This is a genomic window from Streptomyces sp. NPDC029292 (assembly GCF_055569295.1).
This window is the reverse complement of the sequence record NZ_JBVHXR010000024.1, coordinates 13,215-68,513: the sequence shown is the minus strand read 5'-3', so window position 1 is coordinate 68,513 and position 55,299 is coordinate 13,215. Positions and strand designations below refer to the sequence as shown.

51 protein-coding genes and 2 pseudogenes (1 of these 53 cut by a window edge) are annotated in these 55,299 nt (G+C 69.7%); 23 read left to right on the top strand and 30 right to left on the bottom strand.

The window, feature by feature from the left end; all coding sequences use genetic code 11:
• Positions 1-335 carry the beginning of an ABC transporter ATP-binding protein gene (locus ACZ4WS_RS39215; protein WP_467987874.1) on the bottom strand. Its footprint begins 448 nt before the window's first position, so only the first 335 of its 783 coding nucleotides appear in the window; its start codon is at positions 333-335; its stop codon lies off the left edge, out of view.
• A 79-nt stretch (positions 336-414) separates the two neighbouring features.
• Here ACZ4WS_RS39215 and ACZ4WS_RS39210 point away from each other — a divergent pair, with 79 nt between their 5' ends.
• The 4 genes from ACZ4WS_RS39210 to ACZ4WS_RS39195 all read left to right on the top strand — a co-directional run bounded on the left by ACZ4WS_RS39210 (position 415) and on the right by ACZ4WS_RS39195 (position 5,325).
• On the top strand, positions 415-1,056 hold the full coding sequence (locus ACZ4WS_RS39210; RefSeq protein ID WP_467987872.1) for a TetR/AcrR family transcriptional regulator: 642 nt from the start codon (positions 415-417) through the stop codon (positions 1,054-1,056).
• Positions 1,057-1,180: 124 nt separating this feature from the next.
• On the top strand, positions 1,181-2,029 hold the full coding sequence (locus tag ACZ4WS_RS39205) for a 3-hydroxyacyl-CoA dehydrogenase family protein (protein WP_467987871.1): 849 nt from the start codon (positions 1,181-1,183) through the stop codon (positions 2,027-2,029).
• Between the two features lie 204 nt (positions 2,030-2,233).
• Complete coding sequence (locus ACZ4WS_RS39200) at positions 2,234-2,557, top strand: STAS domain-containing protein (RefSeq protein ID WP_362501142.1); 324 nt, start codon at positions 2,234-2,236, stop codon at positions 2,555-2,557.
• Between the two features lie 236 nt (positions 2,558-2,793).
• Positions 2,794-5,325, top strand: a complete 2,532-nt coding sequence (locus tag ACZ4WS_RS39195) for a P-loop NTPase family protein (RefSeq protein ID WP_467987870.1) — start codon at positions 2,794-2,796, stop codon at positions 5,323-5,325.
• A gap of 69 nt (positions 5,326-5,394) precedes the next feature.
• On the opposite strand, the gene nucS is transcribed toward ACZ4WS_RS39195, so the two are convergent.
• On the bottom strand, positions 5,395-6,066 hold the full coding sequence (nucS, locus tag ACZ4WS_RS39190; protein WP_467987869.1) for an endonuclease NucS: 672 nt from the start codon (positions 6,064-6,066) through the stop codon (positions 5,395-5,397).
• A 354-nt stretch (positions 6,067-6,420) separates the two neighbouring features.
• Here nucS and ACZ4WS_RS39185 point away from each other — a divergent pair, with 354 nt between their 5' ends.
• Positions 6,421-6,813 (top strand): SCO5389 family protein, encoded by a 393-nt coding sequence (locus ACZ4WS_RS39185; RefSeq protein ID WP_165340641.1) that lies wholly within the window; start codon positions 6,421-6,423, stop codon positions 6,811-6,813.
• A 128-nt stretch (positions 6,814-6,941) separates the two neighbouring features.
• Here ACZ4WS_RS39185 and ACZ4WS_RS39180 read toward each other — a convergent pair whose 3' ends face one another.
• Positions 6,942-7,970 carry an LLM class flavin-dependent oxidoreductase gene (locus tag ACZ4WS_RS39180; protein ID WP_467987868.1) on the bottom strand — a complete coding sequence of 343 codons (1,029 nt, stop codon included), beginning with the start codon at positions 7,968-7,970 and terminating at the stop codon, positions 6,942-6,944.
• Between the two features lie 222 nt (positions 7,971-8,192).
• Here ACZ4WS_RS39180 and ACZ4WS_RS39175 point away from each other — a divergent pair, with 222 nt between their 5' ends.
• Positions 8,193-8,525 (top strand): ATP/GTP-binding protein, encoded by a 333-nt coding sequence (locus ACZ4WS_RS39175; protein ID WP_467987866.1) that lies wholly within the window; start codon positions 8,193-8,195, stop codon positions 8,523-8,525.
• A gap of 5 nt (positions 8,526-8,530) precedes the next feature.
• Here ACZ4WS_RS39175 and ACZ4WS_RS39170 read toward each other — a convergent pair whose 3' ends face one another.
• The 3 genes from ACZ4WS_RS39170 to ACZ4WS_RS39160 form a co-directional block, all read right to left on the bottom strand.
• Entirely contained in the window at positions 8,531-9,376 is an 846-nt protein-coding gene (locus ACZ4WS_RS39170) for an ABC transporter permease (protein WP_467987865.1), read from the bottom strand.
• The gene (locus ACZ4WS_RS39165; RefSeq protein ID WP_467987863.1) at positions 9,373-10,617 is read right to left on the bottom strand and encodes an ABC transporter ATP-binding protein; all 1,245 of its coding nucleotides are present in this window, start codon (positions 10,615-10,617) and stop codon (positions 9,373-9,375) included. Before ACZ4WS_RS39165 ends, ACZ4WS_RS39170 begins: the two co-directional genes overlap by 4 nt.
• Before the next feature lie 231 nt (positions 10,618-10,848).
• Complete coding sequence (locus ACZ4WS_RS39160) at positions 10,849-11,739, bottom strand: hypothetical protein (RefSeq protein ID WP_467987862.1); 891 nt, start codon at positions 11,737-11,739, stop codon at positions 10,849-10,851.
• A gap of 216 nt (positions 11,740-11,955) precedes the next feature.
• Between ACZ4WS_RS39160 and ACZ4WS_RS39155 the strand changes: the two genes are divergently transcribed.
• Complete coding sequence (locus tag ACZ4WS_RS39155; RefSeq protein WP_467987860.1) at positions 11,956-12,975, top strand: hypothetical protein; 1,020 nt, start codon at positions 11,956-11,958, stop codon at positions 12,973-12,975.
• Here ACZ4WS_RS39155 and ACZ4WS_RS39150 read toward each other — a convergent pair.
• The 6 genes from ACZ4WS_RS39150 to mce form a co-directional block, all read right to left on the bottom strand.
• Complete coding sequence (locus ACZ4WS_RS39150; protein ID WP_467987859.1) at positions 12,956-13,723, bottom strand: ABC transporter permease; 768 nt, start codon at positions 13,721-13,723, stop codon at positions 12,956-12,958. The genes ACZ4WS_RS39155 and ACZ4WS_RS39150 overlap by 20 nt on opposite strands.
• 2 nt (positions 13,724-13,725) lie before the next feature.
• Positions 13,726-14,682 (bottom strand): ABC transporter ATP-binding protein, encoded by a 957-nt coding sequence (locus ACZ4WS_RS39145; protein ID WP_467987857.1) that lies wholly within the window; start codon positions 14,680-14,682, stop codon positions 13,726-13,728.
• A gap of 9 nt (positions 14,683-14,691) precedes the next feature.
• Positions 14,692-15,072 (bottom strand): hypothetical protein, encoded by a 381-nt coding sequence (locus ACZ4WS_RS39140; protein ID WP_467987856.1) that lies wholly within the window; start codon positions 15,070-15,072, stop codon positions 14,692-14,694.
• A 104-nt stretch (positions 15,073-15,176) separates the two neighbouring features.
• Positions 15,177-16,112: a cellulose-binding protein gene (locus ACZ4WS_RS39135; protein ID WP_467987855.1), complete on the bottom strand. Its 936-nt coding sequence runs from the start codon at positions 16,110-16,112 to the stop codon at positions 15,177-15,179.
• Between the two features lie 183 nt (positions 16,113-16,295).
• On the bottom strand, positions 16,296-20,144 hold the full coding sequence (gene scy / locus ACZ4WS_RS39130; RefSeq protein WP_467987854.1) for a polarized growth protein Scy: 3,849 nt from the start codon (positions 20,142-20,144) through the stop codon (positions 16,296-16,298).
• A gap of 242 nt (positions 20,145-20,386) precedes the next feature.
• The gene (gene mce, locus ACZ4WS_RS39125; RefSeq protein WP_467987852.1) at positions 20,387-20,827 is read right to left on the bottom strand and encodes a methylmalonyl-CoA epimerase; all 441 of its coding nucleotides are present in this window, start codon (positions 20,825-20,827) and stop codon (positions 20,387-20,389) included.
• 146 nt (positions 20,828-20,973) lie between these two features.
• Between mce and ACZ4WS_RS39120 the strand changes: the two genes are divergently transcribed.
• From ACZ4WS_RS39120 to ACZ4WS_RS39110, 3 genes are all read left to right on the top strand, one after another.
• A complete protein-coding gene (locus ACZ4WS_RS39120) occupies positions 20,974-22,176 on the top strand; it encodes an acetyl-CoA C-acetyltransferase (RefSeq protein ID WP_467987851.1) in 1,203 nt (400 codons plus the stop codon).
• Between the two features lie 41 nt (positions 22,177-22,217).
• Positions 22,218-23,174: a methylmalonyl Co-A mutase-associated GTPase MeaB gene (meaB, locus tag ACZ4WS_RS39115; protein WP_467987850.1), complete on the top strand. Its 957-nt coding sequence runs from the start codon at positions 22,218-22,220 to the stop codon at positions 23,172-23,174.
• A 279-nt stretch (positions 23,175-23,453) separates the two neighbouring features.
• Positions 23,454-24,704, top strand: a complete 1,251-nt coding sequence (locus ACZ4WS_RS39110; RefSeq protein ID WP_467987848.1) for an MFS transporter — start codon at positions 23,454-23,456, stop codon at positions 24,702-24,704.
• A 92-nt stretch (positions 24,705-24,796) separates the two neighbouring features.
• Here ACZ4WS_RS39110 and ACZ4WS_RS39105 read toward each other — a convergent pair whose 3' ends face one another.
• The 4 genes from ACZ4WS_RS39105 to ACZ4WS_RS39090 form a co-directional block, all read right to left on the bottom strand.
• A complete protein-coding gene (locus ACZ4WS_RS39105; RefSeq protein WP_467987847.1) occupies positions 24,797-25,273 on the bottom strand; it encodes a MarR family winged helix-turn-helix transcriptional regulator in 477 nt (158 codons plus the stop codon).
• A 92-nt stretch (positions 25,274-25,365) separates the two neighbouring features.
• Positions 25,366-26,166 (bottom strand): AIM24 family protein, encoded by an 801-nt coding sequence (locus tag ACZ4WS_RS39100; RefSeq protein ID WP_467987846.1) that lies wholly within the window; start codon positions 26,164-26,166, stop codon positions 25,366-25,368.
• The gene (locus ACZ4WS_RS39095; protein ID WP_467987845.1) at positions 26,163-26,813 is read right to left on the bottom strand and encodes an AIM24 family protein; all 651 of its coding nucleotides are present in this window, start codon (positions 26,811-26,813) and stop codon (positions 26,163-26,165) included. The genes ACZ4WS_RS39100 and ACZ4WS_RS39095 overlap by 4 nt, the downstream gene beginning before the upstream one ends.
• 1 nt (position 26,814) lies before the next feature.
• Positions 26,815-27,447 (bottom strand): AIM24 family protein, encoded by a 633-nt coding sequence (locus ACZ4WS_RS39090; protein ID WP_467987972.1) that lies wholly within the window; start codon positions 27,445-27,447, stop codon positions 26,815-26,817.
• A 209-nt stretch (positions 27,448-27,656) separates the two neighbouring features.
• On the opposite strand from ACZ4WS_RS39090, the gene ACZ4WS_RS39085 reads away from it, so the two are divergent.
• The 5 genes from ACZ4WS_RS39085 (at position 27,657) to ACZ4WS_RS39065 (ending at position 31,077) form a co-directional block, all read left to right on the top strand.
• Positions 27,657-28,004: a DUF3817 domain-containing protein gene (locus ACZ4WS_RS39085; protein ID WP_467987843.1), complete on the top strand. Its 348-nt coding sequence runs from the start codon at positions 27,657-27,659 to the stop codon at positions 28,002-28,004.
• Positions 28,001-28,294, top strand: coding sequence for an MTH1187 family thiamine-binding protein (locus ACZ4WS_RS39080; protein ID WP_355853228.1), 294 nt, complete (start codon positions 28,001-28,003; stop codon positions 28,292-28,294). The genes ACZ4WS_RS39085 and ACZ4WS_RS39080 overlap by 4 nt, the downstream gene beginning before the upstream one ends.
• A 60-nt stretch (positions 28,295-28,354) precedes the next feature.
• Positions 28,355-28,864 carry a MarR family winged helix-turn-helix transcriptional regulator gene (locus ACZ4WS_RS39075; RefSeq protein ID WP_467987841.1) on the top strand — a complete coding sequence of 170 codons (510 nt, stop codon included), beginning with the start codon at positions 28,355-28,357 and terminating at the stop codon, positions 28,862-28,864.
• A 98-nt stretch (positions 28,865-28,962) separates the two neighbouring features.
• A complete protein-coding gene (locus ACZ4WS_RS39070; RefSeq protein ID WP_467987839.1) occupies positions 28,963-29,301 on the top strand; it encodes a DUF3817 domain-containing protein in 339 nt (112 codons plus the stop codon).
• Positions 29,302-29,376: 75 nt separating this feature from the next.
• Complete coding sequence (locus ACZ4WS_RS39065) at positions 29,377-31,077, top strand: acyl-CoA mutase large subunit family protein (RefSeq protein ID WP_467987837.1); 1,701 nt, start codon at positions 29,377-29,379, stop codon at positions 31,075-31,077.
• 136 nt (positions 31,078-31,213) lie between these two features.
• On the opposite strand, the gene ACZ4WS_RS39060 is transcribed toward ACZ4WS_RS39065, so the two are convergent.
• Positions 31,214-31,840 carry a TetR/AcrR family transcriptional regulator gene (locus tag ACZ4WS_RS39060; RefSeq protein WP_467987836.1) on the bottom strand — a complete coding sequence of 209 codons (627 nt, stop codon included), beginning with the start codon at positions 31,838-31,840 and terminating at the stop codon, positions 31,214-31,216.
• A gap of 270 nt (positions 31,841-32,110) precedes the next feature.
• On the opposite strand from ACZ4WS_RS39060, the gene ACZ4WS_RS39055 reads away from it, so the two are divergent.
• The 4 genes from ACZ4WS_RS39055 (at position 32,111) to ACZ4WS_RS39040 (ending at position 36,320) form a co-directional block, all read left to right on the top strand.
• On the top strand, positions 32,111-33,088 hold the full coding sequence (locus tag ACZ4WS_RS39055; RefSeq protein WP_467987834.1) for a tetratricopeptide repeat protein: 978 nt from the start codon (positions 32,111-32,113) through the stop codon (positions 33,086-33,088).
• 621 nt (positions 33,089-33,709) lie between these two features.
• Positions 33,710-34,342 (top strand): DUF6230 family protein, encoded by a 633-nt coding sequence (locus ACZ4WS_RS39050; protein ID WP_467987832.1) that lies wholly within the window; start codon positions 33,710-33,712, stop codon positions 34,340-34,342.
• Positions 34,343-34,462: 120 nt separating this feature from the next.
• Positions 34,463-35,044 (top strand): DUF6114 domain-containing protein, encoded by a 582-nt coding sequence (locus ACZ4WS_RS39045; RefSeq protein ID WP_467987830.1) that lies wholly within the window; start codon positions 34,463-34,465, stop codon positions 35,042-35,044.
• Entirely contained in the window at positions 35,034-36,320 is a 1,287-nt protein-coding gene (locus tag ACZ4WS_RS39040; protein ID WP_467987828.1) for a hypothetical protein, read from the top strand. The genes ACZ4WS_RS39045 and ACZ4WS_RS39040 overlap by 11 nt, the downstream gene beginning before the upstream one ends.
• A 91-nt stretch (positions 36,321-36,411) precedes the next feature.
• On the opposite strand, the gene pyk is transcribed toward ACZ4WS_RS39040, so the two are convergent.
• The 3 genes from pyk to pta all read right to left on the bottom strand — a co-directional run bounded on the left by pyk (position 36,412) and on the right by pta (position 41,344).
• Positions 36,412-37,842 (bottom strand): pyruvate kinase, encoded by a 1,431-nt coding sequence (pyk, locus tag ACZ4WS_RS39035; RefSeq protein WP_467987826.1) that lies wholly within the window; start codon positions 37,840-37,842, stop codon positions 36,412-36,414.
• A gap of 95 nt (positions 37,843-37,937) precedes the next feature.
• Positions 37,938-39,173 (bottom strand): acetate kinase, encoded by a 1,236-nt coding sequence (locus ACZ4WS_RS39030; protein WP_467987970.1) that lies wholly within the window; start codon positions 39,171-39,173, stop codon positions 37,938-37,940.
• Positions 39,174-39,199: 26 nt separating this feature from the next.
• A complete protein-coding gene (gene pta / locus ACZ4WS_RS39025; RefSeq protein WP_467987825.1) occupies positions 39,200-41,344 on the bottom strand; it encodes a phosphate acetyltransferase in 2,145 nt (714 codons plus the stop codon).
• Positions 41,345-41,581: 237 nt separating this feature from the next.
• Here pta and ACZ4WS_RS39020 point away from each other — a divergent pair, with 237 nt between their 5' ends.
• On the top strand, positions 41,582-42,607 hold the full coding sequence (locus tag ACZ4WS_RS39020) for an ATP-dependent 6-phosphofructokinase (protein ID WP_467987823.1): 1,026 nt from the start codon (positions 41,582-41,584) through the stop codon (positions 42,605-42,607).
• 33 nt (positions 42,608-42,640) lie between these two features.
• On the opposite strand, the gene ACZ4WS_RS39015 is transcribed toward ACZ4WS_RS39020, so the two are convergent.
• The 4 genes from ACZ4WS_RS39015 to ACZ4WS_RS39000 form a co-directional block, all read right to left on the bottom strand.
• Positions 42,641-43,270: a helix-turn-helix domain-containing protein gene (locus ACZ4WS_RS39015; RefSeq protein ID WP_467987969.1), complete on the bottom strand. Its 630-nt coding sequence runs from the start codon at positions 43,268-43,270 to the stop codon at positions 42,641-42,643.
• A gap of 257 nt (positions 43,271-43,527) precedes the next feature.
• Positions 43,528-44,556 (bottom strand): glycoside hydrolase family 18 protein, encoded by a 1,029-nt coding sequence (locus tag ACZ4WS_RS39010; protein ID WP_467987822.1) that lies wholly within the window; start codon positions 44,554-44,556, stop codon positions 43,528-43,530.
• Between the two features lie 101 nt (positions 44,557-44,657).
• Positions 44,658-44,849 carry a hypothetical protein gene (locus ACZ4WS_RS39005; protein WP_467987821.1) on the bottom strand — a complete coding sequence of 64 codons (192 nt, stop codon included), beginning with the start codon at positions 44,847-44,849 and terminating at the stop codon, positions 44,658-44,660.
• An 8-nt stretch (positions 44,850-44,857) separates the two neighbouring features.
• Positions 44,858-45,709 carry a helix-turn-helix domain-containing protein gene (locus ACZ4WS_RS39000; protein WP_467987819.1) on the bottom strand — a complete coding sequence of 284 codons (852 nt, stop codon included), beginning with the start codon at positions 45,707-45,709 and terminating at the stop codon, positions 44,858-44,860.
• A gap of 275 nt (positions 45,710-45,984) precedes the next feature.
• Between ACZ4WS_RS39000 and ACZ4WS_RS38995 the strand changes: the two genes are divergently transcribed.
• Positions 45,985-46,500, top strand: a complete 516-nt coding sequence (locus ACZ4WS_RS38995) for an ATP-binding protein (RefSeq protein ID WP_467987818.1) — start codon at positions 45,985-45,987, stop codon at positions 46,498-46,500.
• Positions 46,501-46,656: 156 nt separating this feature from the next.
• Here the strand turns inward: ACZ4WS_RS38995 and ACZ4WS_RS38990 are convergent, their stop codons facing one another.
• From ACZ4WS_RS38990 to ACZ4WS_RS38980, 3 genes are read right to left on the bottom strand one after another with little or no spacing between them, the layout of a single operon-like run.
• Positions 46,657-47,502 (bottom strand): carbohydrate ABC transporter permease, encoded by an 846-nt coding sequence (locus ACZ4WS_RS38990; RefSeq protein ID WP_467987816.1) that lies wholly within the window; start codon positions 47,500-47,502, stop codon positions 46,657-46,659.
• Position 47,503: 1 nt separating this feature from the next.
• Positions 47,504-48,394, bottom strand: a complete 891-nt coding sequence (locus ACZ4WS_RS38985; protein ID WP_467987968.1) for a carbohydrate ABC transporter permease — start codon at positions 48,392-48,394, stop codon at positions 47,504-47,506.
• A gap of 41 nt (positions 48,395-48,435) precedes the next feature.
• A complete protein-coding gene (locus ACZ4WS_RS38980) occupies positions 48,436-49,806 on the bottom strand; it encodes an extracellular solute-binding protein (RefSeq protein ID WP_467987814.1) in 1,371 nt (456 codons plus the stop codon).
• 113 nt (positions 49,807-49,919) lie between these two features.
• On the opposite strand from ACZ4WS_RS38980, the pseudogene ACZ4WS_RS38975 reads away from it, so the two are divergent.
• Positions 49,920-50,483, top strand: a pseudogene (locus ACZ4WS_RS38975) (hypothetical protein).
• A 66-nt stretch (positions 50,484-50,549) separates the two neighbouring features.
• On the opposite strand, the gene ACZ4WS_RS38970 reads toward ACZ4WS_RS38975, so the two are convergent.
• Positions 50,550-51,227 (bottom strand): response regulator, encoded by a 678-nt coding sequence (locus ACZ4WS_RS38970; RefSeq protein ID WP_467987812.1) that lies wholly within the window; start codon positions 51,225-51,227, stop codon positions 50,550-50,552.
• Complete coding sequence (locus ACZ4WS_RS38965) at positions 51,224-52,930, bottom strand: ATP-binding protein (RefSeq protein WP_467987810.1); 1,707 nt, start codon at positions 52,928-52,930, stop codon at positions 51,224-51,226. The genes ACZ4WS_RS38970 and ACZ4WS_RS38965 overlap by 4 nt, the downstream gene beginning before the upstream one ends.
• 189 nt (positions 52,931-53,119) lie before the next feature.
• Between ACZ4WS_RS38965 and ACZ4WS_RS38960 the strand changes: the two genes are divergently transcribed.
• A complete protein-coding gene (locus ACZ4WS_RS38960; protein ID WP_467987967.1) occupies positions 53,120-54,526 on the top strand; it encodes a cation:dicarboxylate symporter family transporter in 1,407 nt (468 codons plus the stop codon).
• A 250-nt stretch (positions 54,527-54,776) separates the two neighbouring features.
• Here ACZ4WS_RS38960 and ACZ4WS_RS38955 read toward each other — a convergent pair.
• Positions 54,777-55,019: pseudogene (locus ACZ4WS_RS38955) on the bottom strand (TetR/AcrR family transcriptional regulator); the annotation flags it as partial.
• Positions 55,020-55,299 lie beyond the last annotated feature (280 nt).

The window sequence follows — 55,299 nt, the reverse complement described above, 5'->3', positions numbered from 1 at the left end:
TTGGTCAGGCGGTACAGCCGCCCTTGCGTGACCAGTTCCTCCCGCACGGTCACATTCGGGTCGACGCCCCCGGACTGGGCGACGTAACCGACGGCCTTGCGCACCCCGACGGGGTCGGAGGCCAGATCGCAGCCGGCCACGGTGGCGGCGCCACCGGTGGGCGGCAGCAGGGTCGTGAGCATGCGCAGGGTCGTGGTCTTGCCGGCTCCGTTCGGGCCGAGGAAGCCGAGGATCTCGCCCGGCGCGACGGTCATGTCGATGCCGCGCACCGCCTCCACCGGGCCGCGCTTCGTCTGGAAGGTACGGGCCAGGCCGGCCGTACTGATGATGGTCATGACCCCAGAAAAACAGAGTCCCTGAAATTTTGCAATGACTCCAAAAATTCAGCAGCCCCAAGGAAGCTAGGATTCGGTCATGACCGAGGGACTCAGGGAGCGCAAGAAGCGGCAGGCCAGGCAGCACATCTCGGATGTGGCCACGGGGCTGTTCCTGGAGCGCGGGTTCGACGCGGTGACGATCGCCGAGGTGGCCGAGGCGGCCGATGTCTCGGTCAACACCGTCTACAACTACTTCAAGGCCAAGGAGGACCTCTTCCTCGACCGGGCCAAGGGCAGCGTCGCCCGCCTGTCGCGCTTCGTGCGCGCCCGCGACAAGGGCGAGTCCGCGGCCGCGGCGGTGCTGCGCGAGCTGCGTGACGAGGTGGAGGCGGTCTCGCCGCACGTGGGCCTCATCGAGGGGTACGACCGCTTCATGAAGGTCGTCGAAGGGGCGCTGGGACTCCGGGCCCGTCTGTGGCACATGAACCAGGAGAGCCTCGTCCTCCTGGAGGAGACCCTGCGCGAGGAGACCGGGGCGGAGTCGGACGACCCGCTGCCGTCGCTGATGGCCGGTCAGATCAACTGGGTGCACACCACGCTTTTGGGGCTCATCGGGCGCGCGATGGTGGCCGGCCGTTCCCCCGGCGAGGTCTCCCGCGAGGCCCTCGGTCTACTCGACGACATGGAGGACCTTTTGAGTGAGAAGGTCCTCAACTACGCCGTACGAGCGGCGGAATAACCCCTGCCGGTGTGACGTCCGTCAGTTGAGACGTGACGCGCATTACTTACCGGTCACACAGGCCCTCACGAGCGCTATGGTCCGCCGGAGAGGCAACTTAAACAGCGTGTTAAGGGGAGTCGGAGTGGCACGGAAGCTCGCCGTCATCGGGGCCGGTCTCATGGGGTCCGGTATCGCCCAGGTCTCCGCGCAGGCGGGCTGGGACGTCGTTCTGCGCGATGTCACCGACGAGGCGCTGGCCCGTGGCATCGACGGCATCAAGGCCTCGTACGACAAGTTCGTGAGCAAGGGCAAGATCGAGGCCGCCGACGCGGACGCGGCGCTCGCGCGCATCACCGCGACCACCGATCTGGACGCGGCCGCGGACGCCGACATCGTCGTCGAGGCCGTCTTCGAGAAGCTGGAGGTCAAGCACGAGATCTTCCGGACGCTCGACAAGATCGTCCGCGACGACGCCGTGCTCGCCTCCAACACCTCCGCCATTCCGATCACCAAGATCGCGGCGGCCACCGAGCGCCCGGAGCGGGTCGTCGGCGTGCACTTCTTCTCGCCGGTGCCGATGATGCAGCTCGTCGAGCTGGTGCGCGGCTACAAGACGAGCGACGAAACGCTCGCCACCGCACGGGAGTTCGCCGAGTCCGTCGGCAAGACCTGCATCGTGGTCAACCGTGACGTCGCCGGTTTTGTGACGACCCGTCTGATCTCGGCACTCGTCGTCGAGGCGACGAAGCTGTACGAGTCGGGCGTGGCCAGCGCCGAGGACATCGACCTCGCCTGCAAACTGGGCTTCGGCCACGCCATGGGACCCCTGGCCACGGCCGACCTGACGGGCGTCGACATCCTGCTGCACGCCACCGGCAACATCTACACCGAGACCCAGGACGAGAAGTTCGCCCCGCCCGAGCTGATGCGCCGGATGGTTGACGCCGGTGACATCGGGCGCAAGAGCGGGCAGGGCTTCTACAAGCACTGAATCAAGCAGCACGTCAAGCAACACGTCAAGCAACACATCGAGCACCACCCACCACTGAAACCGCACGAGCCTCTGGGGTGTCACCCCATGAGGTGAATTCGGTATCGGTTCGCTTACAGACGGCAACCTCTGCACCCTTCAGGCAGTCAGACGGTGCACAAGACAGAGACAGACGCGGAGTACACGCACTCTCGGGGAGCGCATATGTACATCAGGGGCGACCACGCCGAGCTGGTCGTCGGGGGCCGCCTCGACGTACGCAGCGCGGCGGACGCCCGTACGGTCCTGCACTCGGCCGTCGACGACGGAGTCGGCGACCTGGTGCTCGACCTGTCCGATCTGGACTCCTGGGACGCCACCGGGCTCGGTGTCATCATGGGGGCCCACCGACGGGCCGGGCGGTGCGGCCGAAGGCTGGTGCTGCGCGGCGTACCACCGCAGATGCAGCGTCTGCTGGTCGCCACCCGGCTGCACCGGATCCTGGCGATCGAGGGCGGCATCGGGGTCGAATCACTGCCTCGGGTGTGAATCGGCCCAGCAGGCAGGATCGGCGTACGAAACGCATCTCGCGCACAATCCTCACGAAGCTGTGACGTCTCGGACGGCGCGGTACCCCGGCGGTTCGTAGATACTGTGCGAAGGTTTAGGGTTCGGCTGCCCGCCGACTGAAACCCTACGAGCGGGCACCGGACCAGAAGCGACAGCGCGGTGTGCAGCAAGGCCGGGAGGGGCTCGGCACACGACGCTTTTGGGGGGCTTGGAACATGGACCCGAACAACCCGGGACCCGAAGAGTACGGCCATGACGACGACGGCCAGGCGCCTCGCTCGCGCCCGCCGCGCGATCCGCTCACGCCCGACTTCGGCCAGCACGCACCGGCACTCGCCCGCACGGTTCAGCTCGTCTCGGGCGAGTTCCTGCTCACCGTCAATCCTGTTGACGGCAGCGAGGTGGAGAACTGCCCGCCGCACGAGCGGCCGCGGCCGCCCGCGAAGTTCGGCGCCGTCGAGCGCGCCGAGCTGGCCCGCGCGGCCCAGCCGCCCGTCCCGCCGGGAGTGCCGCAGCCCAGGCTGCCGCTCCTGGAGCGCCAGGAGGAGCGCGAGCGGCTCGTACGCCTCCTCGCGCGCGGGCGCTCCGTACGGCTCACCGGGCCCGCCGGCTCGGGCCGCACCAGCCTGCTCGACGCCGTCGCCGACGACTGCGTGGACCTCGCGCCCGACGGCGTGGTCCGCCTCTCCGGGTACCGGCGCACGGCGAGCGACCTCCTGTACGACCTGTTCGCCGCGGTCTACCAGGCGCCCCTGCACCGGCCGGAACGGGACGAACTGCGCGGGCTCGTCCACCAGATCGGTGCGGTCGTCGTCCTCGACGACGTGGAGTTCGGCGGTGCAGCGCTCGACGAGCTGCTCGACGCCACTCCCGAGTGCGCCTTCCTGATCGCCGCGACGCCCGACGTCGCCGCGCCGTCCGCCGACTCCCTCCTCGAAGAGGTGTTCCTGGGCGGACTCGACCGCAGCGGCGGCCTCGAACTCCTGGAGCGGTCCGTCGGGCGCGTCCTGACCGAGGAGGAGTCGAACTGGGCGGGCGACCTCTGGTTCGAGTCCGAAGGCCTTCCGCTGCGCTTCGTACAGGCCGGGGCGCTGCTGCGGCAGCGCGACCAGCTGCGCGCCGACCCGAACGCCTTCGACCTGTTCGGGAACTTCGAGGACGCGCCCGTGGACGCGCCCTTCGACGCCGAGGAAGGGCGCGACGTACCGCTGCCCTCGATCGCCGAAGGTGCCGCCCCCGCCTCGCTGCTCGCGTCCCGGCTCAGCGAGTCGGCCCGCGCCACCCTGCGGTTCGCGGTCGCCCTGGGCGGCGAGGTGCCGCACCAGGCGCATCTGCCCGCGCTCGTGGGGGACACCCACGCCGACGCCGCGCTCGCCGAACTGGCGGGCTGCGCGCTGGTCTCCCCGGTCGGCTCCCACTACCGGCTCGCGGCCGGTGTGCAGGCCCAGCTGGAGGCCGCCGGATACACGGCCGGCGCCGAGGACCGCGCGCTGACCGCCGCCCAGCACTACACCTGGTGGGCCGGGCACCCCTCGGTCACCCCCGAGCGGGTCTGCGCCGAGGCCGACGCCGTCCTCGCCGCGCTCACCGTGCTGGTCCCGCTCACCACCGCCCCGCTCGACGAGCAGGACGAGAACACCGCCGTGCGGCTGGCCCGCACGGCCGCGCCCGCGTTCGCCGGCGGCCTGCACTGGAGCGCCTGGGAGCGCACGCTGCGCGCCGGTGCCGAAGCCTCCCGGCTCGCCGGCGAGGTCGGGGATCAGGCCTACTTCCACCACGAGTTGGGCATCCTCGCGCTCTGCGGCGGCCAGCTGGACCGGGCCCGCGCCGAGCTGGAGGCCTCCATCGGGCTGCGCGGCGCCCTCGCCGACAAGCGCGGCACCACCGCCGGCCGCCGCGCCCTGGCCCTGGTCGCGGACCGCTCCGGCGACACACCGGGCCTCGGGTCCACCGCGGGCGAGGAGGTGCCCGACGCGCGGTACGAGGAGTCGGCGTCGCCCCCCGGTGGCGTACCGGCCGCTTTCACGCTGCCCCAGCCGCCCGGCGAGCCCTCGACGCTGGTCACCCACCGGGCGGCCGAGCCGGGCCGCGCCGCACCGAAGCGCGCGGGCGTCGCGGGCCGCTTGGTGAGCGGTACCCGGCGCAACCTGGTGGCCGCGGGCGCGGGCGCGCTCCTCGTCGCGGTGCTCGGCACCGTGGTGACGCTCGGCGCGACCTCGAACAACAACAGCGACACCCCGTCCGAGAAGGTCGGCGTCAACCCGTCGGCCAGCCAGGGCAGCGAGGACGACAGCCTGGGCGCGGACAAGGCGAAGAAGGGCGGCGACTCCGACACGGGTGCCGTGGCGACGCCCACGGATCCGGGTCCGGACGGCACGTACGGGACGTCGGACGACCCGACGCCGACGAGCACGGGCAGCGGGGAGCCGTCCGACGATCCGAGTGGGACGAAGACTTCGGGTACGCCGTCGAAGTCGCCGTCCACGTCGCCGTCGAAGTCGGCGACGACCAAGCCGCCGTCGTCGACGTCGAAGCCGCCGACCACCTCGACGTCGCCGACGCCCTCCGACACCTCGACACCCTCGGATTCGCCCACCCCGTCGACGACGCCGTCCACGTCGGACTCCGCCAGTGGCCCCGCCTCCAGCGCCCCGGCGAGCACGACGGCCAGCGCACCCGAGAGCAGCGCCACCAGTGCCCCGGCGGGCAGCACCTCCGCCGGGTCGCCGAGCGGCGCGCTGATCTGACCGTACCGAGACAGCGAGAGGGCCGGGTCCGTCATCGGACCCGGCCCTCTTCGGTAGTCGTACCCGCGGTCAGAACAGCCGCAGCTTGTCGTCCTCGATGCCGCGCAGCGCGTCGTAGTCCAGGACGGTGCAGCCGATGCCGCGGTCGGTGGCGAGGACGCGGGCCTGCGGCTTGATCTCCTGGGCGGCGAAGACGCCGCGGACCGGCGCGAGGTGCGGGTCGCGGTTCAACAGCTCGAGATAGCGGGTGAGTTGCTCCACGCCGTCGATCTCGCCGCGCCGCTTGATCTCGATGGCGACGGTCTGGCCCTCGGCGTCGCGGCACAGGATGTCGACGGGGCCGATGGCCGTCATGTACTCGCGGCGGATGAGCGTGTAGCCCTCGCCGAGCGTCTCGATGCGGTCCGCGAGGAGCTCCTGAAGGTGTGCTTCCACGCCGTCCTTGATCAGGCCGGGATCCACGCCGAGTTCGTGCGAGGAGTCGTGGAGGATCTCCTCCATCGTGATGATGAGCTTCTCGCCCGCCTTGTTGATGACGGTCCAGACGCCCTCTTCGTCCCCGGAACCCTCCTTCAGCGTGCAGGGCGGCGACATCCAGTTGAGGGGCTTGTAGGCCCGGTCGTCCGCGTGGATCGAGACGCTGCCGTCCGCCTTCACGAGGATGAGACGGGGGGCCGACGGGAGGTGGGCGGTGAGCCGGCCCGCGTAGTCCACGGAACAGCGGGCAATGACGAGACGCATGGTCGGCAACGCTACTCGACGGGCGGTGGTGCACGCGATTCTCCCACCCGTCACCCACCACCACCCTGACGGAGAACCTGCGGTTCACACCTTTTGTCCCTCGTCTCCCGTCACCCCCCTCAACGGAGGGCCCTTCGGCCCCGCCCCTTTCTTCCTGGAAGTCCCGTGTTCGGTCGTGGCTGATTGTGGGCCTAGTGGGTGTTCGCTATGTGCGCATTCTCCTGGTGCCGTCACCGCCCGTTGCTTACCGTATAAACGGGAGGTCGCGATGCGTGTACCCAGCGTGTTCGATATCGCGAATTCCCTTTACCTGTCCGGCAACCCCCGAGGTCTGGGGGTGCGAGAGGAGAACCCATGTCGCTCGACGTCTCACCGGCCCTACTCGAACAGGCCGAGCGAGGCGAGGTCGACGAAGCTGAATTCGTCGACTGCGTCCGGACCTCCCTGCCCTACGCATGGGAGATGATCAGCTCCCTGGTGGCCCAGCTGAAGGTGGACGGCGGCAACTTCGCCGACAACCAGACGCCTCCGCCGGACGAGCAGGCACGTGGCCAGCTGCTGCGTGCGCTGGCGAGTGACGCGATACGCGGCGCGCTGCAGCGGCACTTCGGAGTGCGGCTGGCCTTTCAGAACTGCCACCGGGTGGCGGTGTTCCCGCTGGACGCCTCAGTGGACGACACGCTGGCACGCTTCACCTCGGTCCGCAGTCAGCTGCTGAACCAGTCGCCGGAGTTCCGGGACTGCTGACGCGATGACGCAGCACTGCTTGCCGCTCCGTACGCGGGAGGTGCATTTGTACTGGGGCGGCAAGCTCCCCGCGTCTCCGGCATGATCCGCCGGACAGGCCCTGGGCCCGTTGGCCCGGCGGGACCCGGTCACCTGAGCTGTGGCAGCACCTCGGCACCGAGCCGTCGGACATTCTCCTCCGTCGCCGCCAGGTCCCCCGAGCCCTCGACGAGCAGGGCGAAGCGTGCGATGCCGGTCCGCTCAGAGGTCGCGGCGAGCCGGTCGGCGCACAGCCGCGGGGTGCCCACCGGGTGCAGCCCGCAGAGCAGTTCGGTGTACGCCAGGGGGTCGCGCATCGCGCGGGGGCGGCCGTCGACCGTGACGTGGGCGTCCAGCCCCTGCTTCAGCCAACCTGGCATCGCTTTGAGGAGCGTCTCGGCGGCGTCGGTGCGACGGTCCGCGATCTGGCAGACGCCGGCCGACACATGGGCCGCCCCGAAGATCTCGTCCGCCGGGCGTCCCGCCGCGCGCGCGTACTGCCGCCACAGCGCGACGATTTCGGCCTTCTCCTCGTCACCGACATGCATCCCGAGGAGCATCGGCAGTCCGCGCTCGGCCGCGAGCCGCACGCTCGCCGGTGAGGTGCAGGCGACGACGACCTCGGGCCCCGGGGCGCCGCTCAACGCCTCCGACGGCCTGGGGACGACGGGGACTTCACGGAAACTGAACCTTTCCGAGGTGCCTTCGACGGACGGCTCGCGCAGCCAGCGCACCAGCAGATCGAGTGATTCCGGGAACGCCTCCTCGTACGCCTCCAGTCCCGAGCCGAAGACCTCCAGGTCGACCCAGGGGCCGCCGCGCCCGACACCCAGCGAGAACCGCCCGCCGGAGGTCAGATGCAGCAGCGCGGCCTGCTCGCCGAGCGCCACGGGGTGGACGGTGGGCAGCACACTGACCGCGGTGCCGACCCGGATCCGGCGGGTGCGGCCGAGCAGGAGTGCGGCGAGCGTGACGGCTGACGGGCACGTCCCGTACGGCACGAAGTGGTGTTCGCCCAGCCAGACCGCGTCGAGTCCCGCTTCCTCGGCGACCTCGGCCGACCGCACCGCGCGGTGCAGGGCCTCCCCCTGGCCTTGTCCCGGGAACTGGGCCGCCAGTACAAAACTTCCTACGCGCATCGCACTTCCTGCCTCCTTGGCTCCGACACGAAGCTCCCCCCATCCGGCATAACCGCGTGACACGTGCCGAAGACACGGCCTGGCGGAGAGATTTCCGGATTGTCGGCGGAATGGGCCGGCCGGTGGGGGATCTGTGGGGGTTGGTGGGGTACGCGTACCCCTGTGCGTGCCGCGTAGGCTGGACACGGCCCCTGCTTCCTGTATAGCTCCGTGAGGTGTCCTGTGTCCCCGCGTCGCAACCGTCCGAAGGGCGCCGGCTCGTCCGGTCACAGCGCGGACGAGGACCGGTCCGACCGTTATGGCGGTTGGCAGTCCACGGAGAGCTGGCAGGGCGAGGAGTGGAGCGTGCGCCATGTGGCGGGCGCGAGCGCCGAGGGCAAGACCTACCGCTGTCCCGGCTGCGACCAGATGATCCCCTCCGGCGTTCCGCACGTGGTGGCCTGGCCGGAGCACTCGGGCGTCGACGACCGCCGCCACTGGCACAAGGCCTGCTGGAACGCGAAGGACCGCCGCACCTCGAGGGTGCAGCGGTCCCGTAACGCGCCGAGGTTCTGAGCGGGCTACACGTCCCGCCGTTCCAGGAGCACGAACGCACCGGCGATCGCCGCCGCCGTGACTCCGGCGAGCAGGCCGAGCTGCGGGCCGCCGTGGCCGCTCTCGCTGTCCAACTCGAAAATCCTGGCGAGGGCGTTGGGAGCGTTGTACTCCTGCATCTTCTCGCCGATCGTGCGCATGCTCTCGGACATCATCAGGAACGCGGGCATGATCGCGGGCACCAGCACGACACCGAGCATCGTGGTGATCGCGCCCGCCGAGTGCCGCAGCATCGAGCCCACCGCGAGCGCGAGGACGCCGAGCAGCGAGACGTACAGCGCGCCCTTGAGCACCGTGCCGCCCCACGGGATCTCGTTCGGGCTGCTGTGCATCCCCGAGGTGATCAGGCCGACGAGGCCGATGGAGAAGGCCGACACGACGAATGCCACGCCGAAGAAGATGATCAGCTTCGCGGAGAGCACCCGGTGGCGCTGCGGTGAGGCCGTGAAGGTCGTACGGATCATGCCCGTGCCGTACTCGGACGAGACGACCAGGACGCCCAGCGTGATCAGGCAGATCTGTCCGAGGATCAGCCCGAAGAAGGCCGGGACCGTGTACGGGACGTCGCCGAAGTCGGAGTCCTGGGTCTGGGCGGCGACCAGGAAGCCGATGCCTATGACCAGGAGCAGGAAGATGCCGAGCGTCCACATCGTGGAGCGCACCGACTTGATCTTCGTCCACTCGGAGGTGAGCGCGTGACCGAGGTGGGTGCGGGTGACCGGGATCGGCGAGGTGTACGAAGTGCCGGGCGCCGCCTGCCAGTTGGGGGCAGCGGCGGTGTGCTGCGGCATCGGGGGCTGGGGCGTGCTCATCGGGCGTCCTCGGGCTTGGTCAGGTCGGGGGCGGCGGCGGGCGCTGCGGCGGGGGCCGCGTGCGGCTGTGCGGGGGCCTGGGGTGCCTGGGCGTACGGGTTGGCGGCCGGGGCGCCGTACGGACCCGGCTGACCCGCGCCAGGGGCGCCCGGAGCGCCGTACGGCCCCGTCTGCGGCTGTCCCTGCGGCATCGCGAACGGCTGCCCGCCCTGCTGCGGCGGCGGCGGTGCGTACCAGCCGGGCTGGCCCTGACCGGCCACCGCCAGCTGCGGCGGCGGCATGGCGCCCGGCGGCAACTCCTGCTGGAGTCCGGCCTTCTGGTCGATCGTCGAGCGGTAGTCGACGGCGCCCTGCGTCATCCGCATGTACGCCTCCTCCAGCGAGGCCTGGTGCGGCGACAGCTCCCACAGGCGTACGTCGGCGGAGTGCGCGAGGTCGCTGATGCGGGGCAGCGGCAGACCGGTGACGCGCAGCGCGCCGTCCTGCTCGGGCAGCACCTGGCCGCCGGCCTCGGTCAGCGCGGCCGTCAGCTTCTCGCGCTGCTGCGGCTCGGTGTCCGGGGTGCGGACCCGGGCGAAGTCGGCCGAGTTGTGCGAGATGAAGTCCTTGATGTTCATGTCGGCGAGCAGCTGGCCGCGCCCGATCACGATCAAGTGGTCGGCGGTCAGCGCCATTTCGCTCATCAGGTGACTCGACACGAAGACCGTACGGCCCTCCGCGGCGAGGGACTTCATGAGGTTGCGGACCCAGAGGATGCCCTCGGGGTCGAGGCCGTTGACCGGCTCGTCGAAGAGCAGCACCTGGGGGTCGCCGAGCAGCGCGGCGGCGATGCCGAGCCGCTGGCCCATGCCGAGCGAGAAGCCCTTGGAGCGCTTCCTGGCCACGTCCTGGAGGCCGACGACGCCGAGCACCTCGTCCACGCGGCGGGCCGGGATGCCGGACAGCTGGGCGAGGCAGAGGAGGTGGTTGCGGGCGTGCCGGCCACCGTGCACGGCCTTGGCGTCGAGGAGCGCGCCGACCTGGCGGGGCGCGTTCGGCAGCTTGCGGTACGGGAAGCCGCCGATCGTCACCTGCCCGGCGCTGGGGTTGTCGAGGCCGAGAATCATCCGCATCGTCGTCGACTTGCCCGAGCCGTTGGGCCCGAGGAAACCGGTGACGGCGCCCGGCCGCACCTGGAAGGAAAGGTTGTACACGGCCGTCTTGGCGCCGTAGCGCTTCGTCAGGCCGACTGCCTCGATCATGCTCCGCACCCATCGAAAGGTTCAGGACGTCGGGGCGCACGCCCCCGTAAGGGTTAGGAGGATATCGGTGCGCTGACGGTTCCACTCAAGAGAGAGTAAAACTGCGCAGGTCACACGGGCCGTCTTGTCAGGTACGTGTCGTGCCTGGTCAGACGTGAAACGGAATCCTCAGATGCGGAAAAAGGGAATCCCCGGGCGCGAAACGGAAGGATCAGGCCACATACGGAAGGATCACGCCCGATGCGGAAGTGAATCGTCCAGTGGCGGCAGGTCGTCGTACAGCCGCAGCTCGGCCGATTCGTCGACGTACGGCAGGAAGTCCGTCTGCGGCAGTACCCAGCCCTCCTCACCGAAGACCAGCGTGCCCCGCTCGCGCAGCGACCGGTCGGCCCCGGCGCGCCGCACCCAGCTCGCCGGATCGGGTCCGAGCAGCTCGCGCAGCCGGGGGGAGGCGGCGAGCAGCGCGGCGAGCAGCGCGGACTGGTCGCGGCTGCCGGGGCGCGGTTGTCCGGTGGCGGGGTCGGCGAGGACGCCGTGCGCGCTGAAGTAGATGTACGCGCCGCCGAGCCGCTCCCCGGACGGCATCGTCATCTCGAACGCGTCGCCCGGGAGTATCGCCCGCCGGTAGTCGGGGAACTCGGTGTCGTCGACCGCCTTCAGCTGTGTCGAGTCCAGCCAGGTCACCACGAGCGTGGTGGCGGCACCCCGGTCGACGTACGGCGTCCCCGCCACGTACCCCGCGGGGCTGATGTGCCCCGAGCAGCCGACGCCGATGCCGTGCACGCGCACCGGCACCATCGGCACGGTCGCCGGGATGCCGAGCCGGGTCAGCTTGTGGGCGACCTGGCCGGGGGAGGCGTTCGAGCCGACGGCGATGACGGGATGGCGGCGCCCGGTGGCGACCTGGCCGAGCTCGGCCAGCGCCTCGTCGAGCCGCTGCTGCTCCTGCTGTTCCTCCACGTACCACTCGCCGAGCCGCAGCGGCCGTACGTCGAGCTGGAGCAGCTCGCCGCCGGTCAGCAGGGACGGCTCGGTGGTGGGACGGCCGGGATAGGTGAGCGGCTTCTTCGCGGGCACGTCGTCCAGGCCCAGCGCCTCGAGGCTTCGGTCCTTCGTCGTCACGGTGACGCCCTTCGGGGGGTGGTCGCGCGATACGGGTGGAGGGTGTCCTGTGCCTGGTCCGCAAGACACCCCTCAAGCCTTCCACGCGAGGTCTACCCGGGGCGGGGCCTGGTCTCCCCGCTTTGGCGGGGTTGGCTGGAACGGACACCGGGAATCATGCCGTCCCATTGTACGAGTGGGGGCGAAGTCGGTTACGGGGGTGGCGAGTTGGGTTTAGTGAGACGGCCGAGACAGCCGGGGCGGCGCCGGACGCATCCGCGCTTCCGTACGTCCGTTCGCTGGTGGATCGCCGGACGCACCGTCCACGCCCTGCTCCTGATGACGCTCGGCGCGCTGGCCGGGCTCTCCCTCGTCATCGCGACCGCGTGGACTCTGACCGAGCACTCGGCGCGGTCGATGGCCGAGCGGTTCTCGAACGAGGAGCGGCTCTTCGACCTCAGCCTCACCGTGCTGCGCGCCTGCGTCGGCACGGACAATCTCGAACCCGAGCCGGACAGCACCGCGCACCAGTTGCTCGCCACGGTCGCGTCGGTGACCGGCTCCCTGGTCCCGGCGGTGCTCCTCGGCATCGTCCTGATCAAGATGTTCGCGCTGCGGCCGTTCGTCTGGCGGCAGCGGGCCAGCATCTCGCACGCCTGGACCGCGGACTTCCCCGGCTACTCGCGGCTGCACGCGAACAGCGACGACGCGATCATCGCCGTCCGCTTCTACAACCGCTTCGACAATCTCTCGGTCGTCGATCTGCGGGCCCGCGCCCATCTGCGCTACCTGGAGCGCTCCCCGCACGACGGCAGCCTGGTCATCTACAAGCAGTGGCTGAAGGTCCTGGACGCCAAGGGGGAGCCCGCCGACGAGAGGTACTGGCTCGCGGTCGAGCGCGGGGCGCCCTTCACCGTGTGGATACCGGTCGAGGCGCCGGTGGACGGGCTGCCGTTCCGGCGCATCCAGGGCAAGGACCTGTCCGGGTCGTACGGCGTGAAGCTGCTCGTGCGGCTGACGGCCCGCACCGTGGGGCTGGGCACCGAGGTCGCCGACGAGCGCTGGTTCGACCTGGAGGGCGGCGACTTCGAGCTCGGCCGCTTCGTGCCGCTCCAGCCCGACCTGGACAAGGACGTCTGGCGGTGGGAGGGCTGGACGGACTTCGACGGGCTGCTCCAAGGGCAGCCGCCCGACGACGGCGACCTCACGCGTCCCGCTTCTCCCGACGACGGTGACCTCACGCGTCCCGCTTCTTGAGCAGGGCGTAGCCCAAGACGAGCGCCGCCACCACCCACAGCACCATGATCGCGAGGCCGCCCCACGGCCCGTACGGAGTGTCGTCGATCGGGGTCACCACCCGCAGGATCCTGCTGCCGGCCTGGTCGGGCAGATAGCGGGCGACCTTCTTGGTCGCGGAGACGGCGCCGAGGATGTTGGAGATCAGGAAGAAGAACGGCATCAGGATGCCGAGCGAGAGCATCGGGCTGCGCAGCATCGTCGCGACGCCCATCGAGAAGACCGCGATGAGCGTCATGTAGAGCCCGCCGCCGATCACCGCGCGCAGTACACCGGGGTCGCCGATCGACACCTTGTGCGGGCCGAGCATCGCCTGTCCCAGGAAGAAGGCGACGAAGCTGGTGATGATGCCGACCACGAAGGCCAGGCCCGTCGCCACCGCGATCTTGCTGAAGAGGAACATGCCGCGCTGCGGGACCGCGGCGAGCGAGGTGCGGATCATGCCGGTGCTGTACTCGTTGCCCACGACGAGCACCCCGAACACGATCATCGCGAGCTGGCCGAGACTCATGCCCGCGAAGCTGATGTACGTCGAGTCGAAGGAGAACCGGTCCCTCGTGTTCATCTTGTCCCACTCGTTCCTGGACAGGAGCGAGATCAGGATGCCGAGGGCGACGGTGACGACCGCGGCGAGACTCAGCGTCCAGACCGTGGACGCGACGGAACGGATCTTGGTCCACTCGGACTTGAGGACCTGGGTGGCCGCCATGGTCAGTCCCTCTTCCAGTCGCCGCCCCAGGACGAGCTTTCCGCCCGCGGCGTCTCGGTGTGCGCGTGGTACTCCACCGACTCCGCGGTCAGCTGCATGAACGCCTCCTCCAGGGAGGCCTGCTGGGGGCTCAGCTCATGCAGCACGATCTGGTGCTGCGCGGCCAGCTCACCGATGTGCTCCGGCTTGCCGCCGTCCACTTCGAGCATGCCGCTGCCCGTCTCGACGACGGTGATACCGGCCCCGTGCAGCACGTCGAGGAGGCGCTCGCGCTGGGGGGAGCGGATACGGACGTACGACCGTGAGTTCTGCTGGATGAAGTCGGCCATGGAGGTGTCGGCGAGGAGTCTGCCCTGGCCGATGACGACGAGGTGGTCGGCGGTCAGCGCCATCTCGCTCATCAGGTGACTGGACACGAAGACCGTACGGCCCTGTGCCGCCAGGGACTTCATCAGATTGCGGATCCAGTGGATGCCCTCGGGGTCGAGCCCGTTGACCGGCTCGTCGAACATCAGGATCCGCGGGTCGCCGAGCAGCGCGCCCGCGATGCCGAGCCGCTGGCCCATGCCGAGCGAGAACCCCTTCGCCTTCTTCTTGGCGACCGCGGTGAGCCCCACCGTGTCGAGCACCTCGTGCACCCGAGCTCTCGGGATGCCGTTGCTCTGCGCGAGGCACAGGAGATGGCTGAAGGCGCTGCGTCCCCCGTGCATGGCCTTGGCGTCCAGCAGGGCACCGATGTACTTCAGCGGGTCCCTGAGGTGGTCGTAGTGCTGCCCGTCGATCCGTACGTCGCCCGCGGTGGGACGGTCGAGCCCGAGCACCATCCGCATCGTCGTGGACTTCCCGGCGCCGTTGGGGCCGAGGAAGCCCGTCACGATGCCCGGTCTGACGGCGAAGGTGAGGTTGTTGACCGCCACCTTCTCGCCGTACCGCTTGGTCAGCCCCTCGAGCTCGATCATGCGGCCACGCTAAGACGGGCGTTCGGGGCCTGCCACTTGAGCGGGCTCGCGCCGTTCGGCGGTCTCGCGCTTCGGTGTGGGCAGGGTGAGCGCGATGCCCACGGCGAGGACCGTGAACGCGATCGTCCACAGGACGGTGTGCGAGAAGGCCGTGCCGCCGTGCCCGCGTTGCAGGATCGCCGGGAGGACGGCGGTGCCGAAGGAGCCGCCGAGCTGCTGCACGATCCGGTTGGTGGTGCCGGCGTGCGGGATCCGGGCGGGGGCGAGGCCCTTGCCGGAGAGCGTGCTCGTGGAGATTGTCGACGACGTGTTTCTGCCGCTTGTCCGCCGTGTCTGGGTGCTGCGCCGTTGTGGCTGGTCGCGCCCGCGCGGCGGAGCCGCTGATCTCACCGCCCCGCGCCCCTTACGGGGGCGCCCCCAGCTTCGTACGTACGGCAAAGGCCCGCACCCCCGGGGGAGAGTGCGGGCCTCTGCTGTTGCTTGTCACCAGGCGATTACCGGGACTGCTGAGCCGGAACCCCGCGCGAGATCGGCTCGTCCTCGGCCGGGGTGCCGGCGGCGGCCACCGCGGCGCCCGTGAGCGTCGCGAGCATCTCGCGGACGTTCGTCAGCTGGGCGTTGATCGAGTCGCGGCGGTTCGTCAGAGCCGCCAGCTCGCGCTCGGATTCCGAACGGATGCGGTCGGCCTTGGCGTTCGCGTCGGCCACGATGTCCTCGGCCTGGCGCTGGGCCGTCTCCACCGTCTGGCGGGCGCGGCGCTCGGCGTCCGTGCGCAGCTTCTCGGCCTCCAGGCGGAGCTGCTCCGCGCGGTGCTCGATCTCCGCGAGGCGCTTCTCGGCCTTGGCCTGACGGGAGGCCAGGTCGCGCTCGGACTGCTCGCGGCGCTTGGCGAGGTTCGTCTCGAAGTCGGCGGCGGCCTGCGCGGCCTTGGCGCGGGTCTCCTCGAAGAGGGCGTCCGCCTCCTCGCGCTTGGACTGCGCGTCCTTCTGCGCCTCCTGGCGCAGCTGCGAGGCGTCGCTCTTGGCCTTCTCGACGATCCGGACGCCCTCGTCCTCCGCCTTGGACTTGCGGTCCGCAGCGAACGATTCTGCGTCGTTGCGCACCTGCTGGGCCGCCGACTCGGCGAGCTCACGGTGCTGCTCCGAAGCGCGACGGGCCTCCTCGCGCAGGTCCTTCGCCTCCTCCTCGGCGAGGCGGAGGATCTTCTCGACGCGCGCGCCGAGACCCGCGTACGACGGCTCTGCGTCGTTCACCTGGGCCTGGGCGTTCTGCGTCTCGAGGTGGAGTTCCTCGATGCGCTTTTCCAGAGCAGTGATACGGGCCAGAGCGCTGTCACGGTCGGAGACGAGCTTCGAAATGCGTTCGTCCACCTGAGCGCGGTCGTACCCACGCCGCACAAGCTCGAAGCCGTAGGGGGAAGTGTCGCTCATGGGGTTCCTGTCGAATGAGACCGGTGAGGTGATAGGGGGAATCCTAGGGGCCAAAGCGGTGTGTCATCGAGCGGATGCGTGTTTGATCTGGAGAATGACACTCCTTTTGGGTGGCTAACTGTCGGAGGGCTTGCCAGAGCCTGTGTCGAAGGTCCCCGCAAAGCATGGAAGCGGTGCTCCTGGCTAGCCCTCTGACGTCTTGCCACCCGAACGAGTTGCGCCCGCGGCAGCGCCCGCCTTGACTCCACCGTCCTTGTTACCGGACGGGGCCTCGAAAGACTCCAACGCCTCCAGGACGTCCTGGACACGGGAGATCTCCGCATTGATGTCCTCACGCCGGCGGACCAGCACTTCGAGCTCGCGCTTGCCCTCCTCGACCGTGCGGCGCGCCTCCTGCTCGGCGTCCGCCTTGATCTTCTCGGCCTCGGCGACGAGCGAGGACTTCTTCTGCTCGGCCTCCTTGAGGAGCCCCTCGGCCTTCCTGACGGCGGCGATACGCACCTTGCTCGCCTCGGAGTTCGCCTCCGAGACCAGGTCCTTCGCCTTCGCCTCGGCCTCGGCGAGCTGGTCCTCGGCCGCCTTGACGAGCGCGTCGCAGCGCTCGCCCGCCGTCTTCATCGTCTCGGCGGACTCGCGGCGGGCCCGCTCGTGCAGTTCCTCGATCTCGGTCGTGATGCGGTCGCGCAGCTCCTCCGCGCGCTCCCTGATCGCGGTCGCGTCCCGGCGCGCGCCGACCAGCAGCTCGTCGGCGTCGGTGCGGGCCCGCTCCACAAGGGTGTTGCCCTCGACAGTTGCCTCGGAGACCAGCCGCTCGGCCTCGTTGCGAGCGGCCCCCACCATCGTGTCGGCCTGTGACTCGGCGTCCGCCGTCGTCTTCTGCGCGCTCTGCTGCGCCTCGGAGAGCAGTTTGTCCGCCTCGGACGCCGTCTCCGTGATGAGCGTGTCGACCTGCTCGGCCGCCTCGGAGCGCCGCTTGTTGGCCTCCTGGCGTGCCTCGTCCAGGGTCCGCTCGGCCTCCTCGCGCGCGGACGACGTGAGCCGCTCGGCCTCCGCCTCCGCCGCGGCCTTGAGGCGCTCAGACTCGCTGCGGATCCGCTCGGCGTGCTGCTGCGCGGAGCCCACCGTCTCGGCGGCCTCGGCGCGCAGCCGCTCCGCGTCGCCGGTCGCGTCCGAGATCAGCTGCTCGGCCTTGGCCACGGATTCCGTCCGGACCCGCTCGGCCTCCGCGTTCGTCTCGTTCGTCAGCCGCTCCGCCTCGGAGCGTGCCTCGTTGATGAGCGTGTCCACCTGTGTGGCCGCGTCCGAACGGATCCGGTTCGCGTCGTCACGGGCGTCCGCGCGGGTGCGCGCGGCGTCCTGGTCGGCGTTCGCGATGGTGTCGGACGCCTCGGTGCGGACCCGCTGGGCGTGCTCGGCGGCGTCCGAGCGCAGCCGCTCGGACTCGGCGATCGCCTCCGAAACCGTACGCTCGGCAAGGGACGTGGCGGCCTCCGACTCCTCGGCCGCCTCCCGCCGTACGCGCGCCGCGTCCTCGGACGCCCGCTCCCGCTCCGCGTACGCGTCGGCGCGGACCCGGTCCGCCTCCTCCTGCGCCTCGGTCCGCGTGCGCTCCGCCGCGTGCTCGGCGGCGCTGCGCAGACCCGCGATCTCCTCCTGGGCCTGCTCGTGCAGCCCGGCCACGGAGTCGCGCACCTGCTGCGCGGTCTGCTCGGCGTTCGAGACCATCTCGGTCGCGCGCCGGTCGGCCTCCTCGACCAGCCGTACGGCCTCGGCCTGAGCCTCTTCGACACGGTTGCGCGCGGACGCGAGGAGTTCCTCGCTCTGCTCGCGGGCCCGCTCGCGCTCCTGGTCGGCCTCCTGGCGCGCCGAGCCGAGGAGTTCCTCGGCCTCGCGGCGCCGCCGTACGGCCTCCTCCTGCGCGGCGGCCAGCGTCTCGGCGCCCTCGGTCGACAGACGCTCGGCCGCGGCCTGCGCCTCCGCCCGTACCCGGTCGGCCGAGTCCTGGGCCTCCGACTTCAGCCGCTCGGCCTCCGCCGCGGCCTCCGAACGCAGGCGTACGGCGATGTTCTCGCCCTCGGCCCGCGACGCGGACGCGTCCGCCGCGGCCTCGTTGCGCAACCGCTCGGCCTCCGCCTCGGCCTGCGCCTGAAGCGTACGGATCCGCTCGGCGGCCTCGGAGCGCAGCCGGTCCGTCTCCTCGGCGGCCTCGCGACGGATCCGCTCGGCCTCCGCGCGCGCGTCGCTCAGCGCCTGCTCGGCCGAGGCGAGCCGCTGCTCGGCCTCGGTGTGCAGCCGGGTCAGCCCCTCGGCCGCCTCCGCACGACGAGCCTCTATGGCCCGCTCGGTCTCCTCGCGCAGCGCCTCGGCGGCCCGCTCGGCGTCCGCCTTGATCGCCTCGGACTGCTCGACGGCCTCCGCACGGTGCCGCTCGGCCTCGGCGCGGGTGCGCTCCAGGGTCTCCTCGGCCTGCCGGCGCAGCGTCGTGGCGCGCTCGATGGCCTCGGTGCGGACCTTCTCGCTGTCCGTCGTGGCCGCCGTGCGCAGCTCGTCCGCGTCCACCTTCGCCTTGGCGAGCAGCTCCTCGGCGGTCTTGGCCGCCTCCTCGATCTGCTGGACGGCCTCGCGCCGCGCCTCTGCGCGGATGCGCTCGCCCTCGGCGACCGCGTCGGCGCGCAGCTGCTCGGCGTCGCCGCGCAGCCGGCGCGCCTCCTCCTGCAGCTCGACCGTCTTGGCGCGGTACTCCTTGGTGTCGTCCTTCGCCGTGCCCTTGAGCTGCTCGGCGATGTCGTGCGCCTCGGCGCGCAGCCGGTCCGCCTCGGCCTCGGCCTCGGTACGGATCCGCTCGGCCTCCTCGGTGGCGGCCTTGGTGGTCGACTTGGCTTCCTCGGACGCCTTGTTCAGCACGTCCTCGGCGGTACGGGCCGCCTTGGCGAGCTGGGACGCGGTCTCCTCGGCGGTGAGGCTGCGGGCGTTCTCCTCGGCCTCGGCGATGATCTTCTCGGCCTTGGCCTGGGCGTCCGCGACGGCCTGCTCGGCGTCGGCCTTGGTGGTCTCGGCCTCCTGGTTGGCCTCGCTGACCAGCCGGGCGACCTGCTCCTTCGCCGTACGCGTGCGCTGTTCGTTCGCCGACTCGGCGCTGGAGAGGGCCTTGGACGCGGCCTCCTTCGCCTCGGTGACGACCTTGTCGGCCTCGGCCCGCGCCTCGCGCAGCGCCGCCTCGGCCTCCGTCATGCGCTGCTCGGCGGCCCGGCTCAGCTCGGTGGCCTGGCGGCGGGCCGCGTCCGACTCGGTCGCCGTGGAGCTGCGCAGCTGCTCGGCGTGGTCGGTGGCCTCCTGGGCCTGTGTGGACGCTGCGTTCAGCAGGCGCTCGGCGTCGGTGCGGGCCCGGCGCAGCAGCGCCTCGGCCTCCGCGCGGGCCGTCTCGGCGTCGGCGGTGAGTCGCTGGCGGGCCTCGGTGGCGACCCGCTCGGCCTCGGCGCGGGCGGCGGCCAGCGCCTGGTCGGCCTCGGCACGCGACTCCTCCAGGAGGCGGCGGGCCTGCGACTCGGTGCGGGCCCGCAGCTGCTCGGCCCACGCCACGTTCTCATTGACGTGCGACTCGACGGTCTGCCGGCGCTCGGCCAGCTCCTGGTCGAGTTGCTGGCGGCGGGAGACCGCCTCCTGGTGCAGTTCCGCCTGGAGCCGGGCCGCCTGCTCGGCGTGCTCCTGGAGGATGCGCTGCGTCTGCGCGCGGGCCTGGCTGAGCTCCCGCTCGGCGTCCGCGCGCAGCTGGTCGGCCTGGATCTGGGCATTACGGAGCAGCTGTTCGGCCTGATAGCCGATGTCGCCCCCGTCGTAGGCAGGACGGGTCGCCAGACTGCGCCGCGCCTCGTGCAGCTTGGCGCGCAGCACCTCGACCTGATAGCCGAGGTCCTCGGCGTGCTGGACGGCCTTCTCCCGCTCGGTCTTCAGCCGTTCCATCTCGGCCTCGAACCGAGAGAGGTGGTCGACGTCAGCCGCCGGCTCTCGCTCCTGGCGTTCGTAGCCCCGCACTGCGCGGTCCCATCCGTCCCCTGGTCGCAAGTCTCTCCAAACGAGCTCCGTCCATCCGCCGAACGGGGCCCCCGGGGAATGGTGTCAGATCAACGGCGGAGCATGGGCTGTCGCCCTGACGCTCGTCCCGCCCGTCCCCCGAAAACCTGGACCCCGGCCCTCGGTCCCGTCGCCGACGAGACCTCGGTCGCCCCATCATGGCGGCGACCGCCCCCAACCCTACCGGCCCAGATATACGGAGGTCAGTGCTCAGGTGACTCAACAGCCGCCGAAGTGACCAGTTCTGTCAGGACACCATGGCAATCCTTTGGATGCAGGAAGGTGATTCGGGACCCCATGGACCCGCGCCGGGGCTCGTCGTAGAGCACTCGTACGCCCTTTTCCTTGATGTCGGCGGCCTCGGCGTCGACATCCGCCGTGCCGAAGGCGATGTGGTGAACCCCCTCACCGTTCTTGGCCAGCCACTTCGCGACGGTGGAGTCGTCACGGGTGGGTTCCAGCAGCTGGAGGTAGGAGGCGCCGCCGTCGGACGTCTCGTTGATCTTGAGCATGGCCTCTCGTACGCCCTGCTCCTCATTGACCTCGGAGTGGAAGACTTCGAAGCCGTACGTCGCACGGTAGAACTCGACAGTCTTGTCGAGGTCGAAACAGGCGATCCCGATGTGGTCGATTCGCGTAAGCATGGAGTCAGTGCAGCGCTCCGGAGACGGTTACGCAACGTGCGCGCGATCACACTCCGCGCCGGATGACGGGTGGCCTACCGCTCAGTACATTCAAGTAAACCCTCGTTCACTCCTCAGCTGTGCAAGCTGGAAGGGGATCGCACCTCATGTCTGGAACGAACAGCAGTACCTCGGTGATCGTCGCGGGCGCCCGGACGCCCATGGGACGGTTGCTGGGCTCGCTGAAGTCCTTCTCGGGAGCCGATCTCGGTGGCTTCGCGATCAAGGCCGCCCTCGACCGTGCGGGGATCGGTGGCGACCAGGTGCAGTACGTGATCATGGGCCAGGTGCTCCAGGCCGGGGCAGGGCAGATCCCGGCACGCCAGGCCGCGGTCAAGGCGGGCATCCCGATGAGCGTCCCGGCGCTGACCATCAACAAGGTGTGTCTGTCGGGCCTGGACGCCATCGCGCTCGCCGATCAGCTCATTCGTGCGGGTGAGTTCGATGTCGTGGTCGCGGGCGGCCAGGAGTCCATGACGAACGCGCCCCACCTGCTCCCGAAGTCCCGAGAGGGCTACAAGTACGGCGCGATCGAGATGCTCGACGCCATGGCGTACGACGGTCTGACCGACGCCTTCGAGAACATCGCCATGGGCGAGTCCACGGAGAAGCACAACACGCGCCTGGGTATCGCCCGCCCCGAGCAGGACGAGATCGCGGCGCTCTCCCACCAGCGGGCCGCCGCCGCCCAGAAGAACGGCATCTTCGAGGCGGAGATCACGCCGGTGGAGATTCCGCAGCGCAAGGGCGAGGCCGTCGTCTTCAGCAAGGACGAGGGCATCCGCGCCGAGACGACCGCCGAGTCGCTCGGCAAGCTGCGCCCCGCCTTCACCCGGGACGGCACCATCACCGCCGGTACCTCGTCGCAGATCTCGGACGGCGCGGCGGCCGTCGTGGTCATGAGCAAGGCCAAGGCGCTGGAGCTGGGCCTGGAGTGGATCGCGGAGATCGGCGCGCACGGGAACGTGGCCGGGCCGGACAACTCTTTGCAGTCGCAGCCCTCCAACGCGATCCTGCACGCACTGAAGAAGGAGGGTCTGGACGTCGCGGACCTCGACCTGATCGAGATCAACGAGGCCTTCGCGGCGGTTGCCGTGCAGTCAATGAAGGACCTCGGGGTGTCCACGGAAAAGGTGAACGTCAACGGTGGCGCCATTGCCCTCGGCCACCCGATCGGGATGTCCGGCGCCCGCCTCGTGCTGCACCTCGCCCTTGAGCTGAAGCGGCGGGGCGGTGGCGTGGGCGCGGCCGCGCTGTGCGGTGGCGGTGGGCAGGGTGACGCGCTGATCGTGCGGGTAGCCAAGGCCTGAAGTCTTTAGTCCTTTCGAGTACGACTCTGAACGGAGCTGTGATGCAGGACGTCTCCTCGCTGGTGGCCCAGGCCAGGGAAGGACGGCCGCGGGCCGTGGCCCGGCTGATCTCCCTGGTGGAGGGGGCGGCTCCACAGCTCCGTGAGGTCATGGCGGCGCTGGCGCCGCTCGCGGGGAACGCGTACGTGGTCGGGCTCACCGGGTCGCCGGGTGTCGGCAAGTCGACCTCGACCTCGGCGCTGGTGACGGCTTACCGGCGGCAGGGCAAGCGGGTCGGGGTGTTGGCGGTGGACCCGTCCTCGCCGTTCTCCGGCGGCGCGCTGCTCGGCGACCGCGTCCGGATGTCCGAGCACGCGTCGGACCCCGGGGTGTACATCCGCTCGATGGCGACGCGTGGCCACCTGGGCGGCCTCGCGTGGGCCGCGCCGCAGGCGATCCGCGTCCTGGACGCGGCGGGCTGCGACGTGATCCTCGTCGAGACGGTCGGCGTCGGTCAGTCCGAGGTCGAGATCGCGTCCCAGGCGGACACGTCGGTCGTCCTCCTGGCCCCTGGCATGGGCGACGGCATCCAGGCGGCCAAGGCCGGAATCCTGGAGATCGGCGACGTGTACGTCGTGAACAAGGCCGACCGGGACGGGGCCGACGCGACGGCCCGGGAGCTGAACCACATGCTGGGCCTCGGCGAATCCCGGGGGCCGGGGGACTGGCGCCCGCCGATCGTGAAGACGGTCGCCGCGCGCGGCGAGGGCATCGACGAGGTCGTCGAGGCGCTGGAGAAGCACCGGGCGTGGATGGAGGAGCACGGGGTGCTCGCCGAGCGGCGCCTTGCCCGCGCGTCCCAGGAGGTCGAGACGATCGCGGTCACGGCGTTGCGCCAACGCATCGGTGACCTGCACGGCGACCGCCGCCTCAGCGCACTCGCGGAGCGGATCGTGGCGGGGGAGTTGGATCCCTACCGGGCGGCGGATTCGCTGGTGGAGGGTTTGACGGAGGGCTGAGGTCCGGGAGGTTTTCCGCCCGCGCCGCCCCTACCCGTCCCGACCTGGGGCTCCGCCCCAGCCCCTGCTCCTCAAAGCCGGAGGGGCTGATTTCCAGCCGGGGCGGCGGGGGTGAAATCCGCTGGTCAACTCCCTCCGCCCGCTGTTAAGTTAAGCCGCATGTTCCTCCTCTTGGCATAGGGCCCGCCCAGGCCCGCGACGGGCAAGCAGCAGTTCGGCTGCGGTCGTCGCGGCACTCCGGCGCCCCCTTTTCCGCCTCGCAGTTGAGGAACATTTCGCATGTCTGCGACCGTTTCGCGGCCCTCCTACGCCGCGCTCTTCCGCATTCCCCACACCCGCCGCACCTTCACCGCCGCCCTCGTCGGCCGACTGTCGTACGGCATCGTCTCCCTGGCCATGATGCTCACGGTGACCCGGGCGACCGGGTCGTACGCCGTGGCCGGCACGGTCATGGCGCTCTTCGGCGCGATGAGCGTGTTCCTGTCGCCCGCGAGGGCGGCCCTGATCGACCGGTACGGCCCCCGCCGTGCCCTGATCCCCATGGCCTCGCTCTACGCGGGCCTGCTCGCGAGCTTCGCGGCGGCAGCCTGGCGGCCGGGCGCACCGGCGGCGGCACTCGGTGCGCTGGCCGTCGCCGCGGGCGCCTGCACTCCCCCTCTCGGCCCCACGATGCGCGCCGTCTGGGGCGACATCGTCAAGGACAAGCTGCTGTTGCAGCGGGCGTACAGCCTGGACGGCGTCGCGGAGGAGATCCTCTTGGTCTCCGGCTCGTTGCTGGTGGGCGCGGTCGTGCAGTGCGCGCCGCCGGCCGCCGGGGTCGCGCTCAGCGCGCTGCTGGTGTGGGCCGGAACCCTCGCGTTCGTGCTGTCGCCGGTCGTGGCGGGCGTACGACCGGCCGCGGCGAAGTCGGCGACACACTCCGGAGACCGGTTGCGGGGCGGGCGCGCGCTCGTGCAGCCCGTCGTCGTCGCGGCGGGCGTCGGCCTGTCCTTGGGCGCCATCGACCTCCTCGTCATGGCCTTCGCCCAGCAGCGCCATCACGGGGACGACGTGGTGGCCTGGGTGCTCGCCGCGCTGTCGGTGGGCAGCGCGCTGGGCGGACTGCTGAACGGTGCCGTCAACTGGCGTACGTCCGCGCGGGTGCGCCTGCCGTTGCAGGCCGGCGGGCTGGGCCTCGCCCTGCTCGGCGCGGGACTTGCTCCCGGCCTCGGCACGCTGACCTTCGCCGTGGCCTGCGCGGGCTTCTTCGTCGCCCCGGCCCTCACCACGTCCTACCTGATCGCCGACGAGGCGGCTCCGCCCGGCTGTCGCACCCAGGCGGGCGCCTGGGTCAACACCGCGGTGAACGCCGGGAGTTCGGGCGGCGCCGCGGGGGTGGGTCTGCTGGTGGGCCAGTTGTCCCTGGGGCTGTGCTTCGCGGTCTCGGGGGCGGTAGCCGTGTGTGCGGCCCTGATCTCCGTAAGGGCCGCACACACGGCACCCGTGCCGCAGAAATCACCCTCGGATGCGCCGGGGCTCACCCGAGTCTGAGTCACTTTCCCGCGCCCCTTTCCGGGGCGCGGGAAAGTGCGCGACCAGCCGCGAACGGCCGCGGTTGCCCACGGCCCGCAGCTTCCGAACTGTTACGGCTTGCCTCGCTGCCCCCGCAGATGCTCAGCGATCGGCCGCAGCGATTTGTGGAGGTCTTCCAACGCCTCCGGTGACAGCAGATCGATGAAGTGCCTCCGCACGGACGCCACATGATGCGGCGCCACCTTCTTCATCGTCTCCATGCCGCGCTCGGTGAGGACGGCGTACAGCCCCCGGCGGTCGGACTCGCAGTTCTCACGGCGGACCAGGTCCGCGTTCTCCATGCGGGTGATCTGGTGCGAGAGGCGGCTCTTGGACTGGAGGGTGGCGGACGCGAGGTCACTCATCCGCATCCGTACTCCCTCCGACTCGGAGAGATTGACCAGGATCTCGTAGTCGTTCATGGTCAGGCTGAACGGCTGCAGGTCCCTCTCGAGCTGGTACGTCAACAGCCTGTTGACCTCCAGGTGGGTGCGCCAGGCGCACTGCTCCGCATCGGTCAGCCAGCGCGTGGCCGTCTCGGTCTCCATAAATGAAGTCTACCTAAAATGTTGAAAGGCGAACTAGTGAGGGTGGTGTGACTGTGCGCACGCGTTCGATGTCACACTCCGCAGACTACCGCTCACAGCCCGAAGCGACGCTGGAGGTCCCCCAGCTGTCCGGGAAGACGCGGTGCGCCGGCTTGCTGTCCGTGCTGACCGGGCACCCCACCCGCGCCGGGTACTCCGGCCTGCTGCGGGACCGCCCCCGTGGCCTGCTCGGGCATGAGGGTTTCGGTGGACTGGAGCAGCACCGTGCCGGCTCCTACGAACTCGAACTGATGCTCCTCTCCGGAGGCCCCGCCGAGGCCTGTCATCGCACGTAGACCGCCCATGACACCTGTCATGTACCCGTGGTCGTAGTGGTGGCACGGGGACGGGCAGTCCGCCCATCCGACGAGGGCCTGTGGGTCCACCCGGATCGGGGGTTCCATGAACACCACCGGACCGTTAGAGGCGGCTACGAACTTGCCGGTTCCGATCAGTGTCAGAAAGCCCGGCACGATCGACTGCTTGAGGGCAAGACTTGGCTGAAAAGCGAGCAGGTTGCCCGAGCGAATGGTCAGGTTGCCATCGTCCAAGTCATACGAATTGACGTCGAAGGCCCGGTCGGCGAGCAGCATCTTGCCCGAGCCGTCCGCCACGACCCAGTCGCTCGCGTGCAGAGGCGAATGAAATGACGTACGGACAAGTCGGTCGAGTCGGCCGTGCCCGACGCCGTTGAATTCCATCGACCCGTAGTAGGCGATCATCTTGCCCTTCTGCAGGAACCACTGGCTCCCCTTGAGCTCCACGCAGAAGGTGTACTTGTTGACGTTGTCGTCGACCGGCAGCGACATCGGGTCGTGGATGACCGGGCCGCCCGGAGTCCCGTACGCGCTCACAGCTTCTCCTCCGAGGCCTGGACGTACACCGCACCACTGCCGCTCAGCTCCAGCTGGAACGCCTCGCCCGAGCCGCGGCCCACCATGTCGCGCCAGCCCAGCGCCGTGGACAGCTTGTTGCGTACGTCGCCGTGGTGCGCCACGTACGCCTGCGGGTCGACATGGACCGGGCGCTGCGGGGTGATCGGGATCTCGAAGACGCCCCCGTGCGCCATGACGGCGACCGAGCCGTGTCCCTTCAGGGTGGTCGTGAAGAGGCCCTGACCGGACACCTGACCGCGCACCATGCCCATGACGCCGCCCTGCGAGCCCAGGAACATCGTGCCCTGCTGCAGCGTGCCGTCGAAGGCGAGCAGGCGGTCCGCCTCGACGTACAAGGTGTCGCCGGTGAGATCGATCACCTGGATGTGGTGGCCGCCGTGCCCGAACAGCACGGTGCCGGAGCCCTCGACGGTCATCAGAGGGGTGGCCTCGTTCGCCAGGCGGCGGCCGATCATCGACATCACGCCGCCCTGGCCGCCCTGGACGTTGGGAGTGAAGGAGACCTCTCCCTTGTAGGCGAGCATCGCGCCGCGCTGGGTGAACATCCGCTGCCCGGGCAGCACCGTGGCCTCGACCATCTTCGAGTTCACTTCACGGAAGGGCATGTCACACGTCCCCCGCGATCGTGTTGCGCTCGCTGGGCTGCACATAGACCAGACCGTCGCCCTCGAAGCGGATCTGGAAGGCCTCGCCGCCGCCCTCGCCGAGGAACGTGCGGAACGTCACACCGGACTGGAAGGACTGCCGCACATTTCCCTGGTGCGCGATGTACGCGCCCGGGTCCACGGTCAGCGGGTACTGGGAGCTCACGCGCAGCACCACCGCCGGGCCGTCGGACGTGATCGCCGCCTGCCCGTGCCCCTCGACGGTGGTCGTGAACAGCCCGTTGCCCTGCGAGGCGCCTCTCAGCCCCGTGAAGGATGTGCCCGTGCGCAGCCCGGCATCGGTCGCGAGCAGATTGCTCGACTCCACGTACAGCTTGTCCCCCTGGAGATTCACGAGGTTGATCTCGGCGGCCCGGTCCGCGAACCAGCAGGTCCCGTGCCCCTTCACCTCCATCACCGTCATCTGCTCGCCGGTGAGGCGCCGGGTCACCATCCCCCGTACCCCCTCGCCGCCGCCGCTCAGCTTCTTGAAGGCCATCTGACCGTCGTACGCGACCATCGAGCCGTTCTTCGCCTTCACGGCGTCCCCGGTCATGTCGACGGCCAGCACCTTGCTGCCTTGAAGTCGGAACATCGCCACGCTGTGAAGGTAGCCGCCGGGTCGGGCCGCCGACAGGGCCCCAGGGTGGATCCCGACCCTGATCACACCCCTAGGGCACGCCGTCCGTGCCCCCGGGCCGGGGTACCGGGGTTCTTGATGCCACAATGGTCCGACGCTTGTGCGTGCGTTCACAAAGCGGCTTTCCCGCCGAAAGCGAATCTCCCACCGAAGGTGACCCGTCCGTGGATATAAAGACCGCCAGCGCCCTGCGCCGCCTCCGCCTGGTCTCGGCCCCCGAGGCCGTTTCCTTCCTCCTGCTGCTCGTCTGCTCGGTCCTGAAGCGGACCACGGACTTCAACGCGGTGCCCGTCATGGGCGCGATCCACGGTGTCCTCTTCATCCTGTACGTGATCTTCTGGGCGGACGCCTGGAACCGCAGCAAGTGGAGCACCGGCACCGGCCTCCTCTACTTCGTCCTCTCCGTCCTGCCCACCGGCGGCTTCTTCGCCGAGCGCAAGCTCAAGCGCGAGGCCGAGGACGCGGTCATCGCGTCCCGCGCCCGCCGCGAGGGAGTCGTGAAGGCGTCATGATCGTCGCCTTCTCCGTGACGCCGCTGGGCGTCGGCGACGACGTGGGGGAGTACGTCGCCGACGCCGTCCGAGTCGTCCGCGAGTCCGGCCTGCCGAACCGCACGGACGCGATGTTCACCTCGATCGAGGGCGAGTGGGACGAGGTGATGGCCGTCGTCAAGCGCGCCGTCGCCGTCGTCGAGGAACGCGCACCGCGCGTCTCGGTCGTCCTGAAGGCGGACATCCGTCCCGGTGTGACGGACGGTCTGACCTCCAAGGTGGAGACGGTGGAGCGGCACCTGTCCGCGTAGCGGATACCGAAAAGCGAGACGGGGCTGACCACGATGTGACCGGCCGGTAAGGTCTTTCGCGTGCCGAAGCCGCTCAGTCTTGCCTTCGATCCCATCGCCCGCGCCGACGAACACTGGAAGCAGCGGTGGGGGTCGGTGCCGTCCATGGCCGCGATCACCTCGATCATGCGCGCACACCAGATTCTGCTCGCCGAGGTGGACGCGGTCGTCAAGCCGTACGGACTGACCTTCGCGCGGTACGAGGCGCTGGTGCTGCTGACCTTCTCCAAGGCGGGCGAGCTGCCGATGTCCAAGATCGGCGAGCGGCTCATGGTGCACCCGACGTCCGTGACGAACACCGTGGACCGGCTGGTGAAGTCCGGGCTCGTCGACAAGCGGCCCAACCCCAACGACGGGCGCGGCACGCTCGCCTCCATCACCGAGAAGGGCCGCGAGGTCTGCGACGCGGCCACCCGCGACCTGATGGCGATGGACTTCGGGCTCGGGGTGTACGACACCGAGGAGTGCGCGGAGATCTTCGCGATGCTGCGGCCGTTGCGGATCGCTGCGCACGACTTCGACGAGGAGTAGGCGGCGGCAGGCGGGGGCGCGGGCGGGGAGCACGCGGGGTGCGGGTAGGGCCGGGGGTGCGCGAAGATCGCGCAAAAGGGGTCGTTACGCTCGTACCCATGAAGAAGAGCGTGCTGACCAGGTACCGCGTGATGGCCTACGTCACCGGTGTGCTGCTGGTCCTGCTGACCCTCGGTGTGATCGCCAAGTACCTGCTCGACATCAACGGTGCCGTGGACTTCACGCGCGTCGTCGCCATCGCGCACGGCTGGCTCTACGTCGTCTACCTGGTGTTCGCCTTCGACCTGGGTTCCAAGGCGAAGTGGCCGGTCGGCAAGCAGCTGTGGGTGCTGCTGGCCGGGACCATCCCCACGGCCGCCTTCTTCGTGGAGCGCAAGATCTCCCGCGAGCTGGAGTCCAAGGTCGCGGACGGCTCTCCCGCGGTCGCCAAGGCGTAACCGATACCGCCACAGGCGTGGTCTGTGGCGGTCAGCCATCGACATTTACTAGGACGTCCTAGTAAATTCGAAGGTATGGACGCTGACGCCATCGACGAGGGCCGCCGACGCTGGCAGGCCCGCTACGACGCTTCGCGCAAGCGCGAGGCAGACTTCACCACGCTCTCCGGCGACCCCGTGGAGCCGGTGTACGGGCCCCGGCCCGGAGATATGTACGAGGGCTTCGAGCGGATCGGCTGGCCGGGCGAGTACCCCTTCACCCGCGGGCTCTATCCGACCGGCTACCGAGGGCGTACGTGGACCATCCGGCAGTTCGCCGGGTTCGGGAACGCCGAGCAGACCAACGAGCGCTACAAGATGATCCTCGCCAACGGCGGCGGGGGACTGTCCGTGGCCTTCGACATGCCCACGCTCATGGGGCGCGACTCCGACGATCCGCGCTCGCTCGGCGAGGTCGGGCACTGCGGGGTCGCGATCGACTCGGCGGCCGACATGGAGGTGCTCTTCAAGGACATCCCGCTCGGCGACGTCACGACGTCGATGACGATCAGCGGACCGGCCGTCCCTGTCTTCTGCATGTACCTGGTCGCGGCGGAGCGGCAGGGTGTCGACCCGGCGGTGCTGAACGGCACGCTCCAGACCGACATCTTCAAGGAGTACATCGCGCAGAAGGAGTGGCTCTTCCAGCCCGAGCCGCACCTCCGTCTCATCGGTGACCTGATGGAGCACTGCGCCTCGAAGATCCCCGCGTACAAGCCGCTCTCCGTCTCGGGGTACCACATCCGCGAGGCAGGCTCCACGGCCGCGCAGGAGCTGGCGTACACGCTGGCCGACGGGTTCGGGTACGTGGAGCTGGGCCTCTCGCGCGGCCTGGACGTGGACGTCTTCGCGCCCGGCCTCTCCTTCTTCTTCGACGCGCACGTCGACTTCTTCGAGGAGATCGCCAAGTTCCGGGCGGCGCGGCGGATCTGGGCCCGTTGGATGCGGGATGTGTACGGGGCGACGTCCGAGAAGGCGCAGTGGCTCCGCTTCCACACGCAGACGGCCGGTGTCTCGCTGACCGCCCAGCAGCCGTACAACAACGTCGTCCGTACGGCCGTGGAGGCGCTCGCGGCGGTTCTCGGCGGCACCAACTCCCTGCACACCAACGCGCTGGACGAGACCCTCGCCCTTCCCTCCGAGCAGGCCGCGGAGATCGCCCTGCGTACGCAGCAGGTGCTGATGGAGGAGACCGGCGTCGCCAACGTCGCGGATCCGCTGGGCGGTTCCTGGTACGTCGAGCAGCTCACCGACCGGATCGAGGCCGACGCGGAGAAGATCTTCGAGCAGATCAGGGAGCGGGGGTTGCGGGCGCATCCCGACGGTCAGCACCCCATTGGTCCGATCACCTCCGGCATTCTCCGGGGGATCGAGGACGGCTGGTTCACCGGGGAGATCGCCGAGTCCGCGTTCCAGTACCAGCGGGCCCTGGAGAAGGGTGACAAGCGGGTCGTGGGGGTCAATGTGCACCACGGGTCCGTGACCGGGGATCTGGAGATTCTTCGGGTCAGTCATGAGGTGGAGCGGGAGCAGGTGCGGGTGCTGGGCGGTCGTAAGGCGGCTCGGGACGACGCGGCTGTACGAGCCGCCCTGGACGCGATGCTCGCTGCCGCGCGGGACGGGTCCAACATGATCGTTCCCATGGTGGAGGCGGTGCGGGCCGAGGCCACGCTGGGCGAGATCTGCGATGTCCTGCGGGACGAGTGGGGGGTGTACACCGAGCCGGCGGGTTTCTGAGGGGTTTGTTCGCCCCCTCCGCCCCTGCCCGTCCCTTCATGGGGCTCCGGCCCCAGAGCCCGCTCCTCAAACGCCGGAGGGGCTGAATCTTTCCCCCGGGGAAGGGATGGGCTGGGGCGGCGGGGGCGAAGACTGCCTACCCCTCGGCCGTCGCCCCCATGAGCCCCAGCAGCAGCACCCGCGTGAAGCTGCGGACCCACTCCTCGTCCGCGGGCTCCGCGCTGACGAGGGTGCGATGGACCACCGCGCCCGCGACCACGTCGAAGATGAGGTCCGCGGTGCGGGCGGCGGCCGCAGGGTCGGACTCCGGAGGGAGTTCGCCGCGGGCGGTCGCGCGGGCGCGGCCCTCCAGGACCAACCGCTTCTGGCGGTCGACGATCGACGTACGGATGCGTTCGCGCAGCGGCTCGTCGCGGGTGGACTCGGCGACGACCGCCATGAGGGCGGTCTTGGCCTCCGGGCGGTCCAGGATGGCCGCGAACTGCAGCACCACGCCCTCGATGTCCGCGGCGAGACTGCCCCGGTCGGGGAGCTCCAGCTCGTCGAAGAGGACGGCCACCGCGTCGACGACGAGTTCGTTCTTGCCCGCCCAGCGGCGGTAGAGGGTCGTTTTCGCGACCCCGGCGCGCGTCGCCACGTCTCCCAACGTGAGCTTCGACCAGCCCAGTTCGACCAGGGCCGCGCGCGTCGCCTCCAGGATCGCGGCGTCCGCGGCGGCGCTGCGCGGGCGCCCCGTACGGGGGGCGGAAGTGCGACTCTGCATGTCAGTGACCATATCCGGCGGTTCTGTGGGGGGCGTATCCGGCGGTTCTGTGAAGCCGTGAGGGAGATCACCGGGGAAGGGCGTACACCGGCGTCCCCATGCAGTTACGCTACGACCCGTAGCGAAAGCTCGTACGCCGTGGTCCGTGTGCGAGCGACAACCACTGGCGCCGGGTGGGGACCCGGCGCCGAGCAGTACCGAACACGCCGTATCAAGCCTGGCTTTCACAACGCTTTTCACACGTGCGCGCGGAAGGGGGAGGATGTACTCATGCAGCCACGGAACATGTCCATGAGCGGAGTCGTCGACCTCGCCGCGGTGAAGGCGGCCCAGGAGGCCAAGGCGAAGGCGGAGCAGGCGCGCGCCGAAGCGGCCAGGCAGGGCGGCGGAGGCGGGGCCGTATCCCCCGCCAGCCTCGTCATCGACGTAGACGAGGCGGGGTTCGAGCGCGACGTTCTGCAGCGGTCCACCGAGGTTCCCGTCGTCATCGACTTCTGGGCCGAGTGGTGCGAGCCGTGCAAGCAGCTGAGCCCGGTCCTGGAGCGGCTGGCCGTCGAGTACAACGGACGCTTCGTTCTCGCCAAGATCGACGTCGACGCCAATCAGATGCTGATGCAGCAGTTCGGGGTCCAGGGGATTCCGGCGGTGTTCGCCGTTGTCGCCGGGCAGGCGCTGCCGCTCTTCCAGGGGGCGGCCGGCGAGGCCCAGATCCGCGGAACCCTCGACCAGCTCGTCGAGGTCGCCGAGCAGCGCTTCGGTCTCACCGGCCTGACGGTCGACCCGGACGCCGAGCCCGGCAGCGCCCCGGAGGCGCCCGAGATTCCGGCCGGCCCCTACGACGCGCTCCTCGAGGCCGCCGTACAGGCCTTGGACGCGGGCGACTTCGGCGGTGCCGTCCAGGCGTACAAGAACGTGCTGAGCGACGACCCGGGCAACACGGAGGCCAAACTGGGCCTCGCTCAGGCCGAGTTGCTCCAGCGTGTGCAGGGTGCCGATCCGCAGCAGGTGCGCAGGGAAGCCGCCGAGAAGCCCGGTGATGTGCGGGCGCAGATCGCCGCCGCCGACCTGGATCTCGTGGGCGGACATGTCGAAGACGCGTTCGGACGACTCATCGACACGGTGCAGCGCACGGTGGGTGACGACCGGGATGCCGTACGGCTGCGGCTGCTCGAGCTCTTCGAGGTGGTCGGCGGCGACGATCCGCGGGTGATCGCGGCGCGTCGCGCGCTGGCCAGGGCCCTGTTCTGACCAGTTCCTAAACGCTGGGGCTTGTGATGCCCAAGTGAAAGATTTGCTGACAGAGGGACACGTGGCCGCGCTTTACCAAATCTTGGTAAACGCGGCCGCTGTTACTTGGAGTAAGTCGAGGGCGTTGATCTGTCGGATTCCGTCCAAGGATCAATCGTTTTGTCACCCGCCCCGGCACCACCCTGCGTTGCCGACCGATACCGACGGGTCGTTGTTCGGTTATACGGCCGTTACTAGCGAGTAACGAACCCCCTTGTGCGGGCGGCGAGAATGCACCACGATCGGCGACGCTCGGTCCATTCCCCGTACCCCGACAACCAATCGGGTCAACGGGTTTTGTGGGTCCCCACCGAGTAGAGCCGGCGGCAGTGGCGCCGGCTCTTGGACAGGGGGGTCTTTGCCGTTCGGCAGAGCCTGTCCAGCAGGTTGTGCGTGATGTGTGTCAGGCGCGACCAGTGGTTGTCGCTCGGGGGTGATCGCCGGTGATCGGTGCGCGGTTCGCGCCTCCGAGGACGGGCGCTCTCCTTACCGAGGACGTAGCACTTCTCCCATCCCTGCCCGGCTGAGCCGCCGACATGGGGCAGTCAGGGCCAGGAGATGTACGTCCGAGAAGGAGGAAATATGGAGTCCCAGGTGCGTGGCGGGACCAGATGGAAGCGGTTTGCGGTCGTGATGGTGCCCAGCGTGGCCGCCACGGCAGCGATAGGTGTCGCCCTCGCGCAGGGCGCTCTGGCCGCGTCGTTCAGCGTTTCCGGTCAGTCGTTCAAGGTGACGGCGGACCGGCTCGACGGTACGGGCTTCTCCCAGTACGGGGCCATTGACTCGGGTTACAACCTCGACGGCAGCAAGACGGCTCACCCCGTCGCTGTCTCGGGCTTCAAGTCCGCGTCGATCACCAACATGTGCCAGTCGGTGGTCACCCCGAACATCCCGATTCTGGGTTCGGTCAGCCTCATCCTCAAGGCGGGCGGCAACGGCACGCCGGTCGAGGCCGACAACCTGTACATCGACGTCGAGGACCTCGAGGCCAATGCCACCTTCCGTGGCATTGACATCGGTGTTGCCGCGAAGGACGCCAGCAAGGGTCCGGGTATCTCGAAGGGCGACACGGCCAACCCCTACGGGTTCGCGCAGCAGGCCGACTCGGCCACGCTGACCGACGTGAAGCAGACGGCGTGGGCGACCACCGCCGGTACGTTCAAGCTCAGCGGCCTGAAGATGTCAGTGTCCAAGGGCGTCAAGGAGTGCTACTAGGCACTCCAGGGGCGGGCGGGGGAGCCTAGGCTGCCTCGCCCGCCCCGCTCCTTCCCGCCGTACGCGTCCTTCTCCTACGCGTACTTCTCACAGCAAAGCCGTTCCAGGGAGCTGTTTTCCATGAGCGCCGAGACTCCTGCCGCGCCCGGCCAGAACGACGAGCACTACCTCACCGTGTTCCGGCGGAACTTCCGCGCCTGGAGGGGCAACCGTCCGTTCTGGGCCGGCCTGTTCATCCTGCTCGGCGGTTTCCCCATCGCCTACTTTCCGTACGCGCACCTCCAGGTCGGCCATCTGACGCTGGCGATGGCCACCACCGCCGGCGCGGGCTCCCTGATCATCGGCGTGCTGCTCGTCGTGCTGGGCATCAGCCTCTGGTTCCAGAAGCACGTACGGACCTTCGCGGGTGTCGCGGCGATTCTCCTTGGGCTGGTCTCCATCCCGGTGGCCAACCTCGGTGGCTTCCTCATCGGCTTCCTGCTCGCCATGATCGGCGGCGCGATGGCGGTCTCCTGGGTGCCGGGCGAGCCCGCCGAGCAGCAGTCCGCGCCGAGGGGCAAGGGCGAGACCCCGAACACCCCGCACACCCCCGCCGCCCCGGACGGCGCGACCTTCGAGGCCGCGGACGGGTTCGGCGAGCCGAACGACCTGTCAGGAACGAGCCCGGCGAACGGGGCGAACGGGAGGCACAGTGCCGGCTGACGAGGCGACCCACGGGACTGATGTGGACGAGTCCCGTGAGAGAACCGGGCCGCGCCACGCGGCGCCCAGGAAGCCGCTGTTCACCAGGTTCCACATGCCGGCCGGCAAGGCGATCGCCCTGGCGGCGATGCCGACGGCGGTCCTCATGGGGATGGGCCTGACGCCGACGCTCGCACAGGCCGACGACCACTCGACGTCGAAGAGCCTGACCGCCGACGAGTACCAGGCGTGCGTCGAGGCCGTGGACGGCTCCACGGACGGCAAGGACGCGTCGGCCACGCCGTCGTCCTCCGCATCGGCGAGCGCCGGCGCGTCCGCCGACAAGGCCGAGGCGACCCCTTCGGCCACGGCGTCCTCCGGCGAGACCTCTTCGTCGGATTCAGGTTCCGACGACAAGGCCGAGCCCACGCCGTCCGCGTCCGCCTCCGCGAGCAAGTCGTCCCAGAGCGACACGGCCACGGCGACCCCCTCGGCGTCCGCGAGCAGTGGCAACGTGCTGGACGACATCGGCAACGCCATCACAGGCATCTTCACGGGCGACGACACCTCCTCGGCGAGCGCCGGCGCCACGCCGACGCCCTCCGCCTCGGCGAGCGCGAGCCAGAGCGCCTCCGGCACGACCGCGTCCGACACCGTCAAGGACACGACCGACAAGGTCACCGACACGGTCAAGGACACCGTGAAGGACACCACCGACACGGCGTCCAAGGCGGCCTCGGACGCCACGGAGACGGTCAAGAAGGCGGCCGACGCGGCCACCGCGTCCCCGAGCTCCTCCGCGAGCTCCAGCGTGGACCCGTCGGACTGCCCCGTCGCCACCGACGACGAGGGCGGCGTCGACAACCCTGTGACCCTGCCCGACGACCCTTGGTACCTGAACGCCAGCTCGCTGCTCCTCAAGGGCGCCGACTACCAGGGCATCGTGAAGGTGAGGACCGCCAACGGCACCGTCAAGAAGGTCCTGAAGTACGTGATCTCCGACGGCACGGACATCGGCGATCTGCACCAGACGGTCAAGGACAAGCAGTCCGGCAAGACGTACCACGTGCAGGCGGCCAGCGGCTCGACGTCCACCATCCGTGACGGCAAGACGGTCATGTACACCGAGAGCATCTCGGGCAATCTGCTCGGCCTGATCCCGATCACGTTCAGCCCGGACAACCCTCCGCCGCTGAACATCCCGCTGATCTACTTCACCAACGTGAAGGTCGTGCAGGCCGGCCAGTTCGGCGGGACGCTGACCGTCCCCGGGCTGCACTCGTACCAGACCGACTGAGCGCCCCCCAGAGCCCGTTCGGGAGCCGCGAAAACGCTGAGGGCGCCCCCTGTCACAGGGGGCGCCCTCAGCGGCGTACAGGGGCCTTGGATCAGGCGTGGCCGCTCTCGCCCAGGTGGTGCACCCGGACCATGTTGGTGGTGCCGGGGACGCCGGGGGGCGAGCCGGCGGTCATCACGACGACGTCGCCGTTGTTGAACACCTTCAGCTTCTGCAGCTCGGAGTCGACCAGGTCGACCATCTCGTCGGTGCTGTTCACGAACGGCACGACGTGGGACTCGACGCCCCAGCTGAGCGTCAGCTGGTTGCGGGTGCCCTCGTCCGTGGTGAAGGCCAGGATCGGCTGGGTGGCGCGATAGCGGGACAGCCGGCGGGCGGTGTCACCGGACTTGGTGAAGGCCACCAGGCCCTTGCCGCCGAGGAAGTCCGCGATCTCGCAGGCCGCGCGGGCCACCGAACCGCCCTGCGTGCGCGGCTTCTTGCCGGGCACCAGCGGCTGCAGGCCCTTGGAGAGGAGCTCCTCCTCGGCCGCGATCACGATCTTCGACATCGTCTTCACGGTCTCGATCGGGTACGCGCCCACGCTCGACTCGGCCGACAGCATGACCGCGTCCGCGCCGTCCAGGATCGCGTTGGCGACGTCGGAGGCCTCGGCGCGCGTCGGGCGGGAGTTGGTGATCATCGACTCCATCATCTGGGTCGCGACGATCACCGGCTTGGCGTTGCGGCGGCACATCTCCACGAGGCGCTTCTGCACCATCGGGACCTTCTCCAGCGGGTACTCCACGGCCAGGTCGCCACGGGCCACCATGACGGCGTCGAACGCCGCGACGACGCCCTCCATGTTCTCGACCGCCTGCGGCTTCTCCACCTTGGCGATGACGGGGACGCGGCGGCCCTCCTCGTCCATCACCTTGTGGACGTCGTTCACGTCGTTGGCGTCGCGCACGAAGGAGAGGGCGACCATGTCGCAGCCCATCTTCAGGGCGAAGCGCAGGTCGTCGACGTCCTTGTCCGACAGCGCCGGCACGTTCACGGCCGCGCCGGGCAGGTTGATGCCCTTGTGGTCGGAGATCACGCCGCCCTCGATGACGACCGTCTTGACCCGGGGGCCCTCGATCTCGACGACCCGCAGCTCGACGTTGCCGTCGTTGATCAGGATCTGGTCGCCCTTGGAGACGTCGCCGGGCAGACCCTTGTAGGTCGTGCCGCAGATCGACTTGTCGCCCGGGACATCCTCGGTGGTGATGGTGAACTCGTCACCGCGCACCAGCTCGACGGGACCCTCGGCGAAGGTCTCCAGACGGATCTTCGGCCCCTGGAGGTCGGCGAGGACACCGACCGCCTTGCCGGTCTCGGCCGAGGCGGCCCGGACGCGGTCGTACCGCCCCTGGTGCTCGGCGTGCGTGCCGTGGCTGAAATTGAAGCGGGCAACGTTCATGCCGGCCTCGATCAGCGCGACGAGCTGCTCGTGGGAGTCGACCGCGGGGCCGAGAGTACAGACGATTTTCGAACGGCGCATGGGGCGATCCTATCGGTTTGTTTCGCTACGGAATATTCCGTCTGGTGGAAGATACAAATGGGCGGGCTGGTGCTCAGGCGTTGCATGCTCCGAGCTCAGGGGCTGCTCTCTCCGACCAGCGCATACGTCTGTGTGGCGATCTCCAGTTCCTCGTCCGTCGGCACCACGGCGACCGCGACGCGCGCGTACTGCGGCGAGATGAGCCGGGGCTCGTCCGCTCGTACGGCGTTCAGGTCGCCGTCGACCGCCAGGCCCAGTTCCTCGAGCCCCGCGATCGCGGCCTCGCGCACCGGGGCGGCGTTCTCGCCCACTCCGGCGGTGAAGGCGATGGCGTCCACCCGGCCGAGGACCGCGTAGTAGGCGCCGATGTACTTCTTCAGGCGGTGGATGTAGATGTCGAAGGCGAGCCGGGCCTGCTCGTCGCCCTCGTCGACACGACGGCGGATCTCGCGCATGTCGTTGTCGCCGCACAGGCCGATCAGGCCGCTCTTCTTGTTGAGAAGAGTGTCGATCTCGTCGGTGGACATCCCGCCAACACGCATCAAATGGAAGATGACCGCGGGGTCCATGTCACCGGACCGCGTACCCATCACCAGCCCCTCCAAGGGCGTCAGCCCCATGGAGGTGTCCACGCACCGGCCGCCGCGCACGGCCGACGCCGACGCCCCGTTGCCCAGGTGCAGCACGATGACGTTCACGTCCTCCGGGGCCTTGCCCAGAAGCTTCGCGGTCGCCCGGGACACATACGCGTGCGAGGTGCCGTGGAAGCCGTACCGGCGGATGCGGTGCTCGTCGGCGGTCTTCACGTCGATCGCGTAGCGCGCCGCGGACTCCGGCATCGTCGTGTGGAACGCGGTGTCGAAGACGGCGACCTGGGGGAGGTCCGGGCGCAGTGCCTGAGCCGTACGGATGCCCGTCAGGTTGGCCGGGTTGTGCAGCGGGGCGACCGGGATGAGGCGCTCGATCTCGGCGAGCACGGCGTCGTCGATGACGGTCGGGTCCGTGAAGAACTTGCCGCCGTGCACCACCCGGTGGCCGATCGCGGCCAGCTCGGGGGAGTCCAGGCCGAGCCCGTCCTTGGCCAGCTCCTCGGCGACGGCCTTGAGGGCGGCCTCGTGGTCGGCGATGGGGGCGATCTGCTCGCGGGACTCCCCACCGGTCAGCGGGGTGTGCTTCAGCCGGGAGGTCTCCTCGCCGATGCGCTCGACCAGACCGGCCGCGAGCCGGGAGCTGTCGCGCATGTCGAGCAGCTGGTACTTCACCGACGAGGAGCCGGAGTTGAGGACGAGGACGCGAGAAGCAAGGGGGGCCGAGCGCGGCTCGTCGGACAGGGCGGTGGTCGGCGACGGGTGGGAGCTCACTGCTGGGATGCCTTCTGGTCGGGGGCCTGGGCCTGGATCGCCGTGATGGCGACGGTGTTGACGATGTCCTGGACGAGCGCGCCGCGGGACAGGTCGTTGACCGGCTTGCGCAGGCCCTGCAGGACCGGGCCGACGGCGATCGCGCCGGCCGAGCGCTGCACGGCCTTGTAGGTGTTGTTGCCGGTGTTGAGGTCCGGGAAGATCAGCACGGACGCCTGCCCGGCGACCTCCGAGTCCGGCAGCTTGGTCGCCGCGACGGTCGGCTCGACGGCGGCGTCGTACTGGATCGGCCCCTCGATCTTCAGGTCGTCGCGCCGCAGCCGCACCAGGTCCGTCGCCTCGCGCACCTTGTCGACGTCGGCACCCGAACCGGACGTACCCGTCGAGTACGACAGCATCGCGATCCGCGGCTCGACGCCGAACTGCTCGGCGGTGGTGGCCGACTGGATGGCGATGTCGCAGAGCTGCTCGGCGTTCGGGTCCGGGTTGACCGCGCAGTCGCCGTACACGAGGACCTTGTCGGCGAGGCACATGAAGAAGACGGACGACACGATCTTCGCGTCCGGCTTGGCCCTCCCGTCTCCCACCACCGCCCTACCCGACGCGCTTCGCGCGGCCCCCCTTGTTCCAATGATCTCGAAGGCGGGCCGGATGGTGGCGGCCGTGGAGTGGACCGTCCCCGACACCATGCCGTCGGCGAGACCCTCCTGGACCATCAGCGTCCCGAAGTAGTTCACGTCCGCGACGACGTCGTACGCCAGCTCCACCGTCACGCCCTTGTGGGCGCGCAGCTGCGCGTACTTCTCGGCGAAGGAGTCCCGCAGCTCGGAGCTCTGCGGGTCGATGAGCTGGGTGGCGCCGAGGTCGATGCCGAGGTCGGCGGCCTTCTTGCGGATCTGGTCGACCGGCCCGAGCAGCGTCAGATCGCACACGCCCCGGCGCAGCAGCACCTCCGCGGCGTGCAGCACCCGCTCCTCGGTGCCCTCGGGCAGCACGACGCGGCGCTTGTCGGAGCGGGCCTGCTCCAGGAGCTTGTGCTCGAACATCATCGGCGTGAGCCGGTCGCTGCTCGGCGCCGAGACCCGCTTGAGCAGGTCGCCGGTGTCCACGTACCGCTCGAAGAGGCCGAGCGCGGTCTCCGCCTTGCGGGGTGTGGCCGCGTTCAACTTCCCTTCCAGGGAGAAGAGCTGGGCCGCGGTGGGGAAGGAGGTCCCGGCCACCGAGACGACCGGGGTGCCGGGCGCGAGCCGGGCCGCGAGGGTGAGGATCTCGTCGGTGGGCCGCTCGTCGAGGGTGAGCAGCACACCGGCTATGGGCGGGGTGCCCGCACTGTGCGCGGCGAGCGAGCCGACGACGAGGTCGGCGCGGTCGCCGGGGGTCACGACGAGACAGCCGGGCGTCAGGGCGTTGAGGAAGTTCGGCAGCATCGCACCGCCGAAGACGAAGTCGAGCGCGTCACGGGCGAGCCCCGCGTCGTCGCCGAGGAGCACCTTGCCGCCCAGGGCGGCGGTGATCTGCGCGACCGTCGGCGCGGAGAGCGCGGGCTCGTCCGGAAGGACGTAACAGGGCACGGGCAGCCGGGTGTCGAGCCGCTCGTGGATCTCCGCGCGATCGCCCGGGGCCACCCGGTTCACGACCATGGCGAGGACGTCGCACCCCAGCCCGTCGTACGCGCGGTAGGCGTTGCGGGTCTCGGCGCGCACGGACTCCGCGGTCTGCTTGCGGCCGCCGACGACCGGAATGACGGAAGCGGCGAACTCATTCGCCAGCCGGGCGTTGAGCGCCAGCTCGTCGGGAAGCTGGGTGGCGGCGAAGTCCGTACCGAGGACGAGGACGACGTCATAGTCCCGCGCGACACGGTGGAACCGGTCGACGAGGGTGGACACCAGCTCGTCCGTCCCCTGCTCCGCCTGGAGCGCGGACGCCTCGTGGTAGTCCATGCCGTACACCGTCGCCGGGTCCTGGGCCAGCCGGTAGCGGGCGCGCAGCAGCTCGAAGAGCCGGTCGGGACCGTCGTGGACGAGCGGACGGAACACCCCCACCCGGTCGACCTGGCGGGTCAGGAGTTCCATGATCCCCAGCTCGACGACCTGGCGGCCGTCACCTCGGTCGATCCCGGTCACGTACACGCTGCGCGTCACGCGTGCTCTCCATCCGTTTCGTCGCTGGGTGGGCCGGTTCTGCGGGTGGTTTTTCGGGGCTCGGAAAAATAGCCCACTAAGGTGAGCAGAACCCTCTTGACAATACCTCTGCGGGTAGCTAGGGCGCCCGCCAGGGGAAACGTCCTGGTGGGGCGGGCGGAAGCGACGGTGCCCCGTCGGCCGTGAAACAATCGGACCGGCTCACACGAACCAGCAGCGAGCAGGAGACACAGCACGATGCGTATCGGAGTTCTCACCGCAGGCGGCGACTGCCCGGGCCTGAACGCAGTGATCCGGTCGGTCGTGCACCGAGCGGTCACCAACTTCGGGGACGAGGTCATCGGCTTCGAGGACGGCTACGCGGGCCTGCTCGACGGTCACTACCGCACCCTCGACCTCAACGCGGTCAGCGGCATCCTCGCCCGCGGCGGCACCATCCTCGGCTCCTCGCGCCTGCAGCGCGACCGGCTCCGCGAGGCCTGCGAGAACGCGCAGGACATGGCCCGCGAGTTCGGCATCGACGTGCTGATCCCGATCGGTGGCGAGGGCACGCTGACGGCGGCGCGCATGCTGTCGGACGCGGGCCTGCCGGTCGTCGGCGTCCCGAAGACGATCGACAACGACATCTCCTCGACGGACCGCACCTTCGGCTTCGACACCGCGGTGGGCGTGGCCACGGAGGCGATGGACCGCCTGAAGACCACGGCGGAATCCCACCAGCGCGTGATGGTCGTGGAGGTCATGGGCCGCCACGCGGGCTGGATCGCCCTGGAGTCCGGCATGGCCGCCGGCGCCCACGGCATCTGCCTGCCCGAGCGCCCCTTCGACCCGGCCGACCTGGTGAAGATGGTCGAGGAGCGCTTCGCCCGCGGCAAGAAGTTCGCCGTCGTCTGCGTCGCCGAGGGCGCCCACCCCGCCGAGGGCACCATGGACTACGGCCACGGCGAGATCGACCAGTTCGGGCACGAGCGCTTCCCGGGCATCGGCACGGCGCTGGCGTACGAGCTGGAGCGCCGCCTCGGCAAGGAGGCCAAGCCGGTCATTCTCGGTCACATCCAGCGCGGCGGCACGCCCACGGCGTACGACCGGGTACTGGCGACGAGGTTCGGCTGGCACGCCGTCGAGGCCGCGCACCGCGGCGACTTCGGCAGGATGACCGCACTGCGCGGCACGGACGTCATGATGGTGCCGCTGCACGAGGCGGTCACCGAGCTGAAGACGGTGCCGAAGGACCGGATGGACGAGGCGGAGTCGGTGTTCTGAGGCGGAGTCCGTCTTCCAGGCCTCTTCGAGACCTCAGTACGTGGTCCTTTGGACCATCGACCAGAAGTGATCGACGATCCGCTCGAGGAAGTTCCGGCCCGACTCGCTGGAGTCGGCGGCGGCCGAACCGCCGCCCCAGCTCAGCGAGGCGACCATCTGCCCCTGGTAGTCCGTGTGCATCTCCTCCAGGACGTCCTCCAGGAGGTGCCGGTCCAGGGGCACCATCTTCCCGACCGGACGTACGTACGCCTGCCAGCGCGTCGTCATCGCGCTGCGCAGCAGCTCCGCGAGTTTGTCGTCGCGCCCCGTCACCGTGATGAAGTCGGGCAGCGAGAGGTCGAGGACCTCGGCGAGCGCGGACGACTGCCGTTCGTTGCCGCGCCAGGCGCCGGACTCCTCCATCCGCTGGTACGCGAGGAGTTCGAGTCCGACGGCGCGCGCGACGTCCTCCGGGGCGAGCCCGCGCGCGATGCGGTGCTCGCGCAGGGTGCGGGGCGCGCCGATGAGCTCACCCGGCGAGCACCACAGCACGCCCGCGAGCGCGGTGAGTTCGGGACTGCTCGGAGTGGTGATCCCGCGCTCCCAGGCGGCGACGAGATCGGGCGTGACATACGGCAGCCCGTACGAGGCTCTCATCCCGTACGCGACATGCTCGGGCCCCATGCCGAGTGCAGCCCGCAGTCTGCGGGCGGCCTGGGCGTTGAAGGGCGGGGTGGGCTGATGGGCCTGCGGTTGGTGCACGCGCACAAAGTATGGGTTCGGGACAGCGGTGACTACGGTCCGTTCGGCCACAATTACGGATTGTAGGAACATACGGTTTCGGCCGTGGGGCTTCGTTCGTGGGTGTGGGGGCGGCCAGGGGGGTGGCCGGTGGGGCGACCGGTGGGCGACCCCTGGCCGGTTCAGTCGGGTCGGTCGGGTCAGCCCGTGTAGCCCGCCAGCGCCTCGGTGAAGGCGTACGTCGTCTGGTCGATGCCGCTGCACTCGTCCGCCTCGGCGTCATCGGCGCAGACGCGGTCGCGGTTCACGGACCAGACGGAGACCCGCGCGAGATGGCGCTTCTCCGCGTACGCCACCATCGCCTTGAAGCCGGACACGGTCACCTTCTCACCGTCCGAGTCGGTCACGCCGTTCATGGTCGAGAACCCGGCCCTGCGATAGGCGGCGCCCGCCGAGATCCCGTACGCGTCGGCGATCACGTCCTTGAGGCCCTTCACCGCGGACTTGGTGGCCGCCACCATGTCGGTCTCACCCTGCTCGAAGTCGAACGGCATGACGGTCCACCCGTCGACGCCCAGGTTCTTGGCGGCGGCGCGCTGGATCAGGTCCGTGCCGATCGTGCCCGGCCCCTCGGGCCCGGTGCCGAAGGTGACGTACACCTTGAGGCCGGGGTTCTTCGCCTTGACGGTCTTCAGGGCGCTGACGACCCGCCCCCGGAGGGTGGCGCTGGTGAACTCGGTCGACTCGAGGTCGATGTCGATGGAGCCGAGGTCGTACGCGTCGATGACCTTCTGGTACGCGGCGGCGAGCTTCGCGGCCGAGGTGCACTTCGCGCCGAGCTTGCTGCCGCCCGCGCCCCCGAACGACACGGTGACGTCGCCGCCGGCCTTCCGGATGGCCTTGATCGCGGCCGCGTCGGCCCCACCGGTGAGCCCGCGCTCGCCGTCCCACTTCGGGGTGCAGGTGCCGTCCGAGAGGATGAAGGCCAGGGTGAACTGGGTCGTGCCGGTGGCGGACATGACCTTGGTGGGGGAGGGGGCGTCGCCCCAGCCGAGGTAGAGGTAGGGGCCGTTGAGACCGCTGGGGAGGGTGGCGGTCGTGGTCTTGATCGCGGTCGTGGTGGTCGCTGCGAGGCCTTCGGGGGTCGCGATGAACCAGAGGCCGGCTGCGGCAAGGGCGGTGGCGGTGGTCATGGCGGTGGTTGTGGCGGCGAGGGGTCTGTGACTCATGCGGGTAAAAGCTAGTTAAACGGCATGGTCACACCAAGGTTTGGATCATGAGTTCCTTCTCAGGTGGGTGAGAAGTGGGTGAGGGGGGGTTGGGGGCGGGGCTAGAGGAGGTGGTCGGCTTTTCCGGCCTTGATGTCTTGGATGAGGGTGCGGAGGGCTTCGCGGGTGTCGGTGAGGTAGTGGTCTTCCTGGCCGGCGATGGCTATGTAGGCGTTGCCGGTGGGGTCGGTGCCTATGCGGAAGCAGTTGGCTCCTTCACCGCAGAAGGGCTCTTCCCAGGTGATGACGGGCACGGGTTCTCCTAGAGGTCGTCGGCGAGGGTGCGGATGAAGTCCTGTGAGGCTGTGGGGGCGAGCGCGACGGACTCGGCCGCGTCGAGCTGGGCCCGGTACTTGCGGAGTTGTGTCTCAGTGTCGACGAACTCTGGGCCGTGTGTGCTGTCGAGCTCCACGGTGTCTAGGCGGGGCACGGTCGACTCGGCGTAGACGACGGACTGTCCGGCGCCGGGGAAGCCGCCCGCCTTGAACGGGATGACGCGCACGGTCACGGTCTCGCGCTCGGACACCCGCAGCAGGTGCTCCAACTGCCGCCGTGCGACGGCCGGTCCGCCGAACTCCATGCGCAGGGCGGCCTCGTGGAGGATCACGTCGAGGTCCGGGGGCTCCGGCCGGTCGAGCACTTGCTGCCGGTCGACCCGGTGGGCCAGGCGTGCATCGACATCGGGGGCGGGCAGGGGTGGGATCACGGCTTCGAAGACGGCGCGGGCGTGTTCCTCGGTCTGGATCAGCCCCGGCAGGTGCACGGTGACCGCGATCCGTAGCCGCCTGGCGTGCCACTCCATCTCGGCGATGTCCAGGAAGCCGTCTGGGAGTTGGCCCCGGTAAGCCTCCCACCAGCCCTTGTCGCGGCCGGTGACCATGGCGGCCAGTGCCTCGACGAATTCCTCGTCCTCGCAGCCATAGTTGCTCGCAAGGGCGCGTACGCGGTCGGCGCTGATGCCGGAGCGGCCCGACTCCATGTTCGGCACGTTCGTGCGGGGCACGCTCAGCAGGCCGGCGGCGTACCCCGTGGTCATCCCGGCCGCGGTGCGCATTTTGCGCAACTCCGCGCCCAGTCGCCGTTGACGCTCCGTCGGTGTACTCCTCGGCGGCATGCGCCCCCTCCCGTTCAACCGTGTGGCGGGGTCAGTCTGCCGGTGTGGTGCGCCCTCGGTCCACCGGGGACTTCCGCGATGAGTAGTACGTGTACTCCGCGCATGCTCTACAGTCAGTGACAAGTCGCTTACAGCCCGGCGTCGTTCGGAAGCGCATCGCGCGAGCCTGCCCGCGTTCTCCTTCCCTGGGAGGTGCGGGCTCGCGCCAGGGAGACAGGCCACTGGCCGGGTCGTTGTGTGCAGGTCAAGTCCGGTGTCTAACAAGGGAGTTCGTCATGTCCGCATTGGTGGCCGTCTCGGCCTGTCCCATCTCGACCGGCGGAGTGGAGACACCGCCGTCGCCGTCTCCGGACTCGCTCGCGTACAGCTTCACGTTGCCCGCCGGGGCGGCGAGTTCGCGGGTGGCTCGGGCGGCGACCCGGGTCGTTCTCCAGGCGCACGGGCTGGAGGACATGACGGAGGCGGCGGTGCAGGTCGTGGCTGAACTGGCCGCCTGTGCTTGCCGGTTCACGCCGGACGCCTCGGTGTACGTGTCGCTGCGTTTTCGGGAAGGGGCGCTGCGGGTGATCCTCTACGACGGGCATCCCCGGCACAGTCATCCTCGGCTGGCGGCGGCTTGCGATGCGCGGAGGCGGGCGGCACTGCGGGTGCTCGCCTGCGTGGTGCGGGTGTGTGACGGGGAGTGGGGGTTCGGGGAGGCCCGGGAGCCGGGGGGTGGGACGCGGATGTGGGCGGTGTTGCCTTGGCGGGGGGCTCGGGAGTTTGCGGGGGTGGGGGCTGGGAGGGGGTGACGCGGGAGGTGGGGTGGCGGTTATTGCTGCTCCTCGGCCCAGGCCCGTACCTGCTGGCTCCAAGCCGTCGACGCCTACACCCGGGCCGGCGAAACCGCCGAAGCCGACCGGGCCCGCACTCAGGCCGACGAGCAGCAATAACCACCACCCGAACCCTCACCCCTTAACCGCCCCACCCAAAGCAAACCCCCCACCCACCCGCCTCGCCACCAGCACATAAAGCAAAATCACCGGTGTCGAGTAAATGATCGAAAAGGCGGCCAGCTCCCCGTACACCACGGTCCCCCGATTCCCGAAGAACTCATTGATGCTCACGCTGGCCGGCATCTGATCCGGCGTAAGCAGCAGCATGAACGGCACGAAGAAGTTCCCCCACATCATCACGAACGAGAACACCGTCACCACCGCCACCCCCGGCCCCATCAGCGGCAGCACGATCCGTACCAGGGACTGGAGTGACGACGCCCCGTCCGTCCAGGCCGCCTCCTCCAGTTCCTTCGGTACGCCGTCCATGAAGTTCTTCATCAGCCAAATGGCGAACGGCAGTTGGGAAGCCGCGAAGAAGAAGATCGTGCCCTGCACGGTGTCGATCAGGTTCACCTGCACGAACAATGCGTACACCGGCACCATGATCGCCGTGATCGGCAGACTCGTCGCGAAGAGAATCGTCAGCAGGAACGGCCGGTTCAGCCGCGACCGGAACCGCGAGAGCGGATACGCCGCGAGCGTCGCGCACACCACCGTCAGCAGCGTTCCGCCCCCGCACAGGATCAGGCTGTTGAGCAGCGGTGTGAAGGTGATGTCCGGCTTCAGGACCGCGTCGAAGTTGCCCAGTGTCAGACCGTCCGGGGCCTTCACCCGCAGATCCGCGTGCGCGTCCAGCGACGACAGGACCAGCCATGCCAGCGGCAGCACGAACGCTGCCGCCACGACCAGAAGCCCCGCATCCGCTGCCAACCGCCGCCCCGTACGGCGGGACTTGAGACTCCTGCGTCCCGCCATCTCAGACCTCCGTCCGCAGCAGCCGCATGTACACCACCGAGAACAGGGAACCGACCACCAGCAGCAACAAGGCCACCGCGGTCCCGTACCCGATCATGCTTTTCTGGAAGGCCTGTTCGTACATGAAGAGGGGGAGGGTCTGGCTGCGATTTCCCGGGCCGCCTCGTGTCATCACCCAGATCAGGCCGAAGACGGACAGCGTTTGCAGCGTGTTCAGCATCAGGTTCGTGCCGATCGAGCGGCGGATCATCGGCAGCGTGATGTGCCACATGCAGCGCCAGCCCCCCGCCCCGTCCACCTCCGCCGCCTCCGTGATCTCCTTCGGGATCTCGTTCAGTGCCGCCGAGTAGACCAGCATCGAGAAGGCCGTCCCCCGCCAGACGTTCGCGAACGACACCGCCAGGATCGGAAGTGTGAACATCCAGTTCTGGGAGGGGAGATGGAGCCAGTCGAGGATGGCGTTCAGTGTCCCCTCGCGGCGGAAGAAGGCGTACAGCAGGAATCCCGCGACGACCTCCGGGAGGACCCACGCCGTGATCACGATCCCGCCGACCAGCGTGCGGACCGGCTTCGACGCGCGCTGCATCAGTGAAGCCAGCGCCAGGCCCAGCGTGTTCTGGCCGACCAGTGACGACAGAACCGTGAACACCAGCGTCAGCCAGACCGCGTTCAGGAACGCGTCGTCCTTGAACGCCGCCCGGAAGTTGTCGAAGCCGACGAAGGACGAGTGGGCCTGGCCCGTCAGCTGCAGGTCCGTGAAGGCGATGTACGCGCAGTAGGCGATCGGGCCCGCGAGGAAGAGGAGCAGCAGAACCACGGCCGGAGTGACCGGCAGCGCGCGGGCCAGGGAGCGACGCACCCCTCCCCGGCGCCGGGGGGCGTCTTTCGTCACCGCGGAGCGGACCGGGGGCGCCGCCGTCCCCGTACCCACACTCACTTCTTGATCACTTGGTTGTCGGTGGCCGTCTTCAGCTCCTCGTCATAGCCGCTCGCCGCCTTCTCGACCGAGCTGTCGCCCGTCGTCACGCCCTCCATGGCCTCCTGGATGGCGGTCGAGACCTTCGGGTACGCCGGGTACGCGGGCCGGTAGTGCGTGCTCGCGACCAGGTCCGTGAAGAACTTGATGCCGGGCTGGGCCTTCACGTACGCGGGGTCGGCGGCGACGTCCTTCCGGACCGCGATACCGGAGTTGGCGATGTACCACTTCTGGGCGTTCGCCTTCGTCTGCATCGTCTCGATGAACTTGAAGGCCAGGTCCGGGTTGGACGCCTTGGAAGGAATCGACCAGGTCCAGCCGCCGGACATGCTCACCTTGCCGGGGGCCTGGCCGTGCTGCGTGGGCATGTAGGCGAGGCCGAGCTTTTGCGACCACTCCGGCCATTCGTGGCCCGAGCCCTTCAGCCAGTCCTGCGGGAGCCAGCTGCCGTCGAGGTTGATGCCGAGCTTGCCCTTGGGGAGGAGTTCGCCGCGGACCCTCGTCTGGATGTTGGGGTCGAGGGCGTCGGAGACGTCGAGGCCGAGCTTCTCCTTGTAGACCGTCTCCACGAAGGTGAGGGCGTCCTTGAAGCCCTGGCTTCCCGCGATCCACTTCTTGGTGGCGGTGTCGTACAGGGGGTCCGCGGTCCCGTCACCCGTCCCGTACAGCAGCATTTCGAAGCCCTGCATGGTGGCGGCCTCGCCGGCGGGCTTGCCCGTGTACACGTTGAGAGGGGCGACGCCGGGGACCTTGTCCTTGATCGTGCGGGCGGCGGCCAGCACGTCGTCCCATGTCTTCGGCTGCCAGTCACTCGGCAGGCCCGCCTTCTCGAAGATGCCCTTGTCGAACCAGAGCCCCCGGGTGTCCGTCCCGTCCGGAACGCCGTACGTCTTCCCGTCCTGCGCCTTGGCTGCCGTCTTGGCCGTGTCGATGAACTGGTCCCAGTCCGCCCACTTGTCGAGGTAGGCGTCGAGGGGCTTCAAGTACCCGCTGGTGATGTCCGAGTTGATGAGGAACGTGTCCTCGTAGACCAGATCGGGGGCCGTCTTCGGCGACCGCAGCATCTGCTGGAGCTTCGTGTAGTACTCGGAGTCCGCGGCTTTGATCGGGACGAGCTCTACCTTCTTGCCGGGGTTCGCTTTCTCGAACTGCTTCTTCATCTCACTCAGGTAGATGTCCGGCACCCGGATCGCGTTGTCGGTCGACTGCTTAAAGGCGACCTTCACGGTGTCCGGATCGCTGCCGGATCCCGATCCACATGCGGTGAGAGTCGTGGCGGTGAGCAGCGTTGCGAGGAGAAGTGGGGCGGCGGTGGGGCGCACGGGCACGACCTCCTACTGGCCGACGTCGTTGGTGGCCGAGTTTGTCTGCCCGGTGAACCTAAGAGCGTGGAGGATGTCAGGTCAATGACCTTGCAGAGGCTTGGTGAAGGGGGAGTGACGTGGCGGAACAGCGCACCGGCGAGGGGCAGTTGCTGCTCGCGGAGTATCAGAGCGTCAAGGACCAGCAGAAGGCGCGGATCGGGTTCCGGGACAATTTGCTGTATGTGACGCTGGCGGTCGTGGCCGCTGTGGTCGCGGCGGCCGCGCAGGCAAAGTAGACATCCATGCTGCTGGCGCTGCCGCCCGTGTGCGTCGTCCTCGGGTGGACCTACCTGGTCAACGACGAGAAGATCTCCGCGATCGGGGCGTACGTCCGGGGCGAGTTGGCGCCGCGGCTGGCTGAACTCGCCGGTATCGAGGGTGCGTTCGGGTGGGAGGCGGCTCACCAGGGCGATGCGCGGAGGGTGTCGCGCAAGGTCATCCAGTGCGGGGTCGATCTGCTCGCGTTCTGCGTCGTACCGCTCGCCGGTCTCGTCGTGCACTGGGGCGGTGGCCAGGCCGCCGGGCCGGGGCTGCTCGTGCTGTCGGTGGCCGAGGCGCCGGCGGTCGTGGCGCTGGGCGTGCAGGTCGTGGCGTACTCGCAACCTTTCGGGGCAGCTGTAGGTCCACCTGATGTGAGTTGAAGCTGAAAGGGAAGGTGAACGGGCGGGCCGTCATCCTGCCCAATGGCTGACCTCGCCTCCGCGGCGTCAGCCCTTCACCCACCGGTACTGCAACTCCGGCCGCCCCACCTGCCCGTACTGCGGAGCGCGCGCCGCCCGCCCCGAGTCCACCAGGTGCTCCAGGTACCGCCGGGCCGTGATCCGGGAGATGCCGACCGCCTCGGCGACCCCGGCCGCCGTCAGGCCGTCGGCGCAGTCGCGGAGGGCGACGGTGACGCGTTCGAGGGTCGGTGCGCTCAGCCCCTTGGGGAGCGCGGCCGGGCCCGGGGCGCGGAGGGTGGCCAGGGCGCGGTCCACCTCGTCCTGGCCGCTCGCCTCGCCCACCGCCGCGTGGAACTCGGCGTACCGGATGAGCCGGTCGCGGAGGGTGGCGAAGGTGAAGGGCTTCAGGACGTACTGGACGACGCCGAGCGAGACCCCTTCCCGTACCACCGCGAGGTCCCGCGCCGACGTCACCGCGATCACGTCCGCGTGATAGCCGGCGGCCCGCAGCGAGCGGGCGAGCTGCAGGCCGTGCACGTCCGGCAGGTGCAGGTCGAGCAGCAGCAGGTCCACCGGCGTACGGTCCAGCGCGCGGCGCGCCTCCGCACCGGTGTGGGCCTTGCCGACCGCGGTGAAGCCCGGCACGCGGCCGACGTACATGACATGCGCGTCGGCGGCGACCGGGTCGTCCTCGACGACGAGTACGCGGATGGGGTCGGTCATACGTCGCCTCCAGGCAAGGCGGGCTCAGTGGGCTCGGACTGAGTGGGCTCGGACTGAGTGGGCTCGGGCTCGGCAACGGTTGCCTCCGCGGTCCCCGGCGCCGAGGCAACCGTAGGCAACGGCAACCGCGCCTCGAACTCCGCCCCGCCCCCGGCGGCCTCCCGCATCGTCAGTACACCCTCGTGACGGCTCACGGCCTGCCGTACGAGGGCCAGGCCCAGGCCCCGCCCGCCGGGGCCCGCCGGTTTCGTGGACCAGCCGCGCTGGAAGACCTGCTCGGCGTGGGCCGGGTCCACCCCGGCGCCGGTGTCGGCGACCCTCAGCACCAGCACGGAGTCGTCCGTGAACGCGGTGACGGTGACCCGTGCGCCCACCGTCCCCTGCGCCGCGTCCATCGCGTTGTCGATCAGGTTGCCCAGCACGGTGACCAGGTCACGGGCGGACAGGGAGGCCGGGAGCAGTCCGTCGTCGATGGCGCTGTCGGGGGACACCACCAGCTCCACGCCCCGCTCGTTGGCCTGCGCGGCCTTGCCGAGCAGTAGCGCGGCGAGGACCGGTTCGCTGACCGCGGAGACGATCTCGTCGGTGAGGGTCTGCGCCAGTTCCAGCTCCGCCGTGGCGAAGTCGACCGCCTCGTCGGCGCGGCCCAGTTCGATGAGCGACACGACCGTGTGGAGGCGGTTCGCGGCCTCGTGCGCCTGCGAGCGCAGCGCCTGTGTGAAGCCACGCTCCGAGTTCAACTCGCCCATCAGGGACTGGAGCTCGGTCACATCGCGCAGGGTGACGACCGTGCCGCGACGCTCGCCGCCGGAGACGGGGGAGGTGTTCACGACCAGGACGCGGGACTCCGTCAGGTGCACCTCGTCCACCCGCGGCTCCGCCGAAAGGAGCGCGCCCGTCAGCGGCGCGGGCAGTCCGAGTTCGGCGACGGAACGGCCGACCACCTCGTCCGTCACTCCCAGCAACTCCCGCCCGCCGTCATTGATCAGCGCCACCCGGAACTGCCCGTCGAGCATCAGCAGCCCTTCGCGTACGGCGTGCAGCGCGGCCTCGTGGTAGTCGTGCATCCGGCTGAGCTCGGCCGCGTTCATGCCGTGGGTGGAGCGGCGCAGCCGCGCGTTGATGACGTACGTGCCGATGCCGCCCAGGGCGAGGGCGCCCGCCGCGACCCCGACGACGGTGGTGACCTGGTCCTGGACGCGTTTGGTGATCGCCTCGACCTTGATGCCCGCGCTGACCAGGCCGACGATCTCGCCCTTGTCGCGGATCGGGGTGACGGCGCGTACGGACGGGCCGAGGGTGCCCGTGTACGTCTCGGTGAAGGTCTCCCCGTTCAGCGCCGGGCCGATGCGGCCGAGGAAGTGCTTGCCTATCAGCGTCTTGTCGGGGTGGGTCCAGCGGATGCCCTGCGGATTCATGATCGTCACGAAGTCGACGCCGGTGTCCTGCTGCACCTGGAGGGCGTACGGCTGGAGGGTCTTCGTGGGGTTGGTGGTGCGGATCGCCTCGCGCACGGAGGGGGCGTCCGCGATCGAACGGGCGACGGCCGTGGCCTGGCGGCCCGCCGCGTCATCGGCCTGGCTGCGGTCGCTGACGTAGGTGAAGAGCGCGTACCCGGCGACGAGGACCGCGATCAGCACGGCCTGCATGCCGAAGAGCTGGCCGGCCAGGCTGCGGGGTCTTGGGACGCGGGGGAAGCGCATGCAATCAGTCTGCCTCTACGTATAAGTGTGAACTAAATGAACGGAAGGGTGACCGCCCTCACAAGCCGGGAGATAGTCACCGCATCCCCCCGGGAGCGCCGCCTCCCGGATCCCCGGGAGTGCCGCCTCCCGATTCCCCCGGTCGTGAGCCGCACGCCGGGTTCCGCCGGTCGTGAGCCGCACGCCGGAATGATGCCGACGACGTCGTCAAGGAGGGCAGCCGTGGCCAGCACAACGGCACCTGCCGCACCCGCCAAGCGGGACCGCACCCACTATCTCTACATCGCCGTGATCATCGCGGTGGCTCTCGGCATCGCCGTCGGGTTCGCCGCGCCGGACTTCGCCGTGGAGCTCAAGCCGATCGGTACCGGCTTCGTGAGCCTGATCAAGATGATGATCTCGCCGATCATCTTCTGCACGATCGTGCTCGGCGTCGGCTCGGTACGGAAGGCCGCCCAGGTCGGCAAGGTCGGCGGGCTCGCGCTCGGCTACTTCATCGCCATGTCCTTCGTGGCGCTGGCCATCGGCCTGGTCGTCGGCAACATCATCCACCCGGGCAGCGGGATGCACCTGACCGAGGCCGTGAAGGGTGTCGGACACACCCAGGCCGAGGCCGCCGCCGAGGGGCCCGTCGACTTCCTGCTCGGGATCATCCCGACCACGTTCGTTTCGGCCTTCACCGAGGGCTCGGTGCTCCAGACGCTGCTCATCGCCCTGCTCGTGGGGTTCGCGCTGCAGGCCATGGGCCGTACCGGTGAGCCGGTGCTGCGCGGTGTCGAGCACATCCAGAAGCTCGTCTTCCGCGTCCTGGGCATGATCATGTGGGCCGCTCCCGTGGGTGCCTTCGGCGCCATGGCGGCCGTCATCGGCGAGACCGGCATGGACGCGCTGAAGGCGCTGGGCACGATCATGCTCGGCTTCTACGTCACCTGTTTCCTGTTCGTCGTCGTCATCCTGGGCACGCTGACGAAGCTGGTGGCCAAGGTCAGCCTCTTCCAGCTGCTGAAGTACCTCGGCCGGGAGTTCCTGCTGATCGTCTCCACCTCGTCGTCCGAGTCCGCGCTGCCGCGGCTCATCGCGAAGATGGAGCACCTGGGTGTCAGCCGCCCGGTCGTCGGCATCACCGTGCCGACCGGGTACTCCTTCAACCTCGACGGCACGATGATCTACCTGACCATGGCCTCGCTGTTCATCGCCGACGCGATGGACCAGCCGATGAGCATCGGCCAGCAGATCGGGCTGCTGCTCTTCATGATGATCGCCTCGAAGGGCGCGGCCGGCGTCTCCGGCTCCGGTATCGCGGTTCTCGCCAGCGGTCTGCAGTCGCACAAGCCCGCCCTGGTCGACGGCGTCGGCCTGATCATCGGCATCGACCGCTTCATGAGCGAGGCCCGCGCCGTCACCAACTTCGCGGGCAACGCCGTCGCCACGCTCCTCATCGGCACCTGGACCGGCGAGGTCGACAAGGAGCGGGTGAACGCCGTCCTGGCCGGCGAGCTGCCCTTCGACGAGAAGACGCTGCTGGACGACTCCGGCGAGGACGTCGCGACGGAGGTGCCCGAGCAGGGCGGTGAGAAGGAACTCGCCAAGGCGTAAGCGCTCCGCTGGGAGTGCGGTTCGGGAACTGCGGGGCGTTCGAAAGCCGCGGGTGGTACGTGGCTGGTCGCGCCCACGCGGCGGAGCCGCATGATGTCACCGTCCCGCGCCCCTTACCGGGCCCGCGCCCCTTACCGGGCCCGCGCCCCTTACCGGGCCCGCGCCCCTTACCGGGCGCCCTCCTGAACGGGGCGCGCCCCCCAAGACGCCGAGCGGCCAGGTCACTCCCCCGTAGGCCCGGCCGCTCGGTTCAATCGCTCAGCTTGGCCACCAGCTCGGTGGCACGAGAGGCGGGTACGCCCGTCGCGGTCAGCAGGGTGACCGCGGCGGAGCGGCCCGCCTCTTCGGCTGCCAGCAGGCCGTCGTTCACCGCCTCCATGAGGGCGAACAGCAGCTGCTCGTGCACGTAGGCGAGCGCGGGCGCGGGCAGCGGGGACTCGAACACACCTTGGTCCAGGCCCCGTTGGAGCACCTCCGCGCAGGCGGGGAGCACGGAGAAGGCCGCGCAGCTGAAGGCGCAGGCCGGCCAACTCGCCTACGGCGCACGGCAGATCGCCGTGCTGCTGCCGGGAAAGGGGCGTACGGCTCCGGACGAGCCGGAGACAACGGCCGAGGAATCCGAGCTGACCGGCACCGCGGCGCGCTGGCCGTCCCCGGAACCGCGACCCTCGGGCCACCGTCTCGTAGAACATGCACTACCGTGGGGGGGGGGGGGGGGCGGGGGGGGGGGGGGGGGTGTTGGGGGGGGGGGGGGGGGGGGGAGGGGGGGGGGA

Bases quoted from the DNA above. Each gene is read 5' to 3' on its own strand.
- ACZ4WS_RS39210 (WP_467987872.1), top strand. From the start codon at position 415: ATGACCGAGGGACTCAGGGAGCGCAAGAAGCGGCAGGCCAGGCAGCAC.
- ACZ4WS_RS39200 (WP_362501142.1), top strand. From the start codon at position 2,234: ATGTACATCAGGGGCGACCACGCCGAGCTGGTCGTCGGGGGCCGCCTC.
- ACZ4WS_RS39195 (WP_467987870.1), top strand. From the start codon at position 2,794: ATGGACCCGAACAACCCGGGACCCGAAGAGTACGGCCATGACGACGAC.
- nucS (WP_467987869.1), bottom strand. From the start codon at position 6,066: ATGCGTCTCGTCATTGCCCGCTGTTCCGTGGACTACGCGGGCCGGCTC.
- ACZ4WS_RS39185 (WP_165340641.1), top strand. From the start codon at position 6,421: ATGTCGCTCGACGTCTCACCGGCCCTACTCGAACAGGCCGAGCGAGGC.
- ACZ4WS_RS39180 (WP_467987868.1), bottom strand. From the start codon at position 7,970: ATGCGCGTAGGAAGTTTTGTACTGGCGGCCCAGTTCCCGGGACAAGGC.
- ACZ4WS_RS39170 (WP_467987865.1), bottom strand. From the start codon at position 9,376: ATGAGCACGCCCCAGCCCCCGATGCCGCAGCACACCGCCGCTGCCCCC.
- ACZ4WS_RS39165 (WP_467987863.1), bottom strand. From the start codon at position 10,617: ATGATCGAGGCAGTCGGCCTGACGAAGCGCTACGGCGCCAAGACGGCC.
- ACZ4WS_RS39150 (WP_467987859.1), bottom strand. From the start codon at position 13,723: ATGGCGGCCACCCAGGTCCTCAAGTCCGAGTGGACCAAGATCCGTTCC.
- ACZ4WS_RS39145 (WP_467987857.1), bottom strand. From the start codon at position 14,682: ATGATCGAGCTCGAGGGGCTGACCAAGCGGTACGGCGAGAAGGTGGCG.
- ACZ4WS_RS39135 (WP_467987855.1), bottom strand. From the start codon at position 16,112: ATGAGCGACACTTCCCCCTACGGCTTCGAGCTTGTGCGGCGTGGGTAC.
- mce (WP_467987852.1), bottom strand. From the start codon at position 20,827: ATGCTTACGCGAATCGACCACATCGGGATCGCCTGTTTCGACCTCGAC.
- ACZ4WS_RS39120 (WP_467987851.1), top strand. From the start codon at position 20,974: ATGTCTGGAACGAACAGCAGTACCTCGGTGATCGTCGCGGGCGCCCGG.
- meaB (WP_467987850.1), top strand. From the start codon at position 22,218: ATGCAGGACGTCTCCTCGCTGGTGGCCCAGGCCAGGGAAGGACGGCCG.
- ACZ4WS_RS39110 (WP_467987848.1), top strand. From the start codon at position 23,454: ATGTCTGCGACCGTTTCGCGGCCCTCCTACGCCGCGCTCTTCCGCATT.
- ACZ4WS_RS39105 (WP_467987847.1), bottom strand. From the start codon at position 25,273: ATGGAGACCGAGACGGCCACGCGCTGGCTGACCGATGCGGAGCAGTGC.
- ACZ4WS_RS39095 (WP_467987845.1), bottom strand. From the start codon at position 26,813: ATGCCCTTCCGTGAAGTGAACTCGAAGATGGTCGAGGCCACGGTGCTG.
- ACZ4WS_RS39090 (WP_467987972.1), bottom strand. From the start codon at position 27,447: ATGTTCCGACTTCAAGGCAGCAAGGTGCTGGCCGTCGACATGACCGGG.
- ACZ4WS_RS39080 (WP_355853228.1), top strand. From the start codon at position 28,001: ATGATCGTCGCCTTCTCCGTGACGCCGCTGGGCGTCGGCGACGACGTG.
- ACZ4WS_RS39070 (WP_467987839.1), top strand. From the start codon at position 28,963: ATGAAGAAGAGCGTGCTGACCAGGTACCGCGTGATGGCCTACGTCACC.
- ACZ4WS_RS39065 (WP_467987837.1), top strand. From the start codon at position 29,377: ATGGACGCTGACGCCATCGACGAGGGCCGCCGACGCTGGCAGGCCCGC.
- ACZ4WS_RS39060 (WP_467987836.1), bottom strand. From the start codon at position 31,840: ATGCAGAGTCGCACTTCCGCCCCCCGTACGGGGCGCCCGCGCAGCGCC.
- ACZ4WS_RS39055 (WP_467987834.1), top strand. From the start codon at position 32,111: ATGCAGCCACGGAACATGTCCATGAGCGGAGTCGTCGACCTCGCCGCG.
- ACZ4WS_RS39050 (WP_467987832.1), top strand. From the start codon at position 33,710: ATGGAGTCCCAGGTGCGTGGCGGGACCAGATGGAAGCGGTTTGCGGTC.
- ACZ4WS_RS39045 (WP_467987830.1), top strand. From the start codon at position 34,463: ATGAGCGCCGAGACTCCTGCCGCGCCCGGCCAGAACGACGAGCACTAC.
- pyk (WP_467987826.1), bottom strand. From the start codon at position 37,842: ATGCGCCGTTCGAAAATCGTCTGTACTCTCGGCCCCGCGGTCGACTCC.
- ACZ4WS_RS39020 (WP_467987823.1), top strand. From the start codon at position 41,582: ATGCGTATCGGAGTTCTCACCGCAGGCGGCGACTGCCCGGGCCTGAAC.
- ACZ4WS_RS39015 (WP_467987969.1), bottom strand. From the start codon at position 43,270: ATGGGGCCCGAGCATGTCGCGTACGGGATGAGAGCCTCGTACGGGCTG.
- ACZ4WS_RS39010 (WP_467987822.1), bottom strand. From the start codon at position 44,556: ATGAGTCACAGACCCCTCGCCGCCACAACCACCGCCATGACCACCGCC.
- ACZ4WS_RS39000 (WP_467987819.1), bottom strand. From the start codon at position 45,709: ATGCCGCCGAGGAGTACACCGACGGAGCGTCAACGGCGACTGGGCGCG.
- ACZ4WS_RS38995 (WP_467987818.1), top strand. From the start codon at position 45,985: ATGTCCGCATTGGTGGCCGTCTCGGCCTGTCCCATCTCGACCGGCGGA.
- ACZ4WS_RS38990 (WP_467987816.1), bottom strand. From the start codon at position 47,502: ATGGCGGGACGCAGGAGTCTCAAGTCCCGCCGTACGGGGCGGCGGTTG.
- ACZ4WS_RS38970 (WP_467987812.1), bottom strand. From the start codon at position 51,227: ATGACCGACCCCATCCGCGTACTCGTCGTCGAGGACGACCCGGTCGCC.
- ACZ4WS_RS38965 (WP_467987810.1), bottom strand. From the start codon at position 52,930: ATGCGCTTCCCCCGCGTCCCAAGACCCCGCAGCCTGGCCGGCCAGCTC.
- ACZ4WS_RS38960 (WP_467987967.1), top strand. From the start codon at position 53,120: ATGATGCCGACGACGTCGTCAAGGAGGGCAGCCGTGGCCAGCACAACG.